50 protein-coding genes and 1 tRNA gene (1 of these 51 running past the window's edge) are annotated in these 55607 nt (G+C 67.4%); 27 read left to right on the top strand and 24 right to left on the bottom strand.

All coding sequences use genetic code 11. The annotated features are described in order from the left end of the window. Positions 1 to 467 carry the 5' portion of a TetR/AcrR family transcriptional regulator gene (locus ACP7A5_RS08950; RefSeq protein ID WP_426041596.1) on the bottom strand. 250 nt of this gene lie to the left of the window's left edge, so 467 of the gene's 717 nt are visible here — the first part of the coding sequence; its start codon is at positions 465 to 467; its stop codon lies beyond the left edge, outside the window. A gap of 180 nt (positions 468 to 647) precedes the next feature. On the opposite strand from ACP7A5_RS08950, the gene ACP7A5_RS08945 reads away from it, so the two are divergent. The 7 genes from ACP7A5_RS08945 to odhB all read left to right on the top strand — a co-directional run bounded on the left by ACP7A5_RS08945 (position 648) and on the right by odhB (position 12463). Further along, the gene (locus ACP7A5_RS08945) at positions 648 to 2855 is read left to right on the top strand and encodes a TonB-dependent receptor (protein WP_426041595.1); all 2208 of its coding nucleotides are present in this window, start codon (positions 648 to 650) and stop codon (positions 2853 to 2855) included. 117 nt (positions 2856 to 2972) lie between these two features. Beyond that, a complete protein-coding gene (locus ACP7A5_RS08940; protein ID WP_426041594.1) occupies positions 2973 to 4481 on the top strand; it encodes a spinster family MFS transporter in 1509 nt (502 codons plus the stop codon). Positions 4482 to 4730: 249 nt separating this feature from the next. After that, the gene (gene sucC, locus ACP7A5_RS08935) at positions 4731 to 5921 is read left to right on the top strand and encodes an ADP-forming succinate--CoA ligase subunit beta (RefSeq protein WP_426041593.1); all 1191 of its coding nucleotides are present in this window, start codon (positions 4731 to 4733) and stop codon (positions 5919 to 5921) included. Between the two features lie 2 nt (positions 5922 to 5923). Then, positions 5924 to 6502 carry a hypothetical protein gene (locus ACP7A5_RS08930; RefSeq protein WP_426041592.1) on the top strand — a complete coding sequence of 193 codons (579 nt, stop codon included), beginning with the start codon at positions 5924 to 5926 and terminating at the stop codon, positions 6500 to 6502. 43 nt (positions 6503 to 6545) lie between these two features. Then, a complete protein-coding gene (gene sucD / locus ACP7A5_RS08925; protein ID WP_426041591.1) occupies positions 6546 to 7448 on the top strand; it encodes a succinate--CoA ligase subunit alpha in 903 nt (300 codons plus the stop codon). Between the two features lie 356 nt (positions 7449 to 7804). Continuing rightward, positions 7805 to 10816, top strand: coding sequence for a 2-oxoglutarate dehydrogenase E1 component (locus ACP7A5_RS08920; protein WP_426041590.1), 3012 nt, complete (start codon positions 7805 to 7807; stop codon positions 10814 to 10816). 78 nt (positions 10817 to 10894) lie between these two features. Continuing rightward, positions 10895 to 12463, top strand: a complete 1569-nt coding sequence (gene odhB / locus ACP7A5_RS08915; protein WP_426041589.1) for a 2-oxoglutarate dehydrogenase complex dihydrolipoyllysine-residue succinyltransferase — start codon at positions 10895 to 10897, stop codon at positions 12461 to 12463. Positions 12464 to 12526: 63 nt separating this feature from the next. On the opposite strand, the gene ACP7A5_RS08910 is transcribed toward odhB, so the two are convergent. Both ACP7A5_RS08910 and ACP7A5_RS08905 read right to left on the bottom strand, forming a co-directional pair. Then, complete coding sequence (locus tag ACP7A5_RS08910) at positions 12527 to 13705, bottom strand: CaiB/BaiF CoA transferase family protein (protein WP_426041588.1); 1179 nt, start codon at positions 13703 to 13705, stop codon at positions 12527 to 12529. 2 nt (positions 13706 to 13707) lie between these two features. Continuing rightward, entirely contained in the window at positions 13708 to 13962 is a 255-nt protein-coding gene (locus ACP7A5_RS08905) for a DUF6356 family protein (protein WP_426041587.1), read from the bottom strand. Positions 13963 to 14115: 153 nt separating this feature from the next. Between ACP7A5_RS08905 and ACP7A5_RS08900 the strand changes: the two genes are divergently transcribed. Then, complete coding sequence (locus ACP7A5_RS08900; protein ID WP_426041586.1) at positions 14116 to 15306, top strand: acyl-CoA dehydrogenase; 1191 nt, start codon at positions 14116 to 14118, stop codon at positions 15304 to 15306. Positions 15307 to 15436: 130 nt separating this feature from the next. Beyond that, positions 15437 to 16429 carry a hypothetical protein gene (locus ACP7A5_RS08895; RefSeq protein ID WP_426041585.1) on the top strand — a complete coding sequence of 331 codons (993 nt, stop codon included), beginning with the start codon at positions 15437 to 15439 and terminating at the stop codon, positions 16427 to 16429. A gap of 36 nt (positions 16430 to 16465) precedes the next feature. Here the strand turns inward: ACP7A5_RS08895 and ACP7A5_RS08890 are convergent, their stop codons facing one another. Then, positions 16466 to 16924 carry a hypothetical protein gene (locus tag ACP7A5_RS08890; protein ID WP_426041584.1) on the bottom strand — a complete coding sequence of 153 codons (459 nt, stop codon included), beginning with the start codon at positions 16922 to 16924 and terminating at the stop codon, positions 16466 to 16468. Between the two features lie 207 nt (positions 16925 to 17131). Between ACP7A5_RS08890 and ACP7A5_RS08885 the strand changes: the two genes are divergently transcribed. The 4 genes from ACP7A5_RS08885 to ACP7A5_RS08870 all read left to right on the top strand — a co-directional run bounded on the left by ACP7A5_RS08885 (position 17132) and on the right by ACP7A5_RS08870 (position 21682). Next, positions 17132 to 17944 (top strand): response regulator transcription factor, encoded by an 813-nt coding sequence (locus ACP7A5_RS08885; protein ID WP_426041583.1) that lies wholly within the window; start codon positions 17132 to 17134, stop codon positions 17942 to 17944. 58 nt (positions 17945 to 18002) lie between these two features. Next, complete coding sequence (locus ACP7A5_RS08880) at positions 18003 to 19448, top strand: ATP-binding protein (protein WP_426041582.1); 1446 nt, start codon at positions 18003 to 18005, stop codon at positions 19446 to 19448. Positions 19449 to 19475: 27 nt separating this feature from the next. After that, a complete protein-coding gene (locus tag ACP7A5_RS08875) occupies positions 19476 to 20822 on the top strand; it encodes a trypsin-like peptidase domain-containing protein (protein WP_426041581.1) in 1347 nt (448 codons plus the stop codon). A 518-nt stretch (positions 20823 to 21340) separates the two neighbouring features. Then, positions 21341 to 21682, top strand: coding sequence for a DUF2794 domain-containing protein (locus ACP7A5_RS08870; RefSeq protein ID WP_426038690.1), 342 nt, complete (start codon positions 21341 to 21343; stop codon positions 21680 to 21682). Positions 21683 to 21759: 77 nt separating this feature from the next. Here ACP7A5_RS08870 and ACP7A5_RS08865 read toward each other — a convergent pair whose 3' ends face one another. Then, the gene (locus ACP7A5_RS08865) at positions 21760 to 22509 is read right to left on the bottom strand and encodes a Bax inhibitor-1/YccA family protein (RefSeq protein ID WP_426041580.1); all 750 of its coding nucleotides are present in this window, start codon (positions 22507 to 22509) and stop codon (positions 21760 to 21762) included. Between the two features lie 149 nt (positions 22510 to 22658). Between ACP7A5_RS08865 and thpR the strand changes: the two genes are divergently transcribed. Genes thpR through mmcB form a run of 3 tightly spaced genes read left to right on the top strand, consistent with a single transcriptional unit; the run spans position 22659 to position 24224 of the window. Next, entirely contained in the window at positions 22659 to 23195 is a 537-nt protein-coding gene (gene thpR, locus ACP7A5_RS08860) for an RNA 2',3'-cyclic phosphodiesterase (protein WP_426041579.1), read from the top strand. A gap of 2 nt (positions 23196 to 23197) precedes the next feature. Continuing rightward, complete coding sequence (locus ACP7A5_RS08855) at positions 23198 to 23746, top strand: GNAT family N-acetyltransferase (RefSeq protein ID WP_426041578.1); 549 nt, start codon at positions 23198 to 23200, stop codon at positions 23744 to 23746. A gap of 31 nt (positions 23747 to 23777) precedes the next feature. Then, on the top strand, positions 23778 to 24224 hold the full coding sequence (mmcB, locus tag ACP7A5_RS08850; RefSeq protein WP_426041577.1) for a DNA repair putative endonuclease MmcB: 447 nt from the start codon (positions 23778 to 23780) through the stop codon (positions 24222 to 24224). A 170-nt stretch (positions 24225 to 24394) separates the two neighbouring features. Here the strand turns inward: mmcB and ACP7A5_RS08845 are convergent, their stop codons facing one another. After that, the gene (locus ACP7A5_RS08845; RefSeq protein WP_426038725.1) at positions 24395 to 24940 is read right to left on the bottom strand and encodes an ActR/PrrA/RegA family redox response regulator transcription factor; all 546 of its coding nucleotides are present in this window, start codon (positions 24938 to 24940) and stop codon (positions 24395 to 24397) included. A 120-nt stretch (positions 24941 to 25060) separates the two neighbouring features. Further along, positions 25061 to 26539, bottom strand: a complete 1479-nt coding sequence (locus ACP7A5_RS08840) for an ActS/PrrB/RegB family redox-sensitive histidine kinase (RefSeq protein WP_426041576.1) — start codon at positions 26537 to 26539, stop codon at positions 25061 to 25063. A gap of 49 nt (positions 26540 to 26588) precedes the next feature. Between ACP7A5_RS08840 and ACP7A5_RS08835 the strand changes: the two genes are divergently transcribed. The 3 genes from ACP7A5_RS08835 to ACP7A5_RS08825 all read left to right on the top strand — a co-directional run bounded on the left by ACP7A5_RS08835 (position 26589) and on the right by ACP7A5_RS08825 (position 29269). Beyond that, complete coding sequence (locus ACP7A5_RS08835; RefSeq protein WP_426041575.1) at positions 26589 to 27212, top strand: SCO family protein; 624 nt, start codon at positions 26589 to 26591, stop codon at positions 27210 to 27212. A 97-nt stretch (positions 27213 to 27309) separates the two neighbouring features. Beyond that, the gene (locus tag ACP7A5_RS08830) at positions 27310 to 28590 is read left to right on the top strand and encodes a polyhydroxyalkanoate depolymerase (RefSeq protein ID WP_426041574.1); all 1281 of its coding nucleotides are present in this window, start codon (positions 27310 to 27312) and stop codon (positions 28588 to 28590) included. Next, complete coding sequence (locus ACP7A5_RS08825; protein ID WP_426041573.1) at positions 28544 to 29269, top strand: M48 family metallopeptidase; 726 nt, start codon at positions 28544 to 28546, stop codon at positions 29267 to 29269. The genes ACP7A5_RS08830 and ACP7A5_RS08825 overlap by 47 nt, the downstream gene beginning before the upstream one ends. Positions 29270 to 29439: 170 nt before the next feature. On the opposite strand, the gene ACP7A5_RS08820 is transcribed toward ACP7A5_RS08825, so the two are convergent. The 3 genes from ACP7A5_RS08820 to ACP7A5_RS08810 form a co-directional block, all read right to left on the bottom strand. Beyond that, the gene (locus ACP7A5_RS08820; RefSeq protein ID WP_426041572.1) at positions 29440 to 31539 is read right to left on the bottom strand and encodes a transglycosylase domain-containing protein; all 2100 of its coding nucleotides are present in this window, start codon (positions 31537 to 31539) and stop codon (positions 29440 to 29442) included. A 135-nt stretch (positions 31540 to 31674) separates the two neighbouring features. Next, positions 31675 to 32298, bottom strand: a complete 624-nt coding sequence (locus ACP7A5_RS08815; protein WP_426041571.1) for a class I SAM-dependent methyltransferase — start codon at positions 32296 to 32298, stop codon at positions 31675 to 31677. Continuing rightward, positions 32295 to 33248, bottom strand: coding sequence for an alpha/beta fold hydrolase (locus tag ACP7A5_RS08810; protein WP_426041570.1), 954 nt, complete (start codon positions 33246 to 33248; stop codon positions 32295 to 32297). Before ACP7A5_RS08810 ends, ACP7A5_RS08815 begins: the two co-directional genes overlap by 4 nt. A 142-nt stretch (positions 33249 to 33390) precedes the next feature. Here ACP7A5_RS08810 and ACP7A5_RS08805 point away from each other — a divergent pair, with 142 nt between their 5' ends. After that, positions 33391 to 34503, top strand: a complete 1113-nt coding sequence (locus ACP7A5_RS08805) for a Rieske 2Fe-2S domain-containing protein (RefSeq protein ID WP_426041569.1) — start codon at positions 33391 to 33393, stop codon at positions 34501 to 34503. A gap of 15 nt (positions 34504 to 34518) precedes the next feature. Here the strand turns inward: ACP7A5_RS08805 and ACP7A5_RS08800 are convergent, their stop codons facing one another. Both ACP7A5_RS08800 and ACP7A5_RS08795 read right to left on the bottom strand, forming a co-directional pair. After that, on the bottom strand, positions 34519 to 35169 hold the full coding sequence (locus ACP7A5_RS08800; protein ID WP_426041568.1) for a TetR/AcrR family transcriptional regulator: 651 nt from the start codon (positions 35167 to 35169) through the stop codon (positions 34519 to 34521). 185 nt (positions 35170 to 35354) lie between these two features. Further along, positions 35355 to 37202, bottom strand: coding sequence for a cation:proton antiporter (locus ACP7A5_RS08795; RefSeq protein WP_426041567.1), 1848 nt, complete (start codon positions 37200 to 37202; stop codon positions 35355 to 35357). Between the two features lie 165 nt (positions 37203 to 37367). On the opposite strand from ACP7A5_RS08795, the gene ACP7A5_RS08790 reads away from it, so the two are divergent. Beyond that, on the top strand, positions 37368 to 39488 hold the full coding sequence (locus tag ACP7A5_RS08790; RefSeq protein ID WP_426041566.1) for a M13 family metallopeptidase: 2121 nt from the start codon (positions 37368 to 37370) through the stop codon (positions 39486 to 39488). Positions 39489 to 39952: 464 nt separating this feature from the next. On the opposite strand, the gene hisS is transcribed toward ACP7A5_RS08790, so the two are convergent. The 5 genes from hisS to ACP7A5_RS08765 all read right to left on the bottom strand — a co-directional run bounded on the left by hisS (position 39953) and on the right by ACP7A5_RS08765 (position 44690). Then, positions 39953 to 41458 (bottom strand): histidine--tRNA ligase, encoded by a 1506-nt coding sequence (gene hisS / locus ACP7A5_RS08785; protein WP_426041565.1) that lies wholly within the window; start codon positions 41456 to 41458, stop codon positions 39953 to 39955. Positions 41459 to 41504: 46 nt separating this feature from the next. Further along, entirely contained in the window at positions 41505 to 42749 is a 1245-nt protein-coding gene (locus ACP7A5_RS08780; protein ID WP_426041564.1) for a DUF418 domain-containing protein, read from the bottom strand. Positions 42750 to 42825: 76 nt separating this feature from the next. Beyond that, positions 42826 to 43383 carry a DUF5671 domain-containing protein gene (locus ACP7A5_RS08775; protein WP_426041563.1) on the bottom strand — a complete coding sequence of 186 codons (558 nt, stop codon included), beginning with the start codon at positions 43381 to 43383 and terminating at the stop codon, positions 42826 to 42828. Then, positions 43383 to 44264 carry a 3-hydroxybutyryl-CoA dehydrogenase gene (locus tag ACP7A5_RS08770; RefSeq protein ID WP_426041562.1) on the bottom strand — a complete coding sequence of 294 codons (882 nt, stop codon included), beginning with the start codon at positions 44262 to 44264 and terminating at the stop codon, positions 43383 to 43385. The genes ACP7A5_RS08775 and ACP7A5_RS08770 overlap by 1 nt, the downstream gene beginning before the upstream one ends. Before the next feature lie 120 nt (positions 44265 to 44384). Then, a complete protein-coding gene (locus tag ACP7A5_RS08765) occupies positions 44385 to 44690 on the bottom strand; it encodes a YggT family protein (protein ID WP_303694612.1) in 306 nt (101 codons plus the stop codon). Between the two features lie 145 nt (positions 44691 to 44835). On the opposite strand from ACP7A5_RS08765, the gene ACP7A5_RS08760 reads away from it, so the two are divergent. The 3 genes from ACP7A5_RS08760 (at position 44836) to ACP7A5_RS08750 (ending at position 46201) form a co-directional block, all read left to right on the top strand. Then, positions 44836 to 44911, top strand: a tRNA-Ala gene (locus ACP7A5_RS08760). 91 nt (positions 44912 to 45002) lie between these two features. Then, positions 45003 to 45245 carry a GIY-YIG nuclease family protein gene (locus tag ACP7A5_RS08755; protein ID WP_426041561.1) on the top strand — a complete coding sequence of 81 codons (243 nt, stop codon included), beginning with the start codon at positions 45003 to 45005 and terminating at the stop codon, positions 45243 to 45245. Continuing rightward, on the top strand, positions 45242 to 46201 hold the full coding sequence (locus ACP7A5_RS08750) for a rhodanese-related sulfurtransferase (protein WP_426041560.1): 960 nt from the start codon (positions 45242 to 45244) through the stop codon (positions 46199 to 46201). Before ACP7A5_RS08755 ends, ACP7A5_RS08750 begins: the two co-directional genes overlap by 4 nt. Before the next feature lie 51 nt (positions 46202 to 46252). On the opposite strand, the gene ACP7A5_RS08745 is transcribed toward ACP7A5_RS08750, so the two are convergent. From ACP7A5_RS08745 to ACP7A5_RS08725, 5 genes are all read right to left on the bottom strand, one after another. Then, a complete protein-coding gene (locus ACP7A5_RS08745) occupies positions 46253 to 46540 on the bottom strand; it encodes an HPr family phosphocarrier protein (RefSeq protein ID WP_426041559.1) in 288 nt (95 codons plus the stop codon). Between the two features lie 5 nt (positions 46541 to 46545). Further along, positions 46546 to 46950, bottom strand: a complete 405-nt coding sequence (locus ACP7A5_RS08740) for a PTS sugar transporter subunit IIA (RefSeq protein ID WP_271084494.1) — start codon at positions 46948 to 46950, stop codon at positions 46546 to 46548. Positions 46951 to 47058: 108 nt separating this feature from the next. Continuing rightward, complete coding sequence (locus ACP7A5_RS08735; RefSeq protein WP_426041558.1) at positions 47059 to 47481, bottom strand: HPr kinase/phosphorylase; 423 nt, start codon at positions 47479 to 47481, stop codon at positions 47059 to 47061. Continuing rightward, entirely contained in the window at positions 47478 to 49106 is a 1629-nt protein-coding gene (locus ACP7A5_RS08730) for a stimulus-sensing domain-containing protein (RefSeq protein WP_426041557.1), read from the bottom strand. Before ACP7A5_RS08730 ends, ACP7A5_RS08735 begins: the two co-directional genes overlap by 4 nt. Next, positions 49075 to 49779 carry a response regulator transcription factor gene (locus tag ACP7A5_RS08725; protein ID WP_303694605.1) on the bottom strand — a complete coding sequence of 235 codons (705 nt, stop codon included), beginning with the start codon at positions 49777 to 49779 and terminating at the stop codon, positions 49075 to 49077. Before ACP7A5_RS08725 ends, ACP7A5_RS08730 begins: the two co-directional genes overlap by 32 nt. Before the next feature lie 187 nt (positions 49780 to 49966). Between ACP7A5_RS08725 and ACP7A5_RS08720 the strand changes: the two genes are divergently transcribed. After that, on the top strand, positions 49967 to 51679 hold the full coding sequence (locus ACP7A5_RS08720) for a hypothetical protein (RefSeq protein ID WP_426041556.1): 1713 nt from the start codon (positions 49967 to 49969) through the stop codon (positions 51677 to 51679). 165 nt (positions 51680 to 51844) lie between these two features. Here ACP7A5_RS08720 and ACP7A5_RS08715 read toward each other — a convergent pair whose 3' ends face one another. Together ACP7A5_RS08715 and ACP7A5_RS08710 are read right to left on the bottom strand one after the other, a co-directional pair. Continuing rightward, positions 51845 to 52171 carry a zf-TFIIB domain-containing protein gene (locus ACP7A5_RS08715; RefSeq protein ID WP_426041555.1) on the bottom strand — a complete coding sequence of 109 codons (327 nt, stop codon included), beginning with the start codon at positions 52169 to 52171 and terminating at the stop codon, positions 51845 to 51847. Between the two features lie 99 nt (positions 52172 to 52270). Then, a complete protein-coding gene (locus ACP7A5_RS08710) occupies positions 52271 to 54256 on the bottom strand; it encodes a CASTOR/POLLUX-related putative ion channel (protein WP_426041554.1) in 1986 nt (661 codons plus the stop codon). Between the two features lie 174 nt (positions 54257 to 54430). On the opposite strand from ACP7A5_RS08710, the gene ACP7A5_RS08705 reads away from it, so the two are divergent. Further along, a complete protein-coding gene (locus tag ACP7A5_RS08705) occupies positions 54431 to 54871 on the top strand; it encodes a VOC family protein (RefSeq protein WP_426041553.1) in 441 nt (146 codons plus the stop codon). A gap of 2 nt (positions 54872 to 54873) precedes the next feature. Then, the gene (locus ACP7A5_RS08700) at positions 54874 to 55491 is read left to right on the top strand and encodes a DUF6655 family protein (protein WP_426041552.1); all 618 of its coding nucleotides are present in this window, start codon (positions 54874 to 54876) and stop codon (positions 55489 to 55491) included. Positions 55492 to 55607: the final 116 nt, after the last annotated feature.

Raw genomic sequence — 55607 nt, 5'->3', positions numbered from 1 at the left:
CGGGCCATGGTCTCGCCGCCGAAGGTCGGGTTGGCGTTGGTCTGCGCGACCAGGGCGGAATAGTGTTTCCATCCGGGTCCGCCCTTAAGCGACCACTGGAACGGCGGCTCCAGGAAAGCGCGCAGCAAGCCTTCCAGCGTCATCGTCCCGACATTCGCCAGGGCATAGCGGTTGATCGCCTCGACCCGCTCATTGTTCCAGACCTCGGCCCGCCTCAGGAAGACGGCGTCGAAGAGGCCGCGCTTGGCCCCGAAGTAATAGTGGACCAAAGCCGTATCGACCCCGGCTTCACGCGCCACCTCGCGGATCGTGACCCCATAGAATCCATGTTTGGAAAACAGGTCTTCAGCCGCGTCCAGGATGGATTCGCGGGTGTCGCCGCCGACGCCCTCGGCCTTGACCTTCGGCGGGCGGCCGCGACGGGCGGGGGCGACGGGAACCGGGGCCTTGACGTCCAGCTTGCTCATGAAGCCAAGCTAGTCACGAAAACCCCCTTCGGTGCAACGGCGCCACAGACGAGCCTCGACGTGACGCCGGGCAAGCTCTGCCGTTTGACACCGGGGCCAAAGGTCGTCAGTTTCCCGGTAAATCATCGAACGCTGAATAAAAGCGTCTCGGCTGGAAACATCATTGGAAGAGGGTTTCGCATGAACAGAGTCATGAAGAGCGTGCTGCTGGCCGGGGCCGCGTGGAGCGCCGCGTCATCGATGGCCATGGCGCAGGACGCCGCGCCGCAAAACGACCAGACCGCGCTGGACGACGTCGTCGTCACAGCCCGTCGCCGCGACGAACAGCTGAAGGACGTACCGGTCGCCGTTTCGGCCCTGTCGGCCGAACAGCTTGAGCGCACCGGTGCCGCCGACATCACGGCCCTGCAGCAGCAGACCCCGAACGCCACGGTCCAGATCGCCCGCGGCTCCAACTCGACCCTGATCAGCTTCATCCGCGGCGTCGGCCAGCAGGATCCGCTGTGGGGCTTCGAGCCCGGCGTGGGTCTTTATATCGACGACGTCTATGTCGCCCGCCCGCAAGGCGCCGTGCTCGACATCTTCGACGTGAACCGCATCGAGGTCCTGCGCGGTCCGCAAGGCACCCTCTACGGTCGCAACACCATCGGCGGCGCAATCAAATACGTGACCAAGCGTCTCGGCGACGAGTTCGCTTTCATGGGTCGCGGCACCGTCGGCAGCTATAACCAGCGCGACGCCCTGGTGTCGGCCACCATCCCGCTGGGCGAGACCTTTGCCGTCGGCGGCGCCTTCGCCAAATACGACCGTGACGGCTTCGGCACGAACCTGTTCACCGGCGAAGAACAGTACGACAAGGACGTCACCGCCTATCGCGCCAGCGCCGAATGGACCCCCACCGACCAGCTGTTCGTGCGCTTCGCCTGGGATCGCGTCGAGGATGACTCGGCCCCTCGCCACGGCCACCGCGAAGTGAACTCGACCACCGGCGGCTTCACGCCTCCGGCCGGAATCTATGACACAAATGCCGGCATCCAGGGCAACCAGGAGGTCGAGACCCAGGGCACGTCCGTCACCGTCGAGTACACGGTCAACGACATGCTGACCCTGAAGTCGATCTCGGCCTGGCGCAGTGGTGATACATCCACCGTCATCGACTTCGACCAGTCGCCCCTGCCGACCCTGGACGTTCCGGCCGTCTACGCCGACGAACAGTTCACCCAGGAGTTCCAGGCCCTGATGCAGGGCGACAACTGGTCCGGCGTCGCTGGGCTGTTCTATCTGGACGGTGAATCCTCCGGGGCCTTCGACACGATCGCCGGAAACCTCGGCCTGGTCATCGCGGCTGCGGGTTACGTCAATACGCAGTCTTTCTCGGCCTTCGCCGACTTCAGCTATGATTTCTCTGATCGCCTGCACGTCTCCGTCGGCGGCCGCTACACCAAGGACGAAAAAGACGCCCAGGTTCAGCGGTTCTTCTACCTCGGAGCGGCCCGCTCGCCGTTCCAGGGCGGCGCGGTGCGTCCAATCTTCGCCACCCGCACGAACTACATGGCCTCGGACACCTTCGAGAAGTTCACGCCGCGGGTCAGCGTCTCCTACGATCTGACTGAAGAACTAACCGGCTATGCCTCGATCGGCCAGGGCTTCAAGTCCGGGGGCTGGGACATGCGCGGCGACGCGGCCCTGGTGCCCTCGACCGTCAACGGCTATCAGCCCGAGACCGTCACCACCTATGAGCTGGGCCTGAAAGGCACTGCGTTCGACAACCGCCTGTCGTTCGCCTCGGCAGCCTTCTATTCGGACTACACGGACCAGCAGATCACGACCCAGCAGGTGGCGACGCTTCCGGCTGTCGGCGTGGCCTCGGTAGTCGACAACGCCGGCACCTCGACCATCTACGGCTTCGAGTTCGAAGGTCGCGCCTTCATCACCGACAGCATCACGTCCAACGTGTCGGTCGGCTATCTGAAAAATGAGTTCGATCAGTTCATTACCCGGATCAGCGGCGCGCCGGTGGACATTTCCAACCTGCGCGAGCCGCAGAACTCACCGGAATGGTCGGCCTTCTGGGGCGTGACCTGGACGGGCGATGTGGCCGGCGGCGAGCTGAACATCACCCCGTCGATCTCCTACCGCTCGGACTACCACCTGTTCGACGCGCCGGATCCGATCCTCGACCAGGACGCCTACACCCTGGTCGACCTGGCCGCGATCTGGACCGCTCCGAACGGTCACTACCAGGTCGCCCTGACCGGAAAGAACCTGACGGACGAGGAGTACAAGGTCGGCGGCTACAACTTCGCCGGGGCCACCTTCAACAACTCGATCTCGGCCTTCTACGGCCCGCCGCGCACCTTCTCGGCGTCGGTCACCGTCCGGTATTGATCCCCGAATAACGAAACTGGGGCGGCAGTTCGACAGAGCCGCCGCCCTTTTTCTTTTGCAGCCTGCGCAGCCACGGCTACGGTTCGCGCAAGGAACGAGAGTCCACAGGAAGCCCAGATGACGGATACGGTCGCAGCAGTCCCGGCTAAGCCCGGCTATCGCTACTACGTGCTGGCGGTCCTGATTCTGGTCTACATGCTGAACTTCCTGGACCGCCAGATCATCGGCATCCTGGCCGCCCCGCTGAAGGCCGAGTTCGGTCTGTCGGACAGCCAGTTCGGCCTGCTGGGCGGCATCGCCTTCGCCTCGGTCTATTCGACTCTCGCCATTCCGCTGGCGGCGCTCGCGGACCGGGCCAGCCGGGTGTGGATCATGACCGGCGCCCTGGCCGTCTGGTCCAGCTTCACCGCCCTGTGCGGCGTCGCCGGGTCGTTCAGCCAGCTTTTCCTGTTCCGGATGGGCGTCGGCGTCGGCGAGGCGGGCGGCGTGGCCCCGGCCTATTCCCTGATTTCCGACTATTTCCCCCCGAACCAGCGGGCGCGCGCCCTGGCCGGATTCGCCTTCGGTATTCCGCTCGGCACGGCCGCCGGCACCCTGGTCGGAGGCCTGCTGGCCGCGAGCTACGGCTGGCGCACCGCCTTTGTCGTCGTGGGCCTTCTGGGCCTCCTGATCGCCCCCCTGCTGCGCCTGACCGTGAAGGATCCGGTCCGTGGCGGCACGGACGCCGCCCGCCCGCCGCAGACGGCCGCCGAGGCTGCGGCCCCGCCCGTGGTCGTGTCCGACAAGGTCGGTCGCACAGCCTCGCTGATCCTGCTGGGCCTCGGCGCCGGCTGTCTGATCCTGGCCACGCTCAACCAGTTCGCCGGTGTCGCCGTCGGCAACGCCCTGGTCCTCGCCTTCGGCGGACTGCTGGCCATGGTGATCGGCGTGTCCTTCTGGATCGCCAAGAAGACCGCCTCCATCGTCCTGCCCAAGCGCAGCTTCTGGCTGCTGGCTCTCGGCGCCGCCTCGTCTTCGGTGTGCGGCTACGGCGTCGCGGGCTGGCTGCCGCTCTTCTTCATGCGCAGCTTCGGCCTGACCCTGGCCCAGACCAGCTGGTACTATGCCGGCATCGCCCTGATCGGCGGCATGCTCGGCATCTGGCTGGGCGGCGCCATCGCCGACAAGCTGGCGAAACGCGGCAAGGGCGCCTACCCGCTGACCCCCGCCATCGCCTTCATCATCTCGGCGCCCTGTTTCATCGCGGCGATGAACTCGCCCTGGCTGATCGGCCTCGTCCTGCCTGGCGGCGGGTCGAACGCCCAGCAGCTGATCCTCGCCTTCCTGATCTTCCTGATCCCCACGGGGCTGAATCTGGCCTGGCTGGGCCCGATCACGGCGGCGATCCAGCATATCGCCCCCGCCCCCATGCGCTCGACCGCCTCGGCCATCTTCCTGCTGTTAAACAACCTGCTCGGGATCGCGGTCGGCTTCTATTATTTCGGCTGGATGAGCGACCTGCTGGCGCCGCGGTTCGGCGAGGAGAGCCTGCGCTGGGCCATCTACACCGGCATGGGCTTCTATCTGATGGCGGCCGTTCTGCTGTTCGGCGCCTCGCGAACCCTGAAGCGCGATTGGGTCGACTAGGCCGCCGGTGATTTCGGCCAGTCATTCCCTGCCAATTCCGGTGATTTCGACCATGCATCGACTGCAGTTTTCAGCGATTTCGGCTACAGTAAACGTCGCCAAAGGAGCGCAAACCGCAGTCTGAAACCGCAGAGGCCGCCATCCGATCAGCCGGTCGGGGCCGGTCTCTGTCCGAGACGGTTGCGCCTGCGAAGGCGGCCCGCCTATAAGCGCGGCCAACTTCTCCCCAGCGATCGCGGCGGTCCCCCCATGAACATTCACGAATATCAGGGCAAGCAGGTCCTGAAGGGCTTTGGCGCGCCGGTTGCCGAGGGCGTCGCCATCACCTCGGTCGACGAAGCCGAGGCCGCGGCGCGCTCGCTGCCGGGCCCGCTCTATGTCGTGAAGTCCCAGATCCACGCCGGAGGGCGTGGCAAGGGCAAGTTCAAGGAACTGGGGCCGGACGCCAAGGGCGGCGTGCGCCTATCGCGCTCGATCGAAGAGGTCGTGGCCAATGCGAAGGAAATGCTCGGCAACACCCTGGTGACCGCCCAGACCGGCGACGCCGGCAAACAGGTCAACCGCCTCTATATCGAGGACGGGGCCGACATCGACCGCGAACTGTACTGCTCACTGCTGGTCGACCGTGAAGTCGGCCGCGTCGCCTTCGTCGTTTCGACCGAGGGCGGCATGGATATTGAGGCCGTCGCCCATGACACGCCCGAGAAGATCCAGACCATCGCCATCGACCCGGCCACGGGCGTCACCGACGCCGACGTCGCCAGGATCAACGCCGCCTTCAAGCTGGACGGCGCGGCGGTCGAGGACGGCAAGAGCCTGTTCCCGATCCTGTACAAGGCCTTCATCGAGACCGACATGGCGATGCTGGAGGTCAATCCCCTGATCGTTATGACCGACGGCCATCTGCGCGTGCTGGACGCCAAGGTCAGCTTCGACGGCAACGCCCTGTTCCGCCACGACGACATCAAGCTTCTGCGCGACGAGACCGAGGAGGACGCCAAGGAGATCGAGGCGTCCGAGTGGGACCTCGCCTATGTCGCCCTGGACGGCAACATCGGCTGCATGGTCAACGGCGCCGGCCTGGCCATGGCGACGATGGACATCATCAAGCTGTACGGCAAGGAGCCGGCCAACTTCTGCGACGTCGGCGGCGGCGCCGGCAAGGAGAAGGTCGCGGCGGCCTTCAAGATCATCACTGCCGACCCGGCCGTCCAGGGCATCCTGGTCAATATCTTCGGCGGCATCATGAAGTGCGACGTGATCGCCGAGGGCGTGGTCGCGGCCGTGAAGGAAGTGGGCCTGAAGGTCCCGCTGGTCGTCCGTCTGGAAGGCACAAATGCCGAACTGGGCAAGAAGATCCTCAAGGAGTCGGGCCTCGACATTACCCCCGCCGACGACCTCGACGACGCCGCCCAGAAGATCGTCGCGGCGGTCGGCTGATCATGCCCGGCCTGGTCGCCATCCTGGCGGCGGCTCTGACGACGGCGACAGGGGCCCAGGCCCAGACGACGCCCCCGCCGGAACCGATCGATCTGATCGCCAGTCTGGATGCTGTCTGCATCTCGGCCGGGGGCGATCGGGCGCGTGCGGCCGAGTTGGCCATCGAGGCCGGCTTCTCGCCTGTTCCGGCCTCGATGGTTCCGGCGCTGCGCAATTCGTCGGAGACTGCCGGCTTCATGAAGTCCAGCGCTGCGGACGTCACCTTCGTCCTGACCGGGACGATGTCGCGACGCGTCGGACGTGAACGGGTCACCATGGAGATCTGCGGCGTCACCTCCCGCCCGACCGAGCATCGCCCCCTCGATCAGCGCCTGCGCCAGACCATGGGTTTCGCGCCCGTGAGCGACGGAGGCATGGATATCTATGCCTGGCTGCAGACGCCGGAGGGGCGCGCGCCGGCGCGCGAGCTGCGCGACCCGACCTTCCTCGCCATGGCCGGAACCGGCCAGATGCGGATGGTGGGCCTGCAACGCTCGGGCCCTGGCTCCACCCTGATCTATTTCCTTCCCCGCCTCGACTGACCTGTCGCGCGCGCCCCCATCCTCCCGTCCTCGGAAGCAGCTGATGTCCATCCTCGTCGACAAGAACACCAAGATCATCGTCCAGGGCCTGACCGGCAAGACGGGCGGATTCCACACCGAACAGGCCCTGGCCTATCACGGCACCCAGATGGTCGGCGGCGTGCATCCGACCAAGGGCGGCCAGACCTGGACCGGGTCGCACGGCGAGACCCTGCCGATCTACGCCTCGGTCGCCGAAGCCAAGGACGCCACGGGCGCCGACGCATCCGTGATCTACGTCCCGCCGGCGGGCGCGGCGGCCGCGATCATCGAGGCGATCGACGCCGAAATCCCCTTCATCACCTGCATCACCGAGGGCATCCCGGTGCTGGACATGGTCAAGGTCAAGCGTCACCTGGAAGGCTCCAGGTCGCGCCTCCTGGGTCCCAACTGCCCGGGCGTCCTGACCCCGGACGAGTGCAAGATCGGCATCATGCCGGGCTCCATCTTCAAGAAGGGCTCGGTCGGCATCGTGTCGCGTTCGGGCACCCTGACCTATGAGGCCGTGTTCCAGACGACCAACGAAGGCCTGGGCCAGACCACAGCGGTCGGCATCGGCGGCGACCCGGTCAAGGGCACCGAATTCATCGACGTGCTGGAGCTGTTCCTGGCCGATCCGGAAACCACCTCGATCATCATGATCGGCGAGATCGGCGGCGGCGCCGAGGAAGACGCCGCCCAGTTCCTGATCGACGAGGCGAAGAAGGGCCGCTCCAAGCCGATGGCCGGCTTCATCGCCGGTCGTACCGCACCGAAGGGCCGCACCATGGGGCACGCCGGCGCCGTCGTCTCGGGTGGCAAGGGCGATGCGGAATCCAAGATCGCCGCCATGGAGGCCGCCGGCATCCGCATGTCGGAATCGCCGGCCCGCCTCGGCAAGACGCTGGTGGAAGTGCTGAAGGGCTAATCTTTCTCTCCGTGCGCCCCGGCGAAGGCCGGGGTCCAGATCGCGGATTCAGACGGCCTGGATGTCTCGCCGCGCTGCCGGCTTCTGAGGCTCGGCCTTCCATCTGGATCCCGGCCTTTGCCGGGATGCACGGTGAAAGATCAGGCGGGCCGCGCATCGATCGTGCGGCGAAATGACATCAAAGACGCCCCCGGTTCGCGCCGGGGGCGTTATTCTTTGGCGCTTTAGCGAATTTCTTCGCCCTTAGCCCCGGTTCGGTCATGACCCATAAGGAAACAGCGCCTATATGATCCGCGCCAGCCTCACGCGGATGTGACCGCTCAGAAACCCGAGGCCGAAGCGGGACGACGAATACTATGGCGGACGATGCCGGTCGGCTGAACCAGGTCTTTGCCGAGACCAGCTTCCTCTACGGCTCCAATGCCGCCTTCATCGAAGGGCTTCACGACGAATGGGCGGCCGATCCGTCCAGCGTCTCGGCCGAATGGCGCGCCTTCTTCGACCAGCTTCGCGACACCGCCGCGACCGTGCAGGCCTCCTCGGCCGCCGGAAGCTGGGGCCGGTCGGGGGGCTCCGAGCCGACGGAAGAGACCGGCGTCTTCGACGGCCGCTGGCCCGCGCCGAAGCCCGACCCCAGGGCCAGGCCTGCCGCCGCTGCTGCGGCTTCGCCCGCCGCTGCCTCTCCCGCCCCGTCGGGCTCTTCGGCTGCCGAGGTTCGCGCCGCCGCCCATGATTCCATCCGCGTCCTGATGCTGATCCGCAGCTACCGCGTGCGCGGTCACCTGCAGGCGACGCTGGACCCGCTGGGCATCGAGGCGGCGACCAACAATCCCGAGCTGACGCCGGAGTTCTACGGCTTCACCGAAGCCGACATGGACCGTCCGATCTATCTGGACGGCGTACTGGGTCTGGACACGGGCACCATCCGCGAGGTGATGGCTGTCCTGAAGCGCACCTACTGCGGCAATATCGGCATCCAGTTCATGCATATTGCCGAGCCGGAGGAGAAGTCCTGGCTCCAGCAGCGGTTCGAGGGCCCTGACGCCTTCGAGAAGAACGGCTTCACCAAGGAAGGCAAGATCGCCATCCTCAACAAGCTGATCGAGGCCGAGGGCTTCGAACGCTTCCTGCACAAACGTTTCCCCGGCACCAAGCGGTTCGGCCTGGACGGCGCCGAGGCCATGGTCCCGGCCATGGAGCAGATGATCAAGCGCGGCGGCGCCCTCGGGGTCGACGACATGGTCTTTGGCATGGCCCACCGCGGCCGTCTGAACATGCTCGCGGCCGTCATGGGCAAGCCCTACCGGGCCATCTTCCACGAGTTCCAGGGCGGCTCGACCGTGCCGTCGGACATCGAGGGATCGGGCGACGTCAAATACCATATGGGCGCCTCGTCGGACCGCGCGTTCGACGGCAACCACGTCCACCTGTCGCTGACGGCCAACCCGTCGCACCTGGAGATCGTCAACCCGGTCGTTCTGGGAAAGGCGCGCGCCAAACAGGCCTTCGACATCCGCGAGGCCAACAAGGGCCTGCCGGAAAGCCAGTGGGCGCTGGACCGCTCCAAGGTCATGCCGGTTCTGATCCACGGCGACGCCGCCTTCGCCGGTCAGGGCGTGGTCGCCGAATGCTTCGCCCTGATGGGGCTGAAGGGCTACCGCACCGGCGGGACGATGCATTTCGTCATCAACAACCAGATCGGCTTCACGACCTCGCCGCGCAACAGTCGCTCGACGCCCTATCCGTCGGACGTCGCCCTGATGGTCCAGGCACCCATCTTCCACGTCAACGGCGACGACCCCGAAGCGGTCGTCTTCGCCGCCAAGGTGGCTACGGAATACCGCCAGAAGTTCAAGAAGGACGTGGTGGTGGACATGTTCTGCTACCGCCGCTTCGGCCACAACGAAGGCGACGACCCGACCTTCACCCAGCCGATCATGTACGCGAAGATCCGTTCGCTTCCGTCGACGCGCGAGATCTATTCCAGGCGGCTGGTCGAGGAGGGCGTGATCACCGAGGCCGAGGTCGACGCCGAACTGGCGCGGTTCGAGGCCTATCTCGACGCGCAGTTCGAGGCCGGCAAGACCTTCAAGGCCGACAAGGCCGACTGGCTCGACGGCCAGTGGAAGGGCGTGGGCCTCCCCGACGGCGAGGACCGACGCGGCGAGACCGCCGTGCCGGAAGCGAAGCTCAAGGATCTCGGGCATCGCCTGACGACAGTTCCGAACCAGGTCGACATCCACAAGACGCTGAAGCGGGTCATCGAGGCCCGCCGCGAGATGATCGACACGGGTCAGAACATCGACTGGGCCACCGCCGAGAGCCTGGCCTTCGGCTCGCTGGTGTCGGAAGGCTTCCCGGTTCGCCTGTCGGGTCAGGACTCGATGCGCGGTACCTTCTCCCAGCGCCACTCTGGCATCGTCGATCAGACGACCGAGGAGCGTTACGTCCCGCTGAACAACCTCGGCGGCGACCAGGCCCATTTCGAGGTCATCGACTCGGCCCTGTCGGAAGAGGCTGTGCTGGGCTTCGAGTACGGCTACGCGCTGAGCGACCCCAACACGATGGTGATGTGGGAGGCCCAGTTCGGCGACTTCGTAAACGGCGCCCAGGTCGTGATCGACCAGTTCATCTCCTCGGGTGAACGCAAATGGCTGCGCATGTGCGGCCTGACCATGCTGCTGCCCCACGGCTATGAGGGCCAGGGCCCGGAACACTCCTCGGCCCGCCTCGAGCGGTTCCTGCAGCAGTGCGCCGAGGACAATATGCAGGTCGCCAACTGCACCACCCCGGCCAACTATTTCCACATCCTGCGTCGCCAGATGCACCGGCCGTTCCGAAAGCCGCTGATCATCATGACGCCCAAGAGCCTGCTGCGTCACAAGAAGGCGGTCTCGACCCTGAAGGACATGGCCGAGGGCTCGTCCTTCCACCGCGTCCTGCACGACGACGCCCAGACCCGGCCGGACGTCTCGGGCATCACGATCAAGGGCGACAAGGATATCCGCCGCGTGATCCTGTGCTCCGGCAAGGTCTATTACGACCTGCTGGACGCGCGCGAGAAGAAGGGCGTCAACGACGTCTACATCCTGCGCCTGGAACAGTTCTATCCGTGGCCGATCAAGTCGGTTTCGGCCGAACTGGCCCGCTTCCCCAACGCCGAACTGGTCTGGTGCCAGGAAGAGCCGAAGAATATGGGCGGCTGGACCTTCGTCGATCCGTGGCTGGAACTGACGCTGGAAAAGATGAGCCTGAAGGCCAAACGCGCCCGCTACGTCGGTCGCCCCGCGTCCGCCTCGACCGCCGCCGGCCTGATGACCCGACATTTACAGGAACTCGAAAAATTCACCTCCGAGGCCCTCGCCTGACCCTGCGGAGACGGGCGGTCTCCCGCCTGTCGCCGATCTCCCCTACCTTGCTGACACGTTGAACGACCGGAACCGACCATGGCCGACATCCTGACCCCCGCCCTCGGCGAATCCGTCTCCGAGGCGACCATCGCCAAGTGGAGCAAGAAGGTCGGCGATCCGGTCCGGAAGGACGAGGTCCTGGTCGAGCTGGAAACCGACAAGGTCTCGCTGGAGGTCGTCTCGCCCTCCGACGGCACGCTCGGCGACATCAAGTTCGCCGAGGGCGACACCGTGATGCCGGGCGCGATCCTGGGCTCTGTGACCGAAGGCGCCGCCGCCGCGAAGCCGGCCGCTGCAGCACCCGCCGCCCCCGCCAGGGCTGAAGCCGCGCCGGCTCCGGCCGCCGCCGCTCCGGCGCCTGCTGCCGCTGCGTCCGCCTCGGTCGACATCACCATCCCCGTCATGGGCGAGAGCGTCGCCGAAGGCGCGATCGGCAAATGGTCCAGGAAGACCGGCGATGCGGTCAAGAAGGACGAGATCCTGGTCGAGATCGAGACCGACAAGGTCGCGCTCGAAATCGCGTCCCCCGCCGACGGCGTCCTGACCATCTCGGTCGACGAAGGCGCGACGGTCACGCCGGGTCAGGTCATCGGCTCCATCTCGGGCTCGGGCGGGGCTGCCGCCCCCGCTCCGGCCGCCGCCGCTCCGAAGGCCGCCAGCGCCAGCGCCAACGCCGGCTCGGCCCAGGTTTCCAACGACACCCTGTCGCCTGCCGTCCAGCGCGTGGTCGCCGAGAACAACCTCGACCCGAAGGCGATCGCCCCGACCGGTCCGAAGGGCAATATCACCAAGGGCGACGCGCTCGCCGCCGCGGCCTCGCCCGCCCCGGCCGCCGCGGCCCAGGCCTTCACGGCTCCGACGCCGGCGCCCGCCGCCGCCGCCCCGGCCGCCCCGCGCGCCGACCAGCCGCGCGAGGAGCGGGTCAAGATGACCCGTCTGCGCCAGACCATCGCGCGCCGCCTGAAGGAATCGCAGAACACCGCCGCCCAGTTGACCACCTTCAACGAGGTGGACATGACCAACGTCATGGCCCTGCGGAACCAGTACAAGGAGGCCTTCGAGAAGGCCCACGGCGTCAAGCTGGGCTTCATGTCCTTCTTCACCAAGGCCGTCGTCGCGGCCCTGAAGGAGATCCCGGCGGTCAACGCCGAGATCGACGGCACCGACAACATCTACAAGAATCACTATGACATCGGCGTCGCCGTCGGCACCGAGAAGGGTCTGGTGGTTCCGGTTCTTCGTGATGCCGACCTGCTGTCTCTGGCGGGCATCGAGAAGGGCATCGGAGCGCTGGGCAAGGACGCGCGCGACGGCAACCTGACGCTGGACCAGCTGCAGGGCGGCACCTTCACCATCACCAACGGCGGCACCTACGGCTCGCTGATGTCGACGCCGATCCTGAACGCGCCCCAATCGGGCATCCTCGGGATGCACAACATCGTCCAGCGCCCGATGGCGGTGGACGGCCAGGTGGTGATCCGGCCGATGATGTACCTGGCCCTCAGCTACGACCACCGCATCGTCGACGGCAAGGAAGCCGTCACCTTCCTGGTGCGCGTGAAACAGCTGCTGGAAGACCCGGCGAGGGCGTTGCTGGACCTGTAAGCGGTCCACGAGACAGAGACATGGACGGCGGGGTCGGAGACGACCCCGCCGTTTTCGCTTGCGCTACCTGAGCGCGCCCAGAACGTCGTCCGTATCGGCCCCCAATGCCGGCGGGGCGGTATCATAGCGCACCGGCGTTTCCGAGAGCCTGATCGGCGAGGCGACCGTCCGTGTCGGGACCGACAGGTCTTCGCGCTCCAGCGTGATCTCCAGCCCGCGATGCTTCGCCTGGGGCTCGTCGAAGACCTGGTCGATGGTGTTGACGGGGCCGCAGGGGACGCCCGCCGGCTCCAGTCGCGCCATCAACTCGCCCATGGTCCAGCCGGAGGTGACGGCCGAGAGGGCCGCGACCAGTTCGATCCGGTGCTCGATCCGCCCGGCGTTGCCGGCATAGCGTTCGTCGCTCGCCAAGCCCTCCAGGTGCAGCACGCCGCACAGGGTCCGGTACTGACCGTCGTTGCCGACCGCGATCACCACCATGCCGTCGGAACAGGGGAAGGGCTGATAGGGGACGAGGTTGGGGTGGGCGTTGCCCATCCGGGTCGGGGCGACGCCGGAAACGAAGTAGTTCGTGGCCTGATTGGCCAGCATGGCCGCCTGGACGTCGAACAGGGCGATGTCGACGTGCTGGCCCTGACCCGTCGCCCGCGCATGCAGCAGGGCGGCGAGGATGGCGTTCGACGCATAGAGGCCGGTCGCCAGATCGACGACGGCGACGCCGACCTTCATCGGTTCGGCGCCGGGCGCCCCGTCCGGCTGGCCGGTCACGCTCATCAGACCGCCCATGGCCTGGATCATATAGTCGTAGCCGGCCTGACCGGCGCGCGGGCCGGTCTGGCCGAAGCCGGTGATCGAGCAATAGACGAGTTTCGGATGGGTCGCCGCGAGCGAGGCGTAGTCGAGGCCGTATTTCTTCAGCCCGCCGACCTTGAAATTCTCGACCACGACGTCGCAGGTCGCGGCCAGATTGCGGATTGTTTCGGCGCCTTCGGGCGAGGCGATATCGAGCTCGACGGACTTCTTGCCCCGGTTGGCGCACAGGAAATAGGCGCTGTCGCCGCGTGAGCCGTCGGTCTTCGTGGTGAAGGGCGGGCCCCAGGCGCGGGTGTCGTCGCCGACCCCGGGGCGTTCGATCTTGATCACCTCGGCGCCGAGATCGGCCAGGGTCTGGGTCGCCCACGGTCCCGCCAGAACGCGCGACAGGTCGAGGACACGTACGCCCGCCAAGGCTTGAGGCGCCATTGCTAGAGCCCGGGATCGAAGGCGCCGGCGTCCCGCATCCGGGTCTCGCGGGCAACCTCGGCGCGATAGCCCAGTTCGTCGGCCATCCGCTTGATGTCCGCCGACACCGTCGTCTTGTGCAGGCCGGGAACCACGGCGTGGATGAAGGCGCAACCGGACAGCTTCGCGAGCCGCATGCCCATGCGCGTGGCCACGCCCGCGTGGTGCACATAGGTTTCCTCGACCTCGCGCGGGTGGTCGACGAACAGGGATTTCAAGGCGCGGATCATCCAGACAGCCTAGCTTGAGACGAGCCTCGTCTCTACCCGTCACGCGCATTCTGGCCTAAACCGGCGCCCGAACCAGGGCCGGCGCGTCACGCGCGCGTGAGAAGCCCCAAAAGACGCAACCAGCGATCAGAGGACGATCCCATGGCCGACGGCGCCGCACCCGTGACCCAGACCTTCAAGTGGGACGACCCGTTCGACATGGAGAGCCGGCTAACGGAGGACGAACGCGCCATCCGCGACGCGGCCCGGACCTATGCCCGCGAGCGCCTGTTACCCCGCGTCGTGGCCGCCTTCCGCGACGAGGTCTTCGACCGCGCCATCATGACCGAGATGGGCGAGATGGGCTTCCTCGGCGCCATGCTGCCCGAACAGTATGGCGGCTCGGGCGTCAGCCACGTCGCCTATGGTTTGATCGCGCGCGAGATCGAGGCGGTCGACAGCGGCTATCGCAGCGCCATGTCGGTGCAGTCGTCCCTGGCCATGTATCCGATCTACGCCTTCGGCAATGAGGAGCAGAAGATGCGGTTCCTGCCGAGGATGGCGGCAGGCGAGCTGGTCGGCTGTTTCGGCCTGACCGAGGCGGACGGCGGGTCGGACCCGGCCTCGATGAAGACCAACGCCGTGGCCGTGGACGGCGGCTACAGGCTGAACGGCGGCAAATACTGGATCACCAACTCGCCGATCGCCGACCTCGCCATCGTCTGGGCCAAGCTCGACGGCGTGATCCGGGGCTTCATCGTCGAGCGCGGCATGGAGGGGTTCACCACCGGCAAGATCGGCGACAAGCTGTCCTTGCGCGCCTCGGTCACCGGCGACATCGGGCTGAACGACGTCTTCGTGCCCGAGGCCAATCTGTTGCCGGGGGTGAAGGGTCTGCGCGGGCCCTTCTCCTGCCTGAACAAGGCGCGCTACGGCATCAGCTGGGGCGCGATGGGCGCCGCCGAGTTCTGCCTGCATGCGACCCGCGACTATGTCGGCGAGCGGATGCTGTTCGGCCGGCCGCTGTCGTCGCGCCAGCTGGTGCAGAAGAAGCTGGCCGACATGCAGACCGAGATCTTCCTCGGCCTCGAGGGCGCCTATGCCCTGGGCCGTCTGCTAGACACCGGCGCCTGGGTGCCCGAGGCCATTTCCCTGATGAAGCGCAACAACTGCGGCAAGGCCCTGGCCATCGCCCGCGAGGCCCGCGACATGCACGGCGGCGCAGGGATCACCGGCGAACTGCATGTGATGCGGCACGCGATGAATCTGGAGACGGTCAATACCTATGAGGGCGCGCACGACGTGCATGCGCTGATCCTGGGACGGGCGATCACGGGCGAGAGTGCGTTCTAAAGCCGCGCTGGCTAGACCAACGGATGCCGCGTCGACTTGACTTGAATGGCAATCGAAGCGGCGCTGCCCATACTCCAACCTGTTCCGTCTGAACGACGATCACGTCTGGCAGCAATCCAAGAGTCAGATCATGCGCGCACTGTCGGCTTCTCTCCGGCTGGTAGCTCCACCGCTTTCGAACCAAGAAGCTGATCGCTTTCGCACTGCGGGGCCGGAAGCGAACGATGCTCGGGCTCAACTTGGCCGAGCTACAATCTATATGATCGGTCAGCGCCAAGAGATTTTCTTCCGGGATCTCAAATGGGACGCGGAAGCCAGCCACCTGCTTTTCACACTCGTGCTGGGCGAGGTGCGCGTGCGTGGGCGCATGGATGTGAATGGGCTGTCGGAGCGACGCGGTCGTGCAGATTGCGACCCGATGGGTGTCTCTGCCGATGAGAAATACATTCACATTCTCGACGTCGATGAACATGGCGAGAAGACCGTTGTCTGGGGGGCCAGCCCTGACGCGGTGTTGTATTACGCGTGGCGTCAGGACCCAGACATTGCTTTAGAACGAGACGCCCGAGAACTCGCGTCATACCGACTGCTCTACATCGGCATGTCAGATGATGGGGCGTATCAGCGCCTTATCAACGCGCCGCATCATGCAAGACTCGATATCTTGACGAACGAATTTCAGATCAGGTCAGAGGCTCGGGTTAGTGACGAGACCTTCTTCTTCATGTTCGAGATTGAACCACTTCACCTCCAATCTTGGGGCGCTGATGACGATATCACTGAAGAGCAGATTGAGAGAATGACCAGCCAAGACGCTGGGCTCCCACAAAAAAAGCTCACCTCCGACGTCGAAAAGGCGTTCATCTCGATGTTGAAAACGCCGTACAATAAGCGTCTCTACAAGAACTATCCCAAGGTTGCCGGGGGTCTTTCCGGCTTGGGCCTAGACAGCTATGCGTACGCGATCGCCGAAGACATTTCCTTCGATGTTGACGGGCAGCGCGTTGATGGCGGCTATGCGCCGGGCTTGCCGAACTCAAACCGCGCAGATTTCATCTTGGTCTCAGGAGATCGAGTGCAACTCATCGACATCTCAGAAAAAGCTGAGATCGAATACGGTTAGGTCAAAGCCCGGACTTAACCGTTCGTTCTCTTGGCATCACCCCTCGCACCCCGTCGTGCGCTGGCTCCAGCTGATGCCCGCGATGGTCCATGCGCCGTCCTTGCGGATGATGTCGAAGTGGTTGGCACCGCAGTGGACGACCGCGCCGTCGACCTTGAACAGATAGCGGCCGAAGACCACCGCCACGTCGCCGTCGATGGCGATGATCGGGTCGGGCATGACCTCCTCGAACCGCTCGGCGCCGGGGCGCAGGCCGCCGGCGAATTCCTCGGCCGTCAGACGGCGGATGACGCGGCTTCCGTCAGGACGCTCGACCGTGACGATCATGGTCGCCTCCGGATCGAAATGGGGCGCCAGCAATGCGGCGTCGCGGGCGGCCAGGGCGGCGAAGACGGCGTTGACCGGGACCATGACGGCGGCAGCCTCGGCCGAGGCGGGATCGGCGGGCATGGTCGTCTGGATCGCGAGGACGGCGGCGAGGGCGAGCAGGGTCATGGCGATCTTCCCGTCGGCGCCCGGACGCGCCGAACGCTACGCTATCACGCCGCCCGAACCCCACAAGCCGCGCCCACGGCCTTGTCTCGTCAGGAAGGATCAGCGGCGCGGGCGGGCCGAAAGCCCCAGGATCAGAAGGCCGGGCCGGTTTGTTCTGGCGACCGCGCAGACTAAGCTGGCGGGAAGTCGGGTCGGGGGAACAGGCGTATGAGCAGCACGGACATCGAACAGGCGGCGGAAACCGATCCCTTCGCGGCCCTGGCAGAGGTGTTCGCGGGCCGGCGCGCCCTGGTGCTGGAGGACGATCCGGCCCTGGCCGAACATGTGTCCGACCGCCTGCTGCGCGCCGGGTTCGAGGCCGTGGACTGCGTCGATGCGGGCGAACAGGCGCTGAGCGCGGCCGCGGCCCATGCCTATGACATCCTGATCCTGGACCGGCTGACCAAGGGGCTGGACGGTCTGGAGACGCTGAAGCGGCTGCGCACCTCGTCGGGTCCGTCCTCGGACGCGCCGGCCCTGATGCTGACGGCCCTGACCGGGGAGCGCCAGCGGGTCGAGGGCCTGCTGGGCGGGGCCGATGACTATCTGTCCAAGCCGATCGGCGACGAGGAGCTGCTGGCGCGGATCGCGGCCCAGCTGCGACGCGTGGCCCGTCGCGCCCGGCCCGCCAACGCCGACCTGGTCAACGGCCCGTTCCGCCTGTCGCCGGGCGCCCGCACCGTCAAGCTGACGGTCGAGGGGGCCGAGCGGCTGATCGACCTGTCGCCGCTGGAGTTCGCCATCGTCTCGGAGCTGATGACCGCGCGCGGCCAGCCGGTGACCAAGACCATGCTGTGGGACCGGTGCTGGGTCGAATGGACCTTCCTGCCCGACAATTTCGTCAACATCATCGACGCACGCATCTCGGCCCTGCGTCGCCGGCTGAAGGAACAGGCGCCCGAGCTGGGCGAGGACCTGCACCCCCTGATCGTCTCGGCCCGCAGCCAGAGCCTGATCTTCCGCGATCTCGACGCGGCGTGACCAGCAAGAGTGTCAGCGGTTTTGCGCCCGGGTCACGCCTTGGGAAATGCGTGAGCCTTTGAGTCGACTGGCCGCGATCTGGAAAAGGATCCAGCCGTCCGGCCTCATGGCCTGGATGGCGCGCCGGACCCTGACCCAGCTCGCCTCCGGTCTGGCCATTCTGGCGGCCGTCGCCCTGACCGGATCGCTGGTCGTCACCGGGCAGGCGGCGCGGCTGGACCAGCGCCAGCAGGCGGCCCTGTCTGCGCTTGATGATTTCGGCGCCATGGCGTCGAAGCTGCCGGCCGACACCTCTATGGACGCCTCGGCCATGACCGAGGGCGACGCCGCCTATATGTCGGCTTTCCTCAGCGCCTTCCAGGACGGGCCGACCCGGAATGTCACCACTTTGGAACAGACCTGTCGCACCGGCCAGGGCGGGGCGGGCGTGCGCTTCATCCGCGCCCCGGTCGGCAAGCCCGCCGGCTTGCTGGCGCTGGAGACCGCACGGGCCGAGCGCCTGACGCGGCTGGGCGACGGCGTCTTCCTGATCCGACTCGACGCCGGCCAGCTCTGCCTGACGCGCGGCGTCGACGTCATCGTGGTCAAGCGGCCGATCGGGTCGCTGTCCATCATCGTCGGCCGGGTGGTCGATCCGGCCGGTGTCGCCTGGCGCTGGGCGGTCCTGGCCGTGGCCCTGACCGGCGCCCTGATCCTGGTGTCCGGCCTGACCGCGGCCCTGTTCGCCCGCCAGCGCCTGACCAGCGCCATCGCCGAGGTCAGCCTGGTGCTGGACCGCGCCGCCCTGGGCGATTTCTCGCGCCGCGCGCCCGATGTGGCTGTGGCGCCGGAGCTGACCCAGCTCTCGAACCAAGTGAACCGGACGCTTGACCGCCTCGAGGAGCTGTTGAGCTGGCTGCGCGATTCCGCCGACCAGCTGGCGCACGATTTCCGTACCCCGCTGGCCCGCGCCTCCGCCCGTCTCGACAAGCTGATGGAGACCGAGGATCCGGCCGAGCGGAAGCGGCTGGGCGAGGCGGCGGGGCGGGACATCGCCGAAATCACCCGCGCCATGAACGAGGCCATGGCGCTGCGCGACGGCGAGGCCTGGCTGTTCGAGAGCGTGCGGCTGGATGTGCTGGCCGAGGCGGCGGTGGAACTCTACCAGCCCATCGCCGACATCCGCGACATCCGGATCGTCGCCGAGGGCGAACCGGTCTCGGTGCTGGGCGTGCGGTCCCTGCTGCAGCGCGCCGTGGCCAACCTCGTCGACAATGCGGTGAAGTTCTCGCCCGACGGCGGCGTTGTGACCCTGCGCGCCTGGGACTGCGATGAGGGTCCGTGCCTCTCGGTCGGCGATCAGGGGCCCGGCATGTCCGGCAACCAGCCCTCCATGCCGCGCGCCAAGGACAGTCATGGCATGGGACTGGCCTTCGTGCGGGCGATCCTGCGTCGCCACGGCGGCCGGATGACGATTGATGACGCGCGCCCCGGAGCCATCGTCACGGCAAGGTTCTCACGCTAGGCTCCGATCAACCACTGGGGATACACCATGACGCGCCTTCGCCTCCTGACCGGTTCGGCCCTCGCCCTGACGCTGCTCGGAGCCGTCGGCGGCGTCGCGCAGGCCCAGACCGCGCCGGAGTTCCCCATCCCCTACGACAGCCGCCGCGGCGTGTTCAGCTTCGCGACAGGGCTGGAGCGGTCCCTGCCGGCCGTGGTCCAGGTGACGACACTCGGCATGTCGGCGGGGCCGACCACCGGCGAGACCGAACCAACCCCCGTCTCCAGCGGCTCCGGCGTCATCATCGACGCCGCCAACGGCATCATCGTCACCAACCATCACGTCATCGAGGACGGGCAGAAATTCCGCGTCGACATGACCGACGGACGTCTGGTCGACGCCACCCTGATCGGGTCCGACAAGGCGACGGATATCGCGGTCCTGCAGATCCGCGCCCCGGGCCTGTCGCAGGTGGAGACGGTGGATTCCGACACCCTGCGCACGGGCGACCTGGCCTTCGCGGTCGGCTATCCGCTCGGCCTCGACCAGACCCTGACCATGGGCGTGATCTCGGGTCTGGGCCGGTCCGGCATGGGCGACGCGGTCGAGGACTATATCCAGACCGACGCGGCGGTGAACTCGGGCAACTCCGGCGGGCCCCTGCTGGACAGCCGGGGCCGGCTGATCGGCATCAACACCTCGATCCTGTCGGGCGACATAGGTGGCGGAAACGACGGCATCGCCTTCGCGGTCCCGACCCGCATCCTGCTGTTCGTGGTCGAACAACTGCGCGCCAACGGCGAGGTCACGCGCGGCCGCATCGGCGCAACCCTGGGCTCGCTGACCGCCGAGCGCGCGGTCGAGGCGGGCCTCGGCTTCGTGCGCGGCGCCATTGTCGAGGATGTCCTGCCCGGCTCTCCGGCCGAGCGCGCGGGCCTGCAGCGTGGCGACATCATCACCCGCATCCAGAACCGCCCGGTCGCCAACGCCGGCTCGGTGCAGGCCACGGTGGGCATCGCACCTCCGGGAACCCGGATCGCTCTCGTCTATTTGCGCGACGGGCACGAGGCGACCACGGCGCTGAACGTCGAGGTCCTGTCGACAGATCCGGTCCAGGTCGGCTCGACCTCGCTCCAGGCCTACGGCGCCAATTTCCGCGACGTGAAGTCCTCTGACGGGATCAGCACAACGGGCGCCCTGGTCGCGGCGGTCGAGGGCGGTTCAGCTGCGGCCCAGCAGGATCTGCGCGCCGGCGACCTGGTCACCGCCGCCAACGACATGTCGGTCTCGGGCTTTTCGGAGCTGGGGCGTGCGCTCGGCACCGGCGGCGGCGCGACCCTGACGGTCCAGCGCGGTGGCGAAGAGGTCGAGATCGTCATCCCCGCGGCGGACTGAGTCTGCCTCTCGATCCGTGCCCCCCGGCGAAGGCCGGGGTCCAGATGGCGAATGCCGGCGGATGGACGAAGTATCGGTAAGCGATCCCTGCTGACTGAGTCCGTGATCTGGACCCCGGCCTTCGCCGGGGTGCACGGGGTGGGGGAAGCTGCGCTCAAGCAGCGAGACGCCGCGCGTCGAGCGATAGCGCACTAGAGAGAAAAGCGCGCCCGCGGCGCGCGCCAGACAGCAAAACGCCCGCCTTGCCGGAGGGGGGAGGGAGGCAGGACGGGCGTCTCGCTTTGGAGGAAGCGTCGGCCTGGCGAAGCCTAAATACGGCAACATCCAGGGGGGCTGGGGGGGCTGTTCAGGATCCGGGACGCTTCCGAACTCCGTCAGGCCGACGCTCTCCGTTTCGCTGTCCAACCGGGCCGACGAAGGACCGAAACGGGGCCATTTCGTGTCGTGGATAATCTATTGGTCAGGCGAGGGGTCTGGCGGCGCTGGTATTTGGCCGAACCGCGCCTAGATTGATCGGGATGACCTTTGATCCCTCCTCCGCTGAAGGCGGTCCGCAACCGTCGTCCGTCTTCTTCGAACGGCGCGAGCTGGACCTGATCCTGCGGGTCTACGGCCGCATGGTGGCCCAGGCCGAATGGCGCGACTACGCCATGGTGGGGGGCAGGGAGGCGGCCGAGTTCGCCGTCTTCCGCCGCTCCGGCGACGCCCCCGCCTATCGCATCGAGAAACGCCCGGCGCTCCAGACCCGCCAGGGCCAGTGGTCGGTCATCGGCGAGGGCGGCGTCGTCCTGAAGCGCGGTCGCGAGCTGCCGCAGGTGCTGCGCGTCTTCGACAGCCGCAAATTCCAGGTGGTGGACTAGCAAAAAGCCCCGGCCTTTCGACCGGGGCTTTCCATTGTTCAGCCTGTGCGCGCCTCTGGGAGGCCCGCCACTTGAGCCTAGTTCCGGTTGCCGCCCATGAAGGCCAGCAGGAACTGGAACAGGTTCACGAAGTTGATGAACAGGCTCAGCGCGCCGAAGCCGGTTGCCACGCCCATCGCCGCGTGGTCGCCGCCCAGCTGGTAGTAGGTCATCTTCAGACGCTGGGTGTCATAGGCGATCAGGCCTGCGAAGATCAGCACGCCCAGGCCAGAGATGATCAGGTAGAGCGTCCCCGACTGCATGAACATGTTCACGACCGAGGCGATGATCAGGCCGATCACGCCCATGATCAGGAACGATCCCATGGCCGTCAGATCCTTCCTGGTCGTGTAGCCGATCAGGCTCAGCGCGCCGAACGAGGCGGCCGTCACGAAGAAGGTCGAGGCGATCGAACCGCCCGTATAGCGCAGGAACAGAACGCCCATACCTGCGCCGATCGAGGCGACGACAGCCCAGTACAGCAGGTTCACGCCGCCGGCCGTGGGGTTCTTCATGAAGAACATCGAGCCGAACAGCAGGACCAGCGGCAGGAACTGGACGATCATGCCCAAGATGGTCATGCCGATGCGACCGTCAGGTCCCACGGCGAACAGCAGTTGCTGCACCGCCGGCACGTTGCCGGTGGCGTAGGCCAGGGCGCCGGCGACCACGAGGCCGAGCGCGAGCTTGTTGTAGACGCCCAGCATGAAGCTGCGCAGGCCCGCGTCCACGGCCATGTCGGCTTTGGCCGGAGCCGGCGTCGAGTAGCCGTTTCTGAAGTCGCTCATCGCGAGTGTCTTCTCCTGTTGAGGCGACGGGAAACTCCCGGCGCCGATGTCGGAAATATCGGGGTCTGGACCCCACTGCGCAAGGGATTGATCGCCGCAGGGGTTCCCGCCGCTTCCCGCCCTGCGCGCCAGACGCTACGAACGGTCGCATGCTGCGCCTGTTTACCGCCGTTCCGATCCCTTTCGACGTAGCCGAGACGCTCGGTCGCCGCCAGACCGGCCTGCCCGGCGCGAAATGGCGGGGTGCGGAGGCGCTCCACGTTACCCTAGCCTTCTACGGCGGTGTGGACGAGCGCCGCGGCGACGATCTGGCCGCTGGACTGGCCCGGATACCGGGTGGCGTCTTCGATATCGAACTGAAGGGCGTCGGCGCCTTCGGCGATGCGCATCGCAGCCACACATTATGTGCGGGACTGGAACCTTCGGAGCGACTCAACGTCCTGGCGGGGCGCTGCAAGTCGGCGGCCGAGCGCGCGGGCGTCACCATGGAGCCCCGACTCTATCGTCCCCACGTCACTCTCGCCTACCTGAAGACCCAGACCAATCCGGACAGGATCGGGGCCTGGATCACCAACCACAACCTGCTGCATTCGCCGCCGATCCGTGTCGATCGCTTCGGCCTGTATTCCAGCGTCCTGAGCGACGATGGCAGCCACTATGAACTGGAACGGGAGTATCCGCTGTGACTGTGTCCGGCCCCACGATCGAGACCCAACGTCTGATCCTGCGCCCGACGGCGATGGAGGATTTCCCGCGCTGGTGCGATTTCCAGGGCGACGCCGAGACGACCCGTTTTATCGGCGGTCCCAAGAGTCCGGCCGAGGTCTGGCGGGTCCTGATGTCTGTGGCCGGCGCCTGGGCTCTGACCGGCGAAGGCTTCTTCTCGGTGATCGAGAAATCGACCGGCCAGTGGATCGGCCGCATCGGCCCGTGGAACCCGCACGGCTGGCCGGGGTCGGAGGTGGGCTGGAGCCTGCACCCTGACGCCATGGGCAAGGGCTATGCGCGGGAGGCGGCCGTGGCGACCATGGACTACGCCTTCGACGTGCTGGGCTGGGACGACGTCATCCACTCCATCCATCCCGACAATATCGCGTCCCAACAGCTGGCCGCGCGCCTGGGCTCGGCCAATCGCGGCCGGGGTCGACTGCCGCCGCCGTTCGAGGAGTCCTGCGTCGATCTGTGGGGTCAGACAAGGGCGGAATGGGCTGTGAACCGGAAGCGGTTCATCGCTTGAAGGCGGAACGCAACCGGAACATAAGTGTCGGATGCCCGCCGCTGCTGTTCATCTCGAACTCGTCTTCAGCCGTCCGGAGACGACCCTCGGCGTCACGCGCGGGGCGGCGAGGCTGCTGGCCGACATGGGCTATGCCCCGCTGCTGGAGGTGTGCCTGCCGAACGGCCGTCGCGCCGATGTCATGGCTCTGGGGCGCAAGGGCGACATCGTCATCGTCGAGGTGAAGTCGGGAATCGCGGACTATCGTGTCGATCGCAAATGGCCGCAGTACGCCCCCTTCTGCGACGCCTTTTTCTTTGCGGTGGCTCCGGAGTTTCCGGAAGGGGTGCTGCCCACTGAGCCGGGTCTGATCATCGCCGATGCCTTCGGCGGGGCCGTGGTGCGGGATGCGCCGGTGCTGACCCTGGCTCCCGCGAGGCGAAAGGCGCTGACGATCGCCTTCGGACGCCTGGCGGCGATGCGGACGGTGCGAGAGTAAACGTCCTTCTCCCCCTGCGGGAGAAGGTGGCAGCCGAAGGCTGACGGATGAGGGGTCGCACCGTCGATTGGAGAAAGCGCTGGCAAGGATAGCCGTTGAGGTCAGCGTGACCCCTCATCCGACCTCGCTGCGTTCGGCCACCTTCTCCCGCAAGGGGAGAAGGAAAGCGGCTACCTCGGCGCGCGTTTCGCCAGGATGCGTTGCAGCGTCCGGCGGTGCATGCCGAGGCGGCGCGCAGTCTCGGAGACATTGTGGTCGCACAGCTCGTAGACCCGCTGGATATGCTCCCAGCGCACCCGGTCGGCGCTCATCGGGTTCTCGGGCGGTTCGGGCGAGTCGCCGGTGGCGAGCAGGGCCTTGACCACATCGTCGGCGTCGGCGGGCTTGGACAGATAGTCGACGGCCCCGGCCTTCACCGCCGCCACGGCCGTGGCGATGGCGCCGTAGCCGGTCAGCATGACGATTCGGGCGTCCTCACGGCGTTCGCGAATGGCCTCGACGATCTTCAGGCCGTTGCCGTCCTCAAGCCGCATGTCCAGCACGGCGAACGCCGGCTGATAGGTCCGGAGGAGCTCTGTCGCCTCTCCGACCGATCCGGCCGTGGTCACCTGGAACCCACGAGACTCCAGCGCCCGGCCCAGACGCGTGCGCAGCGCCTGGTCGTCGTCCAGCAGCAACAGGGAACGGTCCTGGAGCCCGGCGATGCGGTCTTCCATGTTGCCGGAGTTGAGAGGCGCGGTGGTGGTCGTCATGGCGGAGTTTCTCCTAGCCACCAAGTCGGCTTCCCGCGCAGGCGGGTCAAGCGGTGCGGCGATGGAGCGCAGGCCGACCGGGTCTCACGGGACCAGTTCCAGCGCACGACGGTCCCAGCGCACAGTGACGCGTGCGCCCCGGTTGGCGCCCGGCCCGCCCTCGCCCTGACCGACGACCACCTTGCCGCCGGTCCGTTCCAGAAGGGTCCGCGCGATGAAGAAGCCCAATCCCATACCGCCCTGGCTCGGAACGATGTCGGGCTCCAGCAGAGGCGGCGCAGGGGTCTTGCCGCGCCGGGGCGGTCGTGCTGCGGCGGCCAGTCGCGCGGCCAGGGCCTGACGCGACTTGCCGAGCGGACGGCTGGTCACATAGGGCTCGCCGAGGCGCGGCAGGATCTCGGGAGCAAAGCCCGGGCCGTCGTCCAGGACCTCGAGCGTGATCCACTGCGCGTCCGCCGTCGCCCGGACCCGGACCGTCGAGGCGGCGAAATCGGCCGCATTCTCGACCAGGGCGGACAGGCCGTGGACCACTTCCGCCAGCCGCTTCACGCGCGGCTCCGCCAGGCCCCCGCGCGTGTGGACGGCCACCTTGATGTCGAGGTCGAAGCCCAGATGCGGATCGACCACCTCGTTCAGCAGGGCCTTCAGACCGATCTCCGTATAGAGAGGGTCGCCGTCCTCGGGTCGTTGCGACAGCCGCTTGAGGATCTCGCGACAGCGTTCGGCCTGCTGCAGCATCAGCCGCGCATCCTCGGCGATCGGCCCGTCGGCCGGCGAGGCGCGCAGCAGCTCCTTGGCCACCACCTGGATCGTCGCCAACGGAGTGCCCAGCTCGTGCGCCGCCGCCGCCGCCAGTCCGCCCAGCGCCGCCAGCCTCTGTTCCCGTTGAAGCACGTCCTGCGTCGTGGCCAGCGCCAGCTCCAGTTTCTCGGCGTCCGCCGCCACCCGCCAGGCGTAGGCGGCGGTGAACACCACCCCCGTCGTCAGGGCCAGACCGACGCCGAACTTGTAGAGAACCGGCAGGTCGATATCCGCACCGTTCTGCCAGGGCAGGGGCATGGACCAGAAGAACAGGGCCGTGGTCGACGCCAGCACCATCAGGCCCAGTGTCAGGGCCTGACGTCCCGGCAGGGACGCGGCCGCCACCGTCACCGGCGCGACCAGCAGCAGGCAGAAGGGATTTTCCAGCCCGCCGGTAAAGGCCAGCAGGGCCGACAGCTGCAGGATGTCGAAGCCCAGATGGATGCCGGTCTGGCGCCCGTCCGGCAGGCGGCTGTCGACTCTCTGCAATCGAGCCATGGCCAGCAGGTTCACGATCACGCTGGCCAGGATGACCAGCAGGCACTGCCATCGTGGCAGGGGGAAGTGGAACATCGTGTCCAACACGATCAGGGTCGCCGTCTGGCCCACGATCGCCAGCCAGCGCAGGATGATCAGCGTCCTGAGCGACAAGCCCCGGCTGCGGCGCGGCAAACTGGCCCAGTTCGGCGGCGCCGGCGGGAACTGCGACATGACGTCCTCGGGGGAGGCGTCGGGATCGGGACGGACTTCGCTCTGGTTCACACGGCGTCTATAGACCGGTCTCGCGCCCCTGTCGGCCCGGAGAGACACGATGCCACGCCGTTCCATCTTCCTGTTCGCAGGCGCCTGTTTGGGCATCGCCATCGCCCTGGCGACCGTGACGGTGGTCGTCGTCACGGGACGGGACCGCGCACAGGCCGTCGCCGAGGGGACCGCGACGGGTCAGCCGGCCGTCGGCGGTCCGTTCCAGCTCGTCAACCAGGACGGCCAGGCGGTCGACCAGACGATGCTGGACGGCCGGTGGAGCCTGGTCTTCTTCGGCTTCACCTACTGCCCGGACTTCTGTCCCACGACCCTGACCTCGCTGGAGGCGACACGCACCCTGCTGGGGTCGGCGGCCGACAACCTGCAGATCGTCTTCGTCTCGATCGACCCGGAGCGCGACACGCCCCGGGCGCTGAAGGACTATCTGTCGTCCGACGGCTTCCCGCCCGGCGTCATCGGCCTGACCGGCACGCCGGAACAGGTCGCCGACGCCGCCAAGGTCTATCGCGCCTATTTCCAGAAGGTCGGCGACGGCGAGGACTACACGATGAACCACTCGCTGACGGTCTATCTGATGGGCCCCGACGGCCAGTTCCGCTCCGCCCTGGGTCACGACCTGGGGCCGGAACGCTCGGCCCAGCTGATCCAGCGGGTTATGGCGCGGGGCTGACATCCCCGAGATCGCGGGCTGCGAATATAAATCCTTTTGCAGTGCAGCGCGTTCTATGATGGCATCACCGCTTCGGCGGGGCCGATCACAGGATTTCATGCTCTACTCACTTCACGAGCTCGCCTATCAGTCGGCGCAGCCTTTCCGGATCGGGGCGCAGTTCGCCCGCAAGTTCTGGACCTCGCCCCATAACCCGGCCTCGCAGACGGCTGTCGGACGCACGGCCTATGCCTCGGCCGAGCTGTTCGAGAGCGTCACGCGCCGCTACGGCAAGCCGGCCTGGGGTCTCGATGTCGTCACCATCAACAACCAGCCGGTGCGCACCACCGAACAGGTCATCTGGCAGAGCCCCTGGGTTCGCCTGGTGCGTTTCGCGCGCAACGTCGGCGACCTGAAGCGGGCCAGGAAGCCGGTCGCAGCGCCCAGTGTGCTGATCGTCGCGCCTCTGTCCGGGCACTACGCGACCCTGTTGCGCGGCACGGTCGAGACCTTCCTCCAGGATCACGACGTCTATGTCACCGACTGGGTCAACGCCCGTCAGGTGCCGATGCTGGAAGGCCGTTTCGACTTCCACGACTACATCGACCACGTCCGCACCATGCTGGCCCAGATCGGCCCGCGCGCCCACGTCGTCGGCGTCTGTCAGCCCGGCCCGCCGGTCCTCGCCGCCGCTGCGATCATGGCGGCCGAGAACGACCCGAACCGCCCGGCGTCGATGACCTTCATGGGCTCACCGATCGACGCGCGCCTGTCGCCGACGGTGACGAACCAGCTGGCGGAGGCCAAGCCGTTCGCCTGGTTCCAGTCGAACATGATCCACACCGTGCCCTGGCCCTATCCGGGCTTCGGCCGGGAGGTCTACCCGGGCTTCGTCCAGCTCTACAGTTTCATGTCCATGAACGAGCAGAGACACACCGACGCCCACCGGGAGTATTTCCGCCACCTGGTCGCCGGCGATGGCGACGAAGTGGAGAAGCACGAGGAGTTCTACGACGAATATCTGTCGGTCCTGGACCTGACCGAGGAGTTCTATCTCCAGACCATCGACATCGTCTTCCAGTCGCACCTGCTGCCGCGCGGCCTGCTGGAGCATCGGGGCGCACCGGTCGATCTGACGAAGATCACCGACATCGGCCTGATGACCGTCGAGGGCGAAAAGGACGATATCTCAGGCGTGGGCCAGACCCAGGCCGCGCATACCCTGTGCACCAACATCCCCGACGACCAACGGGTGCTTTACGTCCAGCCGGACGTCGGTCACTACGGCGTCTTCAACGGGCGGCGGTTCCGCGAGGAGATCTACACCCGCACCCGGGACTTCATCGCGGCCAATGAAAAGCTCTGCGCAATACCAGACCGGTCAGCGGCTGCCGCTTGAGGGCGGCCACGCCCTTCGCCTGAGCGTCAATCCGCGCGCCCGGCGCATCTCGATCCGCATCGATACGCGGAAGGTTGAGGCTGTGGCCATCGCCCCGTCGGAGCGGCGGCTGGCCGATGCGGTGGCCTTCGCGCGCACCAAGTCGGCCTGGATCGCCGAGCGGCTGGCGGCGCGGCCCGGCGGGACGGCGATCGAACCCGGCGCAGTCATTCCCTATCGCGGCGGCACGGTCCCGCTGGAGGCTGCGGGCGGCGCGGGGGCGGCTCGGCTGGTGGAAGGCCCGGACGGTCTGCGCATCGTTTCGGGCGGCGAGGGCGAAGCGTTCGCCCGGCGCGTCGTCAACCTGCTGAAGCGGGCGGCGAGAGAAGCGCTCCAGACCCGAACCGATTTCCATCTTCGTGCCCTGGGCCAGAGCCCCGTGAGCCTGACCATCAATGACCCGGCGTCTCGCTGGGGTTCGTGCAGTCCGCTGTCGCGCTCGATCCGCTATTCCTGGCGGGTGATCATGGCGCCGCCCGAGGTGCTCGACTACCTGGCCGCCCACGAGGTGGCGCACCTGGTCCATGCCGACCACAGCCCGGCCTACTGGTCGGTGGTCAAGGGGCTGGTCGGCGACCACCGTCCTTTCCGCGCCTGGCTGCGCGACCACGGGGCTGCGCTGCACGCCGTGGGACGGTGACATCGATCCTTCTCCCCTTGCGGGAGAAGGTGGCAGCCGAAGGCTGACGGATGAGGGGTCACACCGGCGGCCGGATTGGTGTGATCAAGCGCTGACTTTCGAGGTCAGCGCGACCCATCATCCGACCTCGCTTCGCTCGGTCACCTTCTCCCCCAAGAGGACAAGGAAGCTCAGAAGAACAGCGGGTTGTTCTCTTTTTCCGGCCGAGCCTCCGGTTCGGGGCGCTGGTCCGGCGGGTCGTCGCGCCGGGGCCGCTCGACGGGCGCGGGGTCGCGGCGGGGTTCCGCGACGGGCGCGCGCGGATCATAGGGCTCGCCCTGGTTCGGGTCGACGCCGTCCGGCAGGACGGTGGAGTCGCCGTAGGGATCCTCCACATCGCCGATCAGGTCGCCGATCGGATCCGGCGCGACCCAGCCGTCTGGCATCGGCGGACCGTTGGGGATCGGCTGGACGTTCAGGCGCGGCAGGGCCGCCTCCATGAAGCCCTTCCAGATCGCCGCCGGGGCCGCGCCGCCGGTCACGCCGCGCATGGCGGTATTGTCGTCCTTGCCGACCCAGACGGCGGTGACGAAGCCGCCGGTGTAGCCGACGAACCAGGCGTCCTTGTAGTCGGAGGTCGTGCCCGTCTTGCCCGCGATGTCGCGGCCGGAGATCGCCGCTGACCGGGCCGTGCCGCTCGTCACCACGCCCCGCAGCATCTGGTTCATATAGTAGAGGGACGGATTGTTGATCGCCTGACCGGCCGCCGTGTCACGGGCGCCGCGCTGGTAGATGACCCGGCCCTGGGGGGTGCGGATCCGGCTGATGCCATGGGCCTCGACCCGACGTCCGCCGTTGGCGAAGGCGTCATAGGCGGTAGCCATGTCGATTGGCGTGACCTCGACGGCCCCCAGGGCCATGGCCGGCTCCAGCCCGATGCGGGACGAAATGCCGAGGCGCCGCGCGGCCCGGGCCACGCTGTCACGACCGATCTGGTCGGCGACATAGGCGGCGACCGTATTGGTCGACTGGGCCACGGCGTTGGCCAGGGTCATGTTGCCGGCGAAGGTGCCGGAGTAGTTGCGCGGGCTCCAGTTGCCGATGCGGACAGGCTCGTCCACCACCGGGGTCTCGGGCGTGTAGCCGGCCTCCATGGCCGCCAGATAGACGAAGGGTTTCCACGCCGAGCCGGCCTGACGGCGAGCGTCGACGGCGCGGTTGAACTGGCTGTCCGCATAGGAGGCGCCGCCGATCATGGCGCGCACCCGGCCGTCGCCGTCCAGGGCCACCAGGGCCGCCTGCTCCACGCCGCGCGAGGCGTCGCGGTCCAGGATGCGGCGGACATTGCGTTCGGCCGCCGTCTGCAGGGTCAGGTCCAGGGTGGTCTCGACGATCATGTCCTCGGTCGGCTCGCCGACGAGACCGCGGATCTCCTTGTCGAGCCAGTCGACGAAATACTGGGCGTGCTGGGTCGCCAGGGTCCGGGAGACGCGAACCGGCTCGAGCACGGCGGCGGCGCGCTGTTCCGTCGTGATGACGCCGGCCTCCGCCATCTCGTCGAGCACGACCGTGGCGCGGGCGGCGGCACGCTCATGTTCCGAGACCGGCGAATAGCGTGACGGAGCCTTGAGCAGTCCGGCCAGAAGAGCAGCCTCGCCGACGGTCAGGTCCTTGGCACCCTTGTCGAAATAGCGTTGCGACGCCGCCTCGATGCCATAGGCGCCGGCGCCGAAATAGACGCGGTTGAGATAGAGGGCGAGGATCTCCTGCTTGGAGAATTTCAGCTCCAGCCAGACGGCCAGCATCAGTTCCTGCACCTTGCGGCGCACGTTCTGGTCGGGCGTCAGGAACAGGTTCTTGGCCAGCTGCTGCGTCAGTGTCGAGCCGCCCTGGACGATCCGGCCGGCGCGCATGTTCGCCGCCATGGCCCGGCTCATGCCGATGGGATCGAAGCCGGGGTGCCAGTAGAAGCGGCGGTCTTCAATCGCGATGAAGGCGGCGGGCACATAGTCCGGCAGCGAGTCCAGATCGGCCGGCGGCGCCTGCTGCGAGCCGCGCGTGGCGATCAGGGCGCCGTTCCGGTCCAGATAGGTGATCGAGGGCTGGCGATCGATGTCGTAGAGAGCCGAGGTGTCCGGCAAGCCTCGCGCGAACACGGCGAAGAAGACCACCAGAAATATGACGCCCCAGACGGCCAGCACCGAGCCCCAGTAGAGGACCTGCTGCAGCCGGGTGCGCGCCGGTCTGGCCCCGCCGCCCGCATTCCTGTTTCCGAACCCCGGACCGGCCATCGACATCCTCAGAAACCCCGGCCGTCATAGCCGTTCACGTCGCCTACCAAAACGCCGTTGTGGTGAACGGCGCGTGAAGACTTCACGTCAGCGTGATGGTCCTTTCGGCCGAAACGATGGCGCGGGTCTTAACGATCATCCATCGCGATGGGCGAGCCAGACCGACCCGTCGTCCGCCCGGACGCCGGATTCAATCCAAAACCCGTGCCCGGCGAGTTCCGCTTCGTAGGCCTCGGGCTCCAGACTGCCGTGATAAAGGGGCTCGCCTCGCCACTCGCCCATGGCGTGGCCGAGGCGAGGGCCGGACGAGAACATCACCACAGACCTCGGCGCGCAGTGGGCCAGGAGACCCGGCAGGGCCAGCCGCTGATCCTCGGGCGAGAGATGGAACAGGCTGTGCCAGGCGAGAACGCCAGCGAAGGTCTGGCCGAGCTTCAGCGTGCGCATGTCGGCCTGAAGGAAACGGCCGGCCGGCAGGTCGGCCGCCGCGTGGGCGGCGAGCCGGGCCGAGGAGTCCACGCCCGTGACCTGGAACCCTCGATCCAGCAGAGCCGCCGCCATCGGCCGCCCCGAGCCGCAGCCCACGTCGAGCACGGTGTCGCCCGGCGCCAGAGAGGCGGTGAAGCGATCCAGCCAGAGCCGGTCGGCTTCGGTCAGAACCGCGCCGCGATCGGCGATCCAGTCGCCGGACCGCCGATCGTAGAGGTCGACGATGTCGGCCGCAGCATCGAAGACGCCGGGGGCGACCGGATCGCTCATTCGGCGAGGAAGGCGTCCAGCCTGGCATGGAAGGCCTCGGGCTGGTCCAGGAAGATGAAGTGGGCGCTGTCGTCGATCCGCTTCAACGCCACGCCCGGCAGGCCGGCGAAGGAGGCCTGGTAGATCATGTCGGTGATCTCATTGGTCATCCGGGCGTCGTTGAACTTCACATACAAGACCTCGGTCGGGGCTGTAATGCGGGCCAGTTCGGGCCGCAGGTCGGTCAGGATCAATTCGCGGAACGCGCGCGAGGAGACCTGCTGGTCACTGGTCGCCCCGTCTTCCAGCGGACCGGCACGCTTCGATTCCGTGTTGATCATGCCGGTAATCGAGGCGGCGCCGCGGGCCTGGTACTCGGCCGGCGCGGAGGCGGCCATGCCCTGATAGATCTGCTCGGCGACGGGGGCGACGCTCTCGGCCGTGGCGCCCGGACCGCCGAACATGGCTCCCATGAAGGGCACCATGTCGACGACCATCAGCTTGCCGACCGCGTCAGGATGACGGGCGGCGAGCATCACGCCGATCGTACCCCCCATGGAATGGCCGACGACGACTGGTTTATCCAGGCCCTGTTCGGAGATGTAACGCGCGATCTCCTCGGCCACGGGCGCGGCGACCGGACCCTCCGCATTGCCTTGGACCGGCGCACCGGCGAAGCCCTGGATGTGGATGCGGTGAACGCGCCAGCCGGAGCCCAGGTGATCGACCGTGCCCTGCCACACCTCCGGCGAGGAGCTGAGGCCGGGGATCAGGATGATGTCGCGCACGCCTGGCCCGGCCTCGCCGTCCACGCGGACGTGCATGCGGTTCGACTCGAAGTCGGCGTGATGATGACCGTGCTCCGCCGCGTGGGCCGCATGGCCGTCCTGTGCGCTGGCGGCGCCAACGAGGGCGAAATTGGCCATCAGGCCGAGGGCGGCGACGACGCCCGTGAGGATCTGGCTGTTCATGGTCTCTTTTCCTGGCGCCGGCCTGATCCGGCGTTCTGGTCTGTTGTCGTCACAGGTCGTGCGAACGGATGCAGGCCGCAACCTGCCGCGACGATTTTCACGGGACAATGACGAAAGCGAAACCAGCCTCTATCATTCGCCCATGACCCCTGCCGAAAGCCCCACCGCCGTTCCCGAGGCGAAAGCCCCGCTCGCAGCCTTCGGCAAGGGGTTCGTGCTGGACACCTGGTATTTCGTCGCCCTGTCGCGCGATGTCGCAGAGGCCTCGCTGACGCGCCACGAACTGCTGGGCGAACCGGTGCTGGTCGGGCGGACGCGGGCGGGTCAGGTCTATGCGATGCGCGACATCTGTCCGCACCGCGCCGCGCCCCTTTCGGCCGGCCGTCTGGTGCAGAAGCCGGGCGAGCCCGAGACGGTCGAGTGCTGCTACCATGGCTGGCGCTTCCGCACCGACGGGGTCTGCGCCGCCATCCCGTCGCTGGTGGACGAACAGCCGTTCGAGGTCGAACGGGTCCGGGTGCGGTCCTATCCGGTGGTCGAGAGCCAGGGGATGGTGTTCGTCTTCGTCCACTCCGATCCCCGCTCGGACGCCGAGCCCGATCATCCGCCGCCGACCTTCCCCGGCGTTGTCGGCGGGGAGGCGAAACTGGTCGAGTGGATGGATTTCGACAGCCATATCGACCACGCGGTCGTCGGCCTGATGGACCCCGCCCACGGGCCCTATGTGCATCAGCAATGGTGGTGGCGCTCCGAGCATTCGATGCACGAGAAGTCCAAGGCCTTCGAGCCTCGGGAGCTCGGGTTCGCCATGGTCCGTCACGCGCCGTCGTCGAACTCGCGAGCCTACAGGATCCTGGGCGGGGCGCCCGCGACCGAGATCACCTTCTGCCTGCCCGGCTATCGCTGGGAGCATATCCAGGTCGGAGCGAAGCAGGTCCTGGCCCTGACCTGTCTGACGCCCGTCACCGAGACGAAGACCCGGATCACCCAGATCTTCTGGTCCGACCACTGGGTGTTCGGTCTGGCCAGGCCCTTCCTGAGGATGGGAGTCGCCGCCTTCCTGAAGCAGGACGGCGGGATGGTGAACCTGCAGAACGAGGGGCTGCGATACGACCCCGCCCTGATCTGGATCGACGACGCCGACAAACAGGCGAAATGGTACCAGCAGCTCAAGCGCGAATGGCAGAAAAGCCGCGCTGAGGGGCGCGGCTTCTCCAATCCGGTCAAGCCGGCGATCCTGAAGTGGAAGAGCTGAAAGCTCTTCCCAGGACTATTTCGTGCTGACGCCGGCCAGCAGGGTGTCGACCTGGCGGCCGATATGGTCGGCCAGCTGCTCCACGGTCCAGCCGTCGTAGGCGGCGCGGCGGTAGTTCGACAGATAGGCGTCCCAGGTCAGCTCGGTCAGCAGAGCGATATCGGCGTCCTGCCTGATTTCGCCGGCGCCGATACCGGCCCGCAGGATGTCGGAGATGACGTCGGTCAAGCCTTGCGTCGCGGCGCGCTGGCGGGTCTCGGCGGCGACAGGCTGGAACCACGAGCGGGCGACTATGGCCTGGAACAGCGGCAGCTGGTCGATGGAGCCGTGGTAGCCGGCGGTCAGGGCGTTGACGAGGCGATCACGGGTCGAGCCGTCGCCTGCGCCGTTGAGCATGACCTGGCCCAGACCGGCCATGTCCTCGGTCAGGACGGCCTCGAACAGTTCGGCCTTGTCCTGGAAGTTGGCGAACACCGCGCCGGTGGACATGCCCGCGCCCTTGGCGATGTCGCGGATGGTGGCGGGCTCGTAGCCGCGCTCCGCGAACAGGCCGCGAGCGGCGTCCAGAACCTTCTGGCGCGTGCGTACCTTGGCGGCCTGGCGGCGATTCAGCCGGGGCTGCGCTTCGAGGTTGGAGGGGGTGGCGGTCGACGCGGACTCACGCATGAACACGAATACTCTGTGGCTGACGCTTCACGGCGGGGGACCGCGAAGGAGATGGACAGAAGGGGCAGAGGCTGGATCGGTCAGGTCACGGATACGGACGTGAGATAGCGACCCGTGCAACGCCGAGCCCCGGGGGAGGCGCGCTTTCATCATGGAACGATGACCAAAATGGGTCGTGTTTCTGGTTAAGGCCTGGGGCCGGCCCGGAGCGCGCGGGTCTTGCGGTTGCGCCGGGCCTCGGGGATCGCCGCCTGGAACACCGCCCGGTATTTGTCGCGACGCTCGTGGATCGAGGCCAGGACGAGCCCCATCGGCACGCCCAGATCGACCAGGGTGTTCTCCGCCAGCTGAAGGCTGGCTTCGGTGGTCTCCGGCACCGCGTCAGTCACGCCCAGGCCATAGAGGCGCGCCGCATGGCGGTCGTCCCGGGCGCGTGCGATGACGATCAGATCGTCGCGCAGGGCGCGGGCGGCGATCACGACATCGTCGACCTTGGTCGGGGCGTCCATGGTGACGACCAGGGCCTTGATCGTGTCGATGCCGCACAGGGACAGCATCTCCGATCGGGCCGCATCGCCGTAGGAGACGTCATAGCCGTCGCGTCGACCGGCGGCCACGGCGGCCGGATCGGTGTCCACCGCGATGAAGCTCTGGCCGTGCTCCTTGAGCATTTCGGCCACCAGCCGACCGACGCGGCCGAAGCCGACGATCAGGACGGCGGCGTCAACCATCCCCACATCGCGCACCGGACCCAGGCCGAGCGCCGGATCCCCGGCCAGAGGAACGGAATTCGCAGGAGCGCCTGCCAGCCTCTGTCCCAGCATCGCCATGAGCGGAACGGCGAACATGCTGATGGTGGCGGACACCAGCACGCTCTGGGTGAAGGCCGGGGAGGCGAGACCTTCCACCATTCCGGTGTTCAGGATGACAAAGGCGAACTCGCCCGCAGGCCCCAGGACCAGGGCCGTCTCGATCGCCGAGCGTGCGCCCACACCCCACAGCCGGGCCAGCCCGAAGATCAGCCCGACCTTGATCGCGATAATGGCCAGCGCCAGGCCGAACACACCCAGAGGATTGGCGGCGACCGCATCCAGATCGAGACCGATTCCGACCCCCACGAAGAACACCCCCAGAAGCAGGCCCTTGAAAGGCTCGATGTTGACTTCGATCTCGCGGCGATACTCCGTCTCCGCAAGCAACAGGCCGGCCACAAGGGCCCCCAGGCTCATCGACAATCCAGCCGCCTGTGCCGCCACGCCCGCGCCAACCACGATCAGCAAGCACAGGGCGACAAACAGCTCCTGCCGTCCGCCGCCGGATCTGGATCTGCTCTTGGCGACCGACCGGAACAGGGGACGCAGCGCCAGCCTGCCGAACATGACCAAAAGCCCCAGGCCGATGGCTGCGGGCGCGAGGGTCAGCAGCGCCGGCCCGAGGACGCCAGGCTGAACGTCTCCGCCGCTGATCGCCAGCGTGGCCAGCACTGTGACGGTGATCAGGATCGGCGCGACGGCCAGGTCCTGGGCCAGGAGCGCGGCGAAGGTCGTCCGCCCGACCGCACCCTTCATGCGGTTTCTTTCGGCCATGACCGGCAGGACGACCGCCGTGGACGACAGCGCCAGTCCCATGCCCAGAACCGCTGAGCCCGCCAGGGGCTGGCCCAGCAGGATGAAGCCCCCGGCCAGAACGGCGGAACAGAGAACGACCTGCATCAGGCCGAAGCCGAAGACGAGCCGGCGCATCGCCTTGAGCCGTTCCCAGGACAGCTCCAGCCCGATCATGAACAGCAGGAAGGCGACGCCCAGTTCCGACAACTGGGCCAGCTGGTCGGCGTCGTCGATGGTCAGCCAGGACAGCCAGGGGACCACGTCCGCGAACCGGCCGAGCCCGTCCGGCCCCAGCAGAACGCCGGCCGCAAGGAAGCCGAGTACGGGGCTGATCTTCCAGCGGTTGAACAGCGGCACGACCACCCCAGCCGCCGCCAGGAACACGACCAGATCCTTGTAATCACCGCCGCCGTGCGCGTCTGCCATTCGATCTCCTCGATGAGTGATCGTCACCTTAAAGGCTGCGCTTGGCGAGCCGTGCGATCGGATTCATGAACTTTTTTTAAGGCGACACCCTGTCGGCCGGGCGTAGGGTTCGCGCCGAGCGCGCGACAACGGCGCGGCGAAGATCCGAACCCCCAGGAAATCCCCATGAAGTCTCTGCTTATCGGCGCGGCGCTCGGCGCGCTCCTGCTGCCGGCCACCGCTTCCGCCCACGACCACGACCACGGCTGTATCGACGAGGCCTGCACCATCCAGTCGATCTTCCAGGAGGGCGATGCCGCCTTCACCGGTTATCGCGGCACCGAGACTCCGCACTACGGGACCTGGGGCTTTGACGCCTCCGGCATGGACCGGTCCGTGTCGCCGGGAGACAATTTCAACCGCTTCGCCAACGGCCTGGCCCTGGATCGCACGGTGATCCCGGCGGACCGGTCCAGCTACGGCATCTCGTTCGGCCTGCTGCGGGAGCTGTCGGACAACCGGGTCAAGGCGATGATCGACACCCTGGTCGCCCGCACCGACCTGCAGGCCGGCACGGACGAGCAGAAGATCGCCGACGCCTATCGCTCCTATATGGACACGGCCCGGATCGAGGCGCTCGACGCCCGGCCGCTGCAGCCCTTCCTAACCGCCATCCGCGCCGCCGACAGCCATGAGGCCCTGGCCGCCTATATGGGCCAGACGATCGGTGGACTGGGCGGCTCCTTCTTCGGCACCGGCATCACCACCGACCAGAAGGATCCGGACCGCTATGTCGTCTCGACCAGCCAGTCGGGTCTCGGCCTTCCCAACCGCGACTACTATCTGTCGCCGCTCTTCGCCGAGAAGAAGGTGAAGTACGAGGCCTATGTGGCCCAGATGCTGGAGATGATCGGCTGGGACGATCCCGCCGGGACCGCCGCGGCCATTGTGGCCATGGAGACGAAGATCGCCGAGGCCCACTGGACCCCGGCCGAGAGCCGCGACCGCGACAGGACCTACAACGAATATACGATCCAGCGTCTGGCCGCCGACGCGCCGGGCTTCGACTGGCAAGGCTATTTCGGCGCGGCGCGTCTGGGCGACATCCCCCGTCTGATCGTGCGCCAGAACACCGCCCTGCCGAAGATCGCCGCCATCTATGCCGAGACGCCGGTCGCGACCCTGCAGGCCTGGCAGGCCTTCCAGACCGTGGACCGCGCCGCGCCTCGCCTGTCGCAGCGGTTCTCGGACGCCCAGTGGGAGTTCCGCTCGCGTGAACTGTCGGGCGCCCTGGAACAGCGCAGCCGCGACAAGCGCGGCATCAGCTTCGCCGACGGCGCCCTGGGCGAAGCGGTAGGCCGCCAGTATGTGGCCGAATATTTCCCGGCCGAATCCAAGGCCCAGATGGAGCAGCTGGTCGCCAACCTGCGCACGGCCCTGAGCCACCGCATCGAGGGCTACAGCTGGATGAGCGCCGAGACCAAGGCGGCGGCCCAGACCAAGCTGGAGAAGTTCACTGTCAAGATCGCCTATCCCGACCGCTGGCGCGACTATCGGGATCTGGAAGTCCGCGCCGACGACCTGTTCGGCAACGGCGAGCGGGCCAGCCGCTTCCGCTGGGAATACGACCTCGCCCGCCTGAATGCGCCGGTCGACAAGACCGAGTGGGGCATGACGCCCCAGACGGTGAACGCCTATTACAACTCGACCAACAACGAGATCGTCTTCCCGGCGGCGATCCTGCAACCGCCGTTCTTCGACCCGGAGGCCGACCCGGCCATCAACTACGGCGGCATCGGCGCGGTGATCGGCCACGAGATCGGCCACGGTTTTGACGATCAGGGCCGCAAGTCGGACGGCGACGGCGTGCTGCGCGACTGGTGGACCCCGGCCGATGCGACAGCCTTCAACGCCCTGACCACCCGTCTGGGCGCCCAGTACGGCGCCTATGAGCCCCTGCCCGGGCACTTCATCAATCCGGGCCTGACCATGGGTGAGAACATCGGCGACGCCTCGGGCGTGGCCGTGGGTCTGGAGGCCTATCAACTGTCCCTGAACGGCGCCGAGGCTCCGGTTCTGGACGGCTTCACCGGCGACCAGCGCTTCTTCCTCGGCTGGGCCCAGGTCTGGCAGTCGAAGTCGCGCGAGGACGCCCTCAAGAACCGCATCGCCACCGACTCGCACTCGCCCGACGAATTCCGCGTCATCGGCCCGCTGCGCAATGTGGACGCCTGGTACGAGGCCTTCGAGGTCCAGCCGGGCACCCAATACTACCTGGCGCCGGAAGAGCGGGTTCGCATCTGGTAGGCGGGCGCCAAACCGACCAAGGGCGACGATCAAGGTCGCCAGGATGACCAAGAGGCCGGAGCTCACCGCTCCGGCCTTTTTCATGTGCCCCCTCGCCCCCACCTCCATCATCCCTGGACGAAGCGAAGCGGAGATCCGAGGACCCAGCATTCCGGGCGGGAGGCGCGCCCGTCGCTATCACGTAGCTGGGTCGCCGGGTTCGCTGCGCGCCCCGAGGATGACGGAGAGACTGGAAGGCGTCGCGCCAACCTCCAGACGTGAAAAAGCCCGCTGCGGGGGATACATCGCAGCGGGCTTTCACGCTCTCTAAGGAGCGGACGTTTCCTCCCCGAAACGCCTTCGATCAGCGGCTGCGCCTTGTCAGCGCCGCGCCGTTCGAGTGAGGTCAAATGACGCCCCGGGCCGGTTCAAGTCAATCAAACCACAAGCGAAAACCGACAGTTTCATGACTGAACATCGATAAGTCATCCGATGGGCGTCGTCATTCTCGAAGAAGCTTCGATAATGGTGCGAATGGTTCGCACGAGGTCTCCGCGAGCGACGGTCTGCTGGCCCGGACGCTCGGCCTTCCAGGCCTCGTTGTCCGCCAGACCGGCGGCTGCCGCGCGCCCGGCGTCGAGATCCTTGATGGTGACCTGGCCGCCGGCGATCTCGTCACCGCCCAGGAGGACGACGACCGGAGCGTTGCGCCGGTCGGCGTATTTCATCTGGGCCTTCATGCCCGCGCGACCCAGATAGAGTTCGGCGGCGACGCCGGCGGCCCGCAGTTCGGACACGGCGTCGAGATAGGCCTGCATGTCGTCCTGGGAGAAGACGATCACGACCACCGGGCCGCGCGCCGTCTCCGGAGTCCGGCCCGCCGCGCGCAAGGCGGAGGCCAGGCGCGAGACGCCGAACGAGAAGCCGGTCGCCGGGGTCGACTGGCCGGTGAAGCGGGCCACAAGGTCGTCGTAGCGACCGCCGCCGCCGATCGAACCGAAGCGGACCGGCCGACCCTTGTCGTCGGTGGTGTCCAGCAGAAGCTCCGCCTCGAACACCGCGCCGGTGTAGTATTCCAGACCGCGCACGATGGTCGGGTCGAACCGGACCGTCGCCTGATCGACGCGCATGGCGGTCAGGGCGCGGTCGATCCCGGCCAGCTCCTTCAGAGCCGCTTCGCCGGCGGCCCCGAGGCCGCCTGAGCGGGCGATCGCGTCGAGTGTCTCGGCGCGCGTGCCTTCGGACGCCGATCCGAGGAAGGCCTCGATGGTCGCGGCCACGCCGAGCGGCAGGTTGGCGCCCTTCGTATAGTCGCCGCTGTCGTCCAGACGGCCCTCGCCCAGCAGGGCGGCGACGCCCTCCCAGCCGAGGCGGTCGAACTTGTCGATGGCGCGAAGGGCGGTCAGGCGCTGGATCGGGTCGGTGATCCCGCCGGCCTCGAACAGGCCGTCGAACAGCTTGCGGTTGGAGACGCGCACGACCGCCTGACCCTCGGCGAGGCCCGCGGCCTGAAGGCCCTCGCAGGCCATGGCGATGATCTCGGCGTCGGCCTCGGGACGGTCGGAGCCGACCGTGTCGGCGTCGCACTGGACGAACTCGCGGAAGCGGCCGGGTCCGGGCTTCTCGTTGCGCCACACGGGTCCGAAGGCGTAGCGGCGATAGGGTTTGGGCAGGGTCTCCCAGGTCTGGGCCGCGAACCGGGCCAGGGGCGCGGTCAGGTCGTAGCGCAGGGCCATCCACTGATCGTCGTCGTCCTGAAGGGCGAAGACGCCCTCGTTCGGACGGTCGGCGTCGGGCAGGAATTTTCCCAGCGCATCGGCGTATTCGAAGGCGCCGGTCTCCAGCGGCTCGAAGCCCCAGCGCTCATAGACCTCCGACACCTGGCGCACGATCCGGCGTTCGGCCGCGACCTCGGGCCCGCGCCGGTCGGCGAAGCCTCGCGGGCCTCGGGCTTCGGGGCGGGGTGCTGCGGGCGTTTCGGCGTCGGTCATGCCGGGCTTCTAGAGGCTCGACCGCCGGGGGTCGAGGCCCCGGATCTCAGCGCCGGATCGGCACCATCCGTCCGTAGGTCAGACAGCGCCAGATCCACTCCAGCGGTCCCATGGTGAAGACCGACAGCCAGAGCGGCGACCAGATGATCTGGGCGGCCCAGATCGCGCCGACCACCATCCACATTTCGGCCGGACCCTGCTGGCCGAACCACATCGGGCCCCACGGCGCGTAGTAGAGGGTGACCATGATCAGGGTCTGGGTCAGGTAGTTGGTGAAGGCCATGCGACCGACCGGCGCCAGCCAGGCGACCAGAGGCCTGAGGCCGAAGCGGACCAGCAGGATCAGGATGCTGGCGTAGAGGAGGGTGATCAGGAAGGCCGCGCCGCCGGCGGCCGCCGCCAGGCCCCTGGTCGGATCGGCCTCGCCGGCCATCGTGTCCTGCCAGCCCCAGACGGCGAAGGCCGCCAGATTGGCGCCGCCGACCAGGATGATCAGAAAATAGATCCACAGCGGCGCGTGGCCGTGCAGATATCCGGACTTGAACAGGCCCAGACCCAGCATCATCAACGGCACGGTCACTGGGATCAGGAACGGGCTGGCCATCAGCTGGAAGGTCGCCCAGACCTCGATGTTCTCCATGAGGCCGGCCGGCCAGCCCGAGCGGTAGAGGGCCACGGCCTCGGCGATGGCTTCGGGGCTCGCCACCGGGCGGGCGGCCTCCATCTGGGCGGCGACCTCGGCCGGCAGATTGGCCATGCCCCAGGAGGCGACCGCCGCGACGACAGCCCACAGCAGCGTCAGGCCGCCGCCGATCCAGAGCAGCCGGCGAGCGCTCCACGAGCGCATCATCATCATCAGCAGGCCGCAGTAGGCATAGTGCAACAGGATGTCGCCGTACCAGAGGACCACGCCGTGCAGCAGGCCGAACAGGCCCAGCCACAACAGGCGTCGCCACAGCAGCGCGCCCCGCGCCTCGTCGGACTTCTCGCCGCCGACGAGGAAGATCGAGACGCCGAACAGCATGGTGAAGAGGGTGCGGAACTTGTCGTGGAAGAAGACGTCTGTGACCCACACGCCGATCAGATCGGCCGGGCTGGTCGCGCCCGGAGGCGGCGCCTCGGACATCATGACCTGGAACGGCCAGGCGAAGGCGATGGCGTTGACGGCGAGAATCCCGAGGATGGCCCAGCCGCGCAGCACGTCGAGCTGGAAAATGCGGTCCCTGGTCTCGGTCGGCGCGAGGCCTCCGGCGGCGGTCCGAGGCTGAACCTCGAGTGCGGGCATGGCCATTATGCTTCCCCCAAAGCAATCATCCCGCAACTCTAACGCAATGCTGTCAGGCGTAAACCGGACGATGACCGCAGCGTCAGTGGCCGAGAACGCCCAGACGGTCCTTCACCTGCTCGGGCGCGGGGATGAAGGCGATGAAGGCGGCGCAGAGGCCGGCCCACAGGGCGTAGCTGACGCCGACCAGGATCGCGACCGGCAGGCCGGCGACGCCATAGATCAGCAGGGTGGTTTCGGTGGCGCCGACTCCCTGGCCGAGGTCGCCCGACTGGACCCAGCCATAGACCATCATGCCCAGGGCGAGCACCGTCTGGGCTGCGGCGGCCAGCAAGCCACCATACAGCATGAAGCGCCACACGACGCCGAGGCGCGAGGCCGGGCGACCGCGACGGTCCCGCTCGCGCCGGATCGACCACAGGCCGGCGGGCACGGCGATCATGCCGATCAGCAGAACCGTCAGCCGCCAGTCGATTTCCCGACCCGGAATCCAGTTCTGGGGCGGCCAGACCAGCAGCGTCAGGATCAGCGGCGGCCACATGACGCCCGCCAGCGCAGCCAGGGGAATTGCCGCACGGGTCCGGCGCCAGATGACCGGCGCCTGACCGGGAAGATCGGCGGGGGTGTCGAACCGGGCCATCAGCGGGTCGGGACCGGAACGTCGCCGGAATAGTCGTAGAAGCCGCGTCCGGACTTGCACCCCAGCCAGCCGGCCTCGACATATTTCACCAGCAGCGGGCAGGGCCGGTATTTGCTGTCGGCCAGCCCGTCGTAGAGCACGTTCATGATGGCCAGGACGACGTCCAGACCCATGAAGTCGGCCAGCTCCAGCGGCCCCATCGGATGGTTGGCGCCCAGCTTCAGCGCCTTGTCGATCGAGGCGACGTTGCCGACGCCCTCGTACAGGACATAGATCGCCTCGTTGATCATCGGCACAAGGATGCGGTTGACGATGAAGGCGGGGAAGTCCTCGGCATTGGTGGTGGTCTTGCCCAGGCTTTCGGCGAAGGCGACGGCGGCGTCGTAGGTCGCGGCCGAGGTGGCGATGCCGCGGATGATCTCCACCAGTTTCATCACCGGGGCCGGCTTCATGAAATGCAGGCCGATGAACCGGTCCGGCCGGTCCGTCGCGGACGCCAGCCGGGTGATCGAGATCGAGGAGGTGTTGGAGGCCAGCAGGGTGTCGGCGCCCAGATGGGGGACCAGTTCGGCGAACACCGCCTTCTTGGTCGCCTCGTCCTCGACGGCGGCTTCGATGACAAGGTCGGACTTTCCGGCCTCGGCCAGGGTCTCGACGCCGGAAATGTTGGCCAGGGCCGTATCGGCCTGGGCCTGGGTCACGCCGCCGCGCTCGACCTGGCGGGCCAGGGAGGCGGCGATGACGCCCAGCGCCATGGGCAGCCGCTCGGCAGCGACATCGTACAGCCGCACCTGATATCCGCCCAGGGCCACGGCATGGGCGATGCCGACACCCATCTGGCCGGCGCCGATCACGGCGACTGTCTTGATCGTGGAGGTCATCTAGTCGTGGTCAAAAGCGGCGTCTCGCCCGGGCCGGGGCACCTTAAGAGCGTCCGGGCGCGGCGCAAGGCTGGAATGTCGCACTGCGGCGCCTGCGCCACGGCCCGGGGCGCGCCGACATCACCCCAGCAGGGCGATGATCGGGCCGGCGGCCATGTTGTTGAAGGCGATCCGCGCGAAATTGAGCAGCAGCAGCACGACGATCGGCGAGATGTCGATGCCGCCCAGCGGGGGGATGATCCGCCGGAACGGCTCCATCAGGGGCCGCGTCACCGCGTCGAGGAATCCGGCCAGCTGGTTCACGAAGCGGTTGCGGTGGTTGATCACATCGAAGGCGAACAGCCAGCTGAGGATCGCCGAGCCGATGATGAACCAGGTCATCAGGCTGATGATGGCGTTGATGAGCCAGACGATCGCCATTCCCATGCGGGGAACTCCTTCAAGAAATGAACGCCGCTTCTAGCGGGCCAATCGCCCGAGGCCAAGGATTCCCCGGAGGGGCGGCGTGCGGCCCGTTGACACCTCGCCTTGCGCCCGCCTATGTCCCGCGCTCGCCTGTCACCCGGAAAACGGGGCCGTAGCTCAGTTGGTAGAGCGCGTCGTTCGCAATGACGAGGTCAGGGGTTCGACTCCCCTCGGCTCCACCATCCTATTTCGCGCTTCGTAGGACAGGTCCCCTTCTTTTCAGGCGCGAAGTAGGATGCCCTCCGAAGCCTTGGCGAAGGAGGGCCGGTTCCGATGCGGTATGTTTATTTGCTGCAAAGCATCGACTGGCCAGATGAGCGCTATGTCGGCATGACTGATGATCTGAAGGCACGTCTTGCAGCTCATAACGCCGGACAATCGCCGCATACGTCCAAATTCAAGCCGTGGCGGCTGGTGACCTACCTGGCATTTACCGACCCCGCCAAAGCCCAGACGTTTGAACGCTATCTGAAAGTTGGCTCTGGCCACGCCTTTGCTCGAAAGCGTCTCTGGTGACTACCGACAGCGCCTCCGTCCGCGTCGCGGCCCTTTACCGGTTCGCCGCCGTCGCCGATCCCGTCCGCCTGCGGGACGACCTCGAACGACTCTGCGGCGCCGAGGTGCGCGGCACCCTGCTGGTGGCGCATGAGGGCGTGAACGGGACGATCGCCGGGCCCGGGGACGCGGTCGCGCGGGTCATCGACGGGCTGACCGCCCTGCCCGGCTTCGCGGAGTCCGACGTCAAATATTCTTCCGCCGAGCGGATGCCGTTTCATCGGCTGAAGGTGCGGGTGAAGCCCGAGATCGTCACCCTGGGCCTGCCCGACCTGGAACCGGCCGCGAACGCCGGGACCTATGTTGCGCCCGAGGACTGGAACGCCCTGATCGCCGATCCGGACACGATCGTGATCGACACCCGCAATGACTACGAGGGCGAGGTCGGGGCGTTTGTCGGGGCGGTGCAGCCGAACACCCGGTCGTTCCGGGATTTCCCCGAGTGGTTCCGGACCGAGGGGCGCGCCCTGCTCGCCAAGAAACGAGAGATGGGGCCGAACCCGCCGAAGGTGGCCATGTACTGCACCGGCGGCATCCGCTGCGAGAAGTCGACGGCCTTCCTGAAGTCAGAGGGAGTGACGGACGTCTTCCATCTGCAGGGCGGGATCCTTCGCTATCTCGAGACGGTGCCGGAAGCCGGGAGCCTGTGGAAAGGCGAATGCTTCGTGTTCGACGAGCGGGTCGCGGTGGGGCATGGACTGGCCGAAGGGACGCACACCCTCTGCCGGGGGTGCCGGATGCCGGTCAGTCCGGAGGGGCGGACGTCGCCGCTCTATGTCGAGGGCGTCTGCTGCGAGCGGTGCCACGGTGCGCGGACCGAAGAACAGCGCGAGGCGGCGCTGGAGCGGGATCGTCAGGTCAGGATCGCGAAGCGGCTGGGCATCGCCCACATCGGGGCGAGGCAGGGCGGGGACTAAGGCTCAAGCAGCAAGCGACCGCGTCGCGCGCGATAGCCTGCTAAAAAGCCCCTACTGGTCTTCGTCGAACTTGCGGGAGACCAGGTCATTGAGGGCGTCGATGGCGTCCCGGGCGTCTGAACCCTCGGCCGTGATCTCGATCGAACAACCGTTTCCGGCGCCGAGCATCAACAGGCCCATGATCGAGCGTGCGTCCACCGTGACGCCGTCGCGGGTCACCTGGATCTCGGCCTCGAAGCTGGAGGCCAGTTTCACGAATTTCGCCGAGGCCCGGGCATGCAGGCCGCGCGTGTTGCAGATGTTCGCGGTCGCCTTCGCGGTCGGCATGGTCTGACCCATGGAAGCTACTTCTCGCCCGCCAGGACCCAGGAGGCCACGGAGATGTATTTGCGGCCCGCGTCCTGGGCATGAGCCACGCAGGTTTCGAGGGTTTCGCGGCCGCGCACGCTGGCCAGCTTGATCAGCATGGGCAGGTTGAGCCCGGCGATGACCTCGGCGTGGGTCTGTTCCATCACCGAGATGGCCAGGTTCGAGGGCGTGCCGCCGAACATGTCGGTCAGGAGGATGACGCCCGATCCGTCATCGACGGCGGCGGCGGCGTCGACGATGTCACGGCGGCGCCGTTCCATGTCGTCCTCTGGCCCGATGCAGATGGCCGCGACCCCGCGCTGGGGGCCGACCACATGCTCCATGGCGGACAGGAATTCGGACGCGAGTCCGCCGTGGGTGACGATCACCAGGCCGATCATGCCGAGCCGATCATGAAAGCGACTGCAACGCTGGGTATCCCCTATGCGGTGGATCGGAAGCCCCCGCTCCGACCCTAGCGGGCATAGATAGGCCAAACCGATCTGCGATTAAAGCCGGTCGATGGCGAGCGCCAGAGTCGCAGCCGCCGAGGCCGGGCGGACATCCACGATCAGGCGCGGCAGGCGGACGCCGTCGAGGGTCTCCCATTGCGGTTCGGGCAGCCGTTCCGGCGTCGTCCGGACGCAGTCGACCAGCAGGACGATGCGCGCCAGGGGCCGGAAAGCGGCGTCCAGAACGTCGAGGCCCCGCGCCTCGATCCGTCCGGCGATAGGTTCGGGCGCGGAGGCGAACAGACGGCCGTCGGAGGTCCAGACCCAGGCGTAGTCGTCGGCGACCAGACGCCAGCCCGCGTCGATCAGGCGCAGCGCCAGATCGCTCTTTCCGGCCCCCGACGGGCCGCGCAGCAGGACGCCATGCCAGCCGCCAGAGGCGTACCGGGCGACGGCGGTGGCATGGACAGGCTGGCTCACGGTCGGCGGCCGACGGCGGGCAGGGCCACGTCGAACCGCGCGCCTTTGACAGCGCCCGAGGCGTCCAGCCGGTTCGTGGCCGTGACCCGACCGCCGTGGGCCTCGACGATCTGGCGCACGATGGACAGGCCGAGGCCGGAGTTGGAGCCGAAGGCCGCGCCCCGTGGCCGCGACGTGTAGAACCGCTCGAACACCGTCTCCAGGTTCTCGGGCGGGATGCCCGGACCATCGTCCTCGACCGCTATCCGCAGCGGCAAGAGGGTGTCGGTCTCGTCCCGACGCACCGCGATCCGCACGGTCGCGCCCGTCGGGCTGAAGGAGCGAGCATTATCGATCAGGTTGCGGAACACCTGGCCCAGCGGCCCGTCGCGCCCCATGACCCGCGCTGGCGCATCGACGGCGAGGTCCAGCGTCACCGGCGCCTCCCCGGGCTTTCCGGTGGTTTCGTAGACGCCGACGATCTCGGTCAGCAGGGCCGCCAGATCGACGGGGCGCGGCCGATCGCGCGACAGCTCCGCATCGAGGCGCGAGGCATTGGAGATGTCGGTGATCAACCGGTCCAGCCGCCGTACATCCTGTTGCAGCACGGCGGTCAGGCGGTCGCGCTTGTCCTTGTCCTGAACCAGATCGAGGGTTTCCAGCGCCGAGCGGATCGAAGTCAGGGGGTTCTTGATCTCGTGCGCCACGTCGGCGGCGAACCGTTCGATGGCGTCCATCCGCGTCGACAGGGTGTCGGTCATCGATTCCAGCGACCGGGCCAGATCGCCGATCTCGTCGCGACGATCCTCCAGGTCCGGCAGGGAGATGGCGCGGGCGCGCTGCAGCCGGACCTGATCCGCCGCCGCCGACAGCCGCATGACAGGGCGGGCCACGAACAGGTGCAGCAGCAGGGAGGCCAGCAGGTTCACCCCCAGGGCCACCAGGGCGAACGGCACCAGCGCGCGCCGCTGGGCGTCCAGGATCTGGTCGACGTCTCCGGCCTCCAGCGTCAGGACGCCCAGCACTTGCTGCACATGGCGGATCGGCAGGGAGACGGACACGACCCGGTCACCGTTCTCCGACCGCCGCACCGCGGCCTGGGCATTGCCCGCCAGAGCCGCAAGGATTTCCTCGTCCAGCGCCGCATTGGCCCGTTCGAGGTTTGCGGCCGCCTTGGCGTCGACGGGGTCGGGCGCCGCCGGCGTGCCGGCCGGGCGCGCCGGCGGCAGGGGGTGCCCCTCGATCGTGTCGGACACGTCGAAACTGTCGGCGATCAGGACGCCGTCGCGATCAAAGATGCGGGCGCGCTGGCCCGCCGGCACGAACCGGTCGATCAGGACCTTGGCCGACTGGGTCGGGTTCAGCTCCGGGATCGGCTCGCCGCGGGTGTAGTCCTCGTCGCTCAGCACCTTGGCCAGCAGTTCGGCCTGGCCCAGCAGGGATTCCTGCCGCGTCTTGATCAGCCCGGTACTCCACTCGTTCAGCGCCAGGGCCCCGCCGAAAAGGATCAGCAGGCTGAGAAGGTTCAGCGCGAGGATCAGACCGCCGAGCCGCGACCCGCCGAAGCGGATTAGACGGCGGCGCGGCGGCAGATCCTCGGACGGCTCCGAAGCGTCAGCTCTCGCGGTATCGATAACCGACGCCATACAGGGTCTCGATCGCGTCGAACTCGGGATCGACGACCCGGAACTTCTTGCGCATCCGCTTGACGTGGCTGTCGATGGTGCGGTCGTCGACATAGACCTGATCGTCGTAGGCGGCGTCCATCAGGTTGTCCCGGCTCTTCACGAAACCGGGGCGCTGGGCCAGGGCCTGCAGGAGAAGAAACTCGGTGACGGTCAGCTTGACCGCGCGACCGTCCCAGGTGCTTTCGTGCCGCGCCGGGTCCATGACCAGCTTGCCGCGCCGGATGGCCTTGCCGGAAATCTCGGCCGAGGGTTCCGGCTCGCCGCCGTCGCCGCCCGAGCGGCGCAACAGGGCCTTCACCCGTTCGATCAGAAGGCGTTGGCTGAACGGCTTGTGGATGTAGTCGTCGGCCCCGAGGTTGAAGCCGAGGATCTCGTCGATCTCCTCGTCCTTGGACGTCAGCATGATGACCGGGATCTGGCTGGTCTGGCGCAGGCGACGCAGCACCTCCATGCCGTCCATCCGGGGCATCTTCACGTCAAGGATGGCCAGGTCCGGCGGCGAGGCCTCCAGCGCCTCAAGGCCCGTGGCGCCATCGTGGTAGGCGACCACCTTGTGACCGTGGCTCTCCAGAGCCAGCGACACGGAGGCGACGATGTTCTCGTCGTCGTCCACCAGGGTGATGTTGGCCAATATGAAGGTCTCCTCGTCTGATCCTGACCGAAGTCGGGAGCGTTTGAACGCACGACAAGCGTTACCGTTCGCCCGCGATCACGGTGACTTTACGGCCACAGTCGCCCCAGCGCCAGATTTCGTTCGCGAAACGGGAGCTTAAAGCCTTGGGGCCTAACCTGCGGCCAAGACCGCAGAAAGCGACCCGATGGCCGGACCTGTCCACTACGAGCTCTATATCCGCAAGACGGCGCCCGCGCCGTGGTCGCTGATGCTGGCGACCGAAGAGCGCAAGCACGCCGTCGATACCGCCGAGGAAATCCTGAAGGACAAGCACGCCGTGGCGGTGCGGGTCACCAGGGAGACGCTGGATCCGGACACGATGGAGTTCAGCAGCCACACCGTCCTGACCAAGGGCGTGCCGGAAGCGCCGAAGAAGCGCCTCGTCAACGCCGACGAAGAGCGCTCGAACTGCCTGGGCCCGCAGGACCTCTACGCACCGCATGCCCGCGAGCTGATCGGACGGGTGCTGGAGGACTGGCTCGGGCGCAACGGCATCACCGTCTTCGAGCTTCTGCACCGGCCGGATCTGGTCGAAAAGCTCGAGGCGTCCGGCGTCGAACTGCAGCACGCGATCCAGAAGGTCGTCATTCCCGAGAGCCAGGCCACGGGTCAGGCCTCGCACGAGCTGATCCGTCACTATCAGAAGCTCGTCGGGCAGGCGATGGAACGGGTGATGTCCGCCGGGCGCAAGGGAACCTTCCCCGACCTGGCCAACCGGTCGCTGGCCGATGTGGCCGAGAAGCTGGCGGGCGCCTCGGATCGCGCCTTCATCATGGGCGGGGTCATCGCCGGCGCGCTGGCCGGCGCCCGCGGGGCGCGGCCGCGTCTCGACCGGCTGATGGACCTGGCCGATCGGGCGCCGGGCGAGGGCGCGCCGCGCGCCATGGTGATGGTCGCGATCGAACAGATCCTGTGCGAGCAACTGGGCGCGCGGACCAACCTGTCGGAAATCCTGGGGCCCGCGCTGGACCAGGGCGGCAGCCTGGCCGCCGTGGTGCGGATGGTCGCGCCGCGCGAGATCGAGATGCTGATCCGTCACGATCCGCGTATGGCCCTTCTGATGCCGTCGGTCGACGGTCCGGCGGCCCGGCTGGGGGCCCGGATCGAGGCCGGGGAGTACCCGATCCTCGCCGCGTCGCTCGCTCGTATGGTGCTGCGCGAACTGATGGGACAGCGCCGCCTGCGTCCCGCCGATGCGCCCGGCGAGATCGACATCCTGCGCGCGCTCGCCATGTCGCTGACCGCCACGGCTGGGCGGCTGCTGACGCTGGACGAGGTCCAGACCGCCTTCACCGAACGGTCCAAGAGCCTGGTCACCGCCGACTTCGTCCAGGCCTATGTCGTGCCCTGCGAGACCGTCCTGTGCGAGGCCGAACAGCTGACGCGCCTGTGCGAGAACGTCACCGGCAATGCGAACAAGCGCTCCGCCGCGCGCTGGCTGTCCGCCTGCGTCACCTCGCTGCGCTTCGAGAGCGAGATGCGCCTCAACGGGCCGACCGCCTCCAGGAAGCTTCAGGTCCTGGCCCAGCTGAATCGATCGGTGAAGGCGGCCGCGCTTTCTGAGCACGACACCGAACAGATCATGACCTCCATCGGCCATGTCGGCGGCGTGGTCGAGGCCGAAGCCAGGCTGACCGTCCAGCTCTCCCGGGCGACCGCGCCGGTGCAGCAAAAGCTGTCGGCCCTGCTGCGCCTCGCCGCCGGCGAGACCGCGCCGCTGGGTCCGGCCGCAGACCGGGCCAAGGCCGAGGCAATCAAGCTGTTTCGCGCACCCCACTCCCGGGCCGCCCTGACCGCCGCGCCGGAAAGCCTTGCGCCGCTGAAGTCCCTGATGAAGGCGGCGGGGTTGGCGGCCTGAATAGATATGTCTCCTCCCTGCGCCGCAGGCGTGGGGAGGGGACAGCGAGCCTCTTCGCGAGCTGACGAAGGGGTTCTGGACTGCGGCGAGACCCTCTTCCGTCTCCTCCGCTTCGCTCCGGATCCACCTCCCCATCGCGTCGCGACGGGGAGGCGACGCTCGACGTCAGTCGAAGATGTCGAAGATGCTGTCGCGCTTCTTCTTTTTGTAGCGATTGTCGTCGTCGTCGCGATAGCGCGGCTGTTCGCGATACTGCGGCTGCTGCGGAGCCTGGCCCCAGGGCTGGCTCTGCTGGGGCGGCGGCGCATAGGCCTGGGCCTGCGGCGGGGGCGCGGAGGCCACGGCATTGGCGGCGGCGCTCTCCATCAGCTTCTCGAGCTCGCCGCGATCCAGCCAGACGCCGCGACAGCTGGGACACATGTCGAACTGGACGCCGTTGCGATCCAGCGTCTGCATCTGGGCATTGTCGTTGGGGCACATCAGAAGGGGCAACGGCGGTCTCCTAGGCGACAAGTTTCGACTATAGATGGAGCCTCTGGCCAGACGCGCCAAGCGGGGCGGGGTGTCGCAGCCCCGCCCCGATCGATGCGATCAGTCCTCCGCCAGGACAATGATGCGGTCTTCGGGCAGATAGTCGAGCGCCTCGGACTTGGCCGGATTGACCACCACCCCGCCCATGTTGCGGTCGTCGCCGGCCTCGCTCTCGCGCTTGCGCCGATAGCCGATGGCGGTCTCGCCGCGCTGACGGGCGGCCTCGGCGATCGTGTAGAAGGTCACCGGCCCGGACAGGTCCACATAGTCGCCAACCGGGCGCATGTAGATTTCCGAGCCGTCCTCATCCAGCAGGTCGTCGAAGATCGAGCTGAGGTATTCGTTCTCGGACGCCTGGGCCAACATCAGGCTGACCAGCTTGTTGGACACCACGAAGTCGTCGGCGCGGGTGACCTCGGCCAGCTCGCGGTTGCGGATGTCGATCATCTCCGAGACCACGCTGATGTGGGTGCCCAGCCGCTCGGAGAGTTTGCGCAGGTGCAGCAGGGTGATCAGCGTCCGGGTGTCGGCCGACTGGGCTTCCATGGTGTCGGAATAGCCCAGCACCATGATGGAGTCGTAGCTGACCGGGTCCAGCGCCTCGATCGAGGCCGAGTGGCTGGTGTCGATGGTCTTCGATGTGACCTTCATATTGGTCGACCCGAGCGGCATGGACGCGATCTCCTCGGCGAAGCCGGGGGTGTCGCCGGCCACCACGAGGGTCGAGCCGGGGCGCACGTATTTCGACAGCTCATAGGCGATCATCGGACCGCGACGGTTCCAGCCGATGATCAGGGTGCGTTCAGCCTTGCGGCGCACCACCTTGGGCTTGCGGATCGCCGAGGCGTCGATGGCGTCCTCGGGCAGCGGGGTCAGTTTGATGGCTGCGTCGTCCTCGGCGATGATGATCGCGCGCGAGCCGGCGACGATAATCTCGTCCATCGGCGGGTTCATCCGCACCCGGCCGTCGGGATAGCGGATGCCGATCAGGGCGGAGTCCTCATAACCCATGACGGCGTCGCCATAGGTCACGCCGGTCAGCTCCTCGAGCTCGGTCGTGTAGATTTCGCAGCCGTCGAAATCGAGCAGCTCGGAATAGACGGCCGAGAGGCCGGCCTGGCGGCTGGACTGGACCACGATGCGCGAGATCAGGTCGTCGGCGAGCACCAGCTGGACCTCGTCGCCGCCGACGATGCGGGCAACCTCGGCGTTTTTGGCGTCGCGCAGTTCGGCGGCGATCTGATAGCGGGCCTCGCGGCGCTTGGGATCGTTGGTCAGGGCCAGGACCGTCTTGATCACCTGGCTGTCGGGATCCTCGGCGCCTTCCGGCGACACCACGATGATCGAACGGCAGGCCTGAGGGTTGACGATCGAGAGGTCGAACAGGTCGGTCGGATCGCCCGAGCGGCAGATGATCTGGGTGTTCTTGAGATCGGACACCTTGTCCGAGATCTCGTCCTCCATCTCGACCTTGTCCTTGTTGGCCATGATGACGATGCGCGGGTTCTTCCGGCTCTCGTTGGCGATGACCAGTTCGGAGATGATGTCGAAGATCGACGCCGACCAGTTCAGGATGATGGTGTGATCAGTTTCGAGGACGCGCGAGCGGCCCTTGCGGGCCTCGTCGATCTTGGCGTCCAGGCCCGCCGAGATGATCGAGATCAGGGCCGAGAAGACCAGGATGCCCATCAGGGTCACGAACAGGGTCAGGAAGCGGAACGGCCAACCGGAGTCGCCGCCCATCGTGCCGGCGTCCATCGTCCGCATCAGCGACTGCCAGGCAGCCTCGAAGAAGTTGAAGCCGCCATCCGGGCCCATCCGGCTGATCGCCAGGATGGTCGCGGCGATCACGATCACCACAAGAGTCACCAGGCTCAGCCAGCCGACCAGGGCGACCGGTCCGCCGGCCATGGATTTGTCGAAGCCGTACTTCAGCCGTTCGCCGAGACTGACGTCGCCGACCTGCTGTCCCTTGGTGGTGTTCGGTTTGGCGGCTGCGCCCTTGCCGGCGCTGCGCGCCGCGTTGGCGCGAGTGAGCGATCCCATGAAGCGGCTGACTGTCCCTGGCTGTCCGCCCGCCCCCCTGGCCGACGGCTGCGTCCTGCGACAATTCGTGCAAGGACGTTGAGCCGCCACGCTTAGAGCGCTTTTCCGGCCTTTGGAAGCCGACGATTCCCGACTAGAAGGCGGGCCTTCTCCCTCTTAGCCTGAGGCGATCTCATGCGCTATCTGCACACCATGGTCCGGGTCGCCGACCTGGACGCCTCACTGCATTTCTGGACCACCCAGCTGGGCCTGGAGGAGGTCCGTCGTCTCGAGAACGAGAAGGGGCGGTTCACCCTCGTCTTCCTCGCCGCGCCGAAGGACAAGGATCGCTCGGCCGCCGAGCGATCGCCCGAGGTCGAGCTGACCTGGAACTGGGACCCCGAGGTCTATACGGGCGGCCGGAATTTCGGCCACCTCGCCTACAAGGTCGATGACATCCATGCGACCTGCCAGCGGCTGATGGACTCGGGCGTGGTCATCAACCGCCCGCCCCGCGACGGCAATATGGCCTTCGTCCACTCGCCGGACGGCATCTCGATCGAACTGCTGCAGGAAGGGGCGCCGCTGGAGCCCGCCGAGCCGTGGCTGTCCATGCCCAATACCGGGACCTGGTAGGCGTGCGTCTGATCCTGCCGGGCGTCGCGGTCGTGCTGGCCGCCCTCCTGGCCGGATGCGCCTCGACGTCGGAAACCAACCCGGGCCGGACGGCGACGGAACAGCTGCTGATGGCGCGCGCCGCCGATCAGGCCGTCGATGGGCTGCGTCTGCCGATTCCGCCCGGATCGCGGGTCTTCGTCGAGAGCCGCTACATGCAGGGAGAGGGCTCGGCCTATGCGACCTCGGCCATCCGATCCGCATTGTCCGAGGCCGGTTTCGCCCTGGCCGACGACAAGGCCCAGGCCGATGCCGTGTTCGAGCTGCGCGCCGGGGCCCTGTCGCTGGAGCAGATGCGCCGGGTCGTCGGCCTGCCGCCGCTGGCCCTGCCGATCAACGAGAACCTGAACGTCGTCTCGATTCCCGAGCTCAGCCTCTACAGCCGTCGCGACCGGGTCGGCGTCGCCGAGTTTTCCGGCTTCGTCTATGATGCGCGCACGGGCGCTCCCCTGGGGGCCGTCAGCCCGATGATCGGCGAATACCGCATCCGCAGCCACAAGCTGCTGATGATGGTCAGCTGGGGCCAGCAGTCGGCCCGGCCCGGCGAGCGCGACCCCGGCGACAGCTGGCGCGAGTTCTAGGTGATGTGGACAAAGTGGATTCCCAAATCAGCTGATCGCTGATTCAAGGCTGTTCTTTGCGGAGAGCAGCCATGGTTCGTGGTTTGATGTCGGATGCGGAGTGGGCGTTCTTCGAG

Source organism: Brevundimonas sp. TWP2-3-4b1, assembly GCF_049897665.1.
Taxonomy (GTDB): Bacteria; Pseudomonadota; Alphaproteobacteria; order Caulobacterales; family Caulobacteraceae; genus Brevundimonas; species Brevundimonas subvibrioides_B.
Note: the sequence above shows the minus strand (reverse complement) of the source record. Positions and strands in the feature narration are given on the sequence as shown.

What these genes read in the sequence shown, in the direction of transcription:
- ACP7A5_RS08815 (WP_426041571.1), bottom strand. Translation starts at nt 32,298, where the DNA reads ATGAGCGATCCGGTCGCCCCCGGCGTCTTCGATGCTGCGGCCGACATC.
- ACP7A5_RS08865 (WP_426041580.1), bottom strand. Translation starts at nt 22,509, where the DNA reads ATGAGCGACTTCAGAAACGGCTACTCGACGCCGGCTCCGGCCAAAGCC.
- sucD (WP_426041591.1), top strand. Translation starts at nt 6,546, where the DNA reads ATGTCCATCCTCGTCGACAAGAACACCAAGATCATCGTCCAGGGCCTG.
- ACP7A5_RS08920 (WP_426041590.1), top strand. Translation starts at nt 7,805, where the DNA reads ATGGCGGACGATGCCGGTCGGCTGAACCAGGTCTTTGCCGAGACCAGC.
- ACP7A5_RS08765 (WP_303694612.1), bottom strand. Translation starts at nt 44,690, where the DNA reads ATGGGAATGGCGATCGTCTGGCTCATCAACGCCATCATCAGCCTGATG.
- ACP7A5_RS08705 (WP_426041553.1), top strand. Translation starts at nt 54,431, where the DNA reads ATGCGCTATCTGCACACCATGGTCCGGGTCGCCGACCTGGACGCCTCA.
- mmcB (WP_426041577.1), top strand. Translation starts at nt 23,778, where the DNA reads ATGCCCGCCGCTGCTGTTCATCTCGAACTCGTCTTCAGCCGTCCGGAG.
- ACP7A5_RS08795 (WP_426041567.1), bottom strand. Translation starts at nt 37,202, where the DNA reads ATGGCAGACGCGCACGGCGGCGGTGATTACAAGGATCTGGTCGTGTTC.
- ACP7A5_RS08825 (WP_426041573.1), top strand. Translation starts at nt 28,544, where the DNA reads ATGAAAAGCTCTGCGCAATACCAGACCGGTCAGCGGCTGCCGCTTGAG.
- ACP7A5_RS08940 (WP_426041594.1), top strand. Translation starts at nt 2,973, where the DNA reads ATGACGGATACGGTCGCAGCAGTCCCGGCTAAGCCCGGCTATCGCTAC.
- ACP7A5_RS08830 (WP_426041574.1), top strand. Translation starts at nt 27,310, where the DNA reads ATGCTCTACTCACTTCACGAGCTCGCCTATCAGTCGGCGCAGCCTTTC.
- ACP7A5_RS08800 (WP_426041568.1), bottom strand. Translation starts at nt 35,169, where the DNA reads ATGCGTGAGTCCGCGTCGACCGCCACCCCCTCCAACCTCGAAGCGCAG.
- ACP7A5_RS08810 (WP_426041570.1), bottom strand. Translation starts at nt 33,248, where the DNA reads ATGAACAGCCAGATCCTCACGGGCGTCGTCGCCGCCCTCGGCCTGATG.
- ACP7A5_RS08775 (WP_426041563.1), bottom strand. Translation starts at nt 43,383, where the DNA reads ATGGCCCGGTTCGACACCCCCGCCGATCTTCCCGGTCAGGCGCCGGTC.
- ACP7A5_RS08780 (WP_426041564.1), bottom strand. Translation starts at nt 42,749, where the DNA reads ATGGCCATGCCCGCACTCGAGGTTCAGCCTCGGACCGCCGCCGGAGGC.
- ACP7A5_RS08790 (WP_426041566.1), top strand. Translation starts at nt 37,368, where the DNA reads ATGAAGTCTCTGCTTATCGGCGCGGCGCTCGGCGCGCTCCTGCTGCCG.
- ACP7A5_RS08875 (WP_426041581.1), top strand. Translation starts at nt 19,476, where the DNA reads ATGACGCGCCTTCGCCTCCTGACCGGTTCGGCCCTCGCCCTGACGCTG.
- thpR (WP_426041579.1), top strand. Translation starts at nt 22,659, where the DNA reads ATGCTGCGCCTGTTTACCGCCGTTCCGATCCCTTTCGACGTAGCCGAG.
- odhB (WP_426041589.1), top strand. Translation starts at nt 10,895, where the DNA reads ATGGCCGACATCCTGACCCCCGCCCTCGGCGAATCCGTCTCCGAGGCG.
- ACP7A5_RS08820 (WP_426041572.1), bottom strand. Translation starts at nt 31,539, where the DNA reads ATGGCCGGTCCGGGGTTCGGAAACAGGAATGCGGGCGGCGGGGCCAGA.
- ACP7A5_RS08710 (WP_426041554.1), bottom strand. Translation starts at nt 54,256, where the DNA reads ATGGGATCGCTCACTCGCGCCAACGCGGCGCGCAGCGCCGGCAAGGGC.
- ACP7A5_RS08805 (WP_426041569.1), top strand. Translation starts at nt 33,391, where the DNA reads ATGACCCCTGCCGAAAGCCCCACCGCCGTTCCCGAGGCGAAAGCCCCG.
- ACP7A5_RS08930 (WP_426041592.1), top strand. Translation starts at nt 5,924, where the DNA reads ATGCCCGGCCTGGTCGCCATCCTGGCGGCGGCTCTGACGACGGCGACA.
- ACP7A5_RS08730 (WP_426041557.1), bottom strand. Translation starts at nt 49,106, where the DNA reads ATGGCGTCGGTTATCGATACCGCGAGAGCTGACGCTTCGGAGCCGTCC.
- ACP7A5_RS08845 (WP_426038725.1), bottom strand. Translation starts at nt 24,940, where the DNA reads ATGGAAGACCGCATCGCCGGGCTCCAGGACCGTTCCCTGTTGCTGCTG.
- ACP7A5_RS08945 (WP_426041595.1), top strand. Translation starts at nt 648, where the DNA reads ATGAACAGAGTCATGAAGAGCGTGCTGCTGGCCGGGGCCGCGTGGAGC.
- ACP7A5_RS08910 (WP_426041588.1), bottom strand. Translation starts at nt 13,705, where the DNA reads ATGGCGCCTCAAGCCTTGGCGGGCGTACGTGTCCTCGACCTGTCGCGC.
- ACP7A5_RS08895 (WP_426041585.1), top strand. Translation starts at nt 15,437, where the DNA reads ATGCGCGCACTGTCGGCTTCTCTCCGGCTGGTAGCTCCACCGCTTTCG.
- ACP7A5_RS08900 (WP_426041586.1), top strand. Translation starts at nt 14,116, where the DNA reads ATGGCCGACGGCGCCGCACCCGTGACCCAGACCTTCAAGTGGGACGAC.
- ACP7A5_RS08870 (WP_426038690.1), top strand. Translation starts at nt 21,341, where the DNA reads ATGACCTTTGATCCCTCCTCCGCTGAAGGCGGTCCGCAACCGTCGTCC.
- ACP7A5_RS08745 (WP_426041559.1), bottom strand. Translation starts at nt 46,540, where the DNA reads ATGGGTCAGACCATGCCGACCGCGAAGGCGACCGCGAACATCTGCAAC.
- ACP7A5_RS08740 (WP_271084494.1), bottom strand. Translation starts at nt 46,950, where the DNA reads ATGATCGGCCTGGTGATCGTCACCCACGGCGGACTCGCGTCCGAATTC.
- ACP7A5_RS08885 (WP_426041583.1), top strand. Translation starts at nt 17,132, where the DNA reads ATGAGCAGCACGGACATCGAACAGGCGGCGGAAACCGATCCCTTCGCG.
- ACP7A5_RS08755 (WP_426041561.1), top strand. Translation starts at nt 45,003, where the DNA reads ATGCGGTATGTTTATTTGCTGCAAAGCATCGACTGGCCAGATGAGCGC.
- ACP7A5_RS08835 (WP_426041575.1), top strand. Translation starts at nt 26,589, where the DNA reads ATGCCACGCCGTTCCATCTTCCTGTTCGCAGGCGCCTGTTTGGGCATC.
- ACP7A5_RS08720 (WP_426041556.1), top strand. Translation starts at nt 49,967, where the DNA reads ATGGCCGGACCTGTCCACTACGAGCTCTATATCCGCAAGACGGCGCCC.
- sucC (WP_426041593.1), top strand. Translation starts at nt 4,731, where the DNA reads ATGAACATTCACGAATATCAGGGCAAGCAGGTCCTGAAGGGCTTTGGC.
- hisS (WP_426041565.1), bottom strand. Translation starts at nt 41,458, where the DNA reads ATGACCGACGCCGAAACGCCCGCAGCACCCCGCCCCGAAGCCCGAGGC.
- ACP7A5_RS08770 (WP_426041562.1), bottom strand. Translation starts at nt 44,264, where the DNA reads ATGACCTCCACGATCAAGACAGTCGCCGTGATCGGCGCCGGCCAGATG.
- ACP7A5_RS08890 (WP_426041584.1), bottom strand. Translation starts at nt 16,924, where the DNA reads ATGACCCTGCTCGCCCTCGCCGCCGTCCTCGCGATCCAGACGACCATG.